Origin of the sequence: Kitasatospora sp. NPDC101235, assembly GCF_044767505.1 — a bacterium.
Taxonomy (GTDB): Bacteria; Actinomycetota; Actinomycetes; order Streptomycetales; family Streptomycetaceae; genus Kitasatospora.
The window spans coordinates 98,394-154,333 of the sequence record NZ_JBIWNZ010000023.1; the positions used below are offsets into that span (position 1 = coordinate 98,394).

Genomic DNA, 55,940 nt, shown 5'->3' on the forward strand with positions numbered 1-55,940 from the left:
CCGCCGGCGGGGGGGGGTGTGTTCCGCGTGGCCACCCCCCCCGCCTGGCGTGTTGGGGGGGGGGGGGGGGGGGGGGCGGGGGGGGCGCCCCCCCCCACCACCGCATGGTGCTCACCAGCCCTCTCCGCGCGGCTCCCCTGGACGGCTGCCCGCCCGCCGGCGAGCCGACGGCGACAGGTGCACGATGACGCCCGCCCGCCTCGCCGATACGGCTTCCCGGACACCGACGGGCCCGACGAGGTCCGCGAGGCGGCCGTACGGGCGCTGCGCCAGGGACGCCCCGGGTGGCGGCCGCCCTGCTGTTCGTGTCGGATGCATCTTCCGAGTACCCGGCCGGATGGACCGGACCGTCCCCACGCGGTGGAACGGCTACAGGGTGACCAGCCCTCGAGGGGCTGGTGGCCGGGGCTGGGATCATGAACGCATGTCTGAGGAATCGAACGTGCTGTCAGACCTGTGGCCGCTCGCCTCGTCCGGCGCGACCGACTGGTTGCAGGAACTGTGCGGCGAGGGCCTGACCGGGTTCATGCCGCCGGCGACGTTGGACGCGGTCTGGGTGCTCAACGCCATGTACGAGCACGAGCGGGGGCCGACCGAGGTGTCGCACCACGAGTACCACCAGGCGGGTCTGGCGGACGGGAGCGTCCAGCCCCTCATCGTCGCGGGCTTCGACTTCGACGCCGTGGGCGTCGCCACGGGAGGCGGGCTGGGCCGGGCCGAACACCCCGGCACCGGCTGGCGGCGGCTGCGCTGGGCGGAACTCGCCCGCCGGACCGGCGACCCGGTCGTGCCCGACGGGCAGTTGCCCTCCTACCACTGCTTCCCCTCTGTCAAGAAGGAGGGCAGCTGGCCGGTCGGCATCATCCCGCCCACCGAGGGGAGCCTGGACCGGGAGACCTGGATCGGACTGATCGCCATCCTCACCGAGCACAGCCCCGCGGGCCCGGACACCCGCTGCCTGGCCTACTACAGCCCGTTGACGCTCCGGGACGCCGACTACGACAACCACCATGTGCGTGCAAGCCGCCTCGGCGACGCCGGGATCCTGTACGACATATCCGAGGCGGACTACAGCCCGTCGAACCTCTGGGCCGAGGACCGCTCATGGCTCCTGTGCACCGACTACGACCTGTGGGCCACCAAGGTCGCCGGACCCCCGGACCTGATCGCAGCGCTGCTGAACGACTCCGAGATCGAAGCGGTACGACTGCCCTGGGCGCCCTGACGAGGAGCAGCACAGGGGCCGTGGCGTCGCACTCCCCCGAGCCCTCTCCCCCACCTACTGCCGGATTCGATTCCCGGATGTGACCGGATGATTTTCCGCGGAAAATTCGTGGGCCGGGGGACACGGACGGCCCGGTGGTGCGGGCGCGCTCGCAATGCGTCGGCTCACCGGCGGTCATCTGCCAGCGAGCCTGACCGCCAGCGAGCCTGACCGCCAGCGAACCCGACTGCCGGCGGGCCCGACCGCTGGCGGGCCCGGATTTTCCGCGGAAAATCCTTCGCGCGGATCGCGGTCACTCCCGGCGGACCCGGGCCGGCACCGAGAGGTAGGCCAGGTGCTCCGGCTTCCCCTCGAAGGTCACCGGTGTGTCGTGGAGGTAGCGGGCGCACTCCGCGTACGCCTCGATGGTGAAGAAGCCGCTTGGGTCGTAGAAGTCGACGAAGACGTTCTCGGAGACGCTTCCGGGGCCGGCACTCGGAGGCGTCAGCTTCAGTTGGATGTCGCCGGACAGGTCGCGGAGCCCGGCTGTCCAACCCTGCCCGGCCAGGGCTCGGCGAGCCCGCTCCATCGCCTCCGCGGCCTGGGAGTGGGTGAGCCCGGTGAGCGTGAAGCCCGCCGCGGCGGACGGATCGCCGGTGATCCGCCAGTGGGCCTCGGCGGCGTGCAGCCGGGTCCAGCCGTCGCCGCTGTCGAGGTAGCGCTCGACCAGGGGCAGCAGGGGAGCGGCTGCGCTGCCCAGGCGTCACCGGTCCCGCCCCGGCCGACCGATTTTCCGCGGAAAATTCCGCGGATCCTGGCGGCTGCACCTGGACCGGTGACACGGGCCGGTCGAGCAGCAGATCGGACTGCGTCGAGCTGTGGTCTCGTCCGGCCCGGGCAGTTCTCGGCGGACACGAATTTTCTGCGGAAAATTCCCGAGCGTGGGCCCGGGCTGGTCCGGTGTGCGGAGTGGCCGGAGCGCTGGCCGGTTCTACGGGCGGGAGGAATGTCAGTGCCGTCGTGGATGCTGAGTGGCTGATGTCATCAAGCCAGGGGGCCTTCAGGTGTCGATCCGTATCGCCAGCCGTCGCCGTTCGATGGCGTCACTGACCGCCGCGTTCCCCGGGGCAGAGATCATCGATGTCACCTCCAAGGCACCGGACCCGTGGGTGCGGTTGAGCCCGTTCTACCCGCACGGCGGCATCCCGGTCCCCTACAGCGACGGTGTGACCAGCCAGTCGGTGGAAGGGATCTGGCAATCCCTCAAGGTCTTCCAGGACTCCGACGTCGATCCCGAGAAGCTCGGGGTCACCACGATGAAAGGCCTGAAGCGGACGGTCCGCCGGTACGGTCCCGTCCGAGGTCACCGAACCGGCCTGCACGGCGATCGGCTGCTGCCCTACGAGGCGGCCCGACGCCGGATCTACCTGCCAGCCTATCGCTGGATCCTCGAGCACCGCGTCGCCGACCTGGTCGAGCTGATCAGGACCAAGGACGACGTCGTACTCCTGGACTACGCCACCAACGGGGACGTCACCGACCCCGGCAGCCCGCTCTCCCACGCCGCACTCATCCAGCTGCACGTAGAGGGGCGCTGGCCCGGTGAAGAGGACGTCGAGGCTTCCAGCAGCACCAGCGGTCGAATGCTGTGAGTGGTCCGACGACGGAAGCACGGGATGCGTGGTGGGTGCCATGGGCCCGCAGCGATGGCAGGGAGACGACTACCCGCTGATTTTCCGCGGAAAATCCGGGAAGGGCTTCGGGCAGCCAGGCCAGGCCCGTGAACGCAGTCGGACACGATCGGTGGGGGCGAACGCGTGGACGACGAGCAGACAGTACGAGGCGTCTCGAACCGCATCATCAACAGCACCGTCCACGGCGACGTGTACCGGGGAACTGGCCGCCACGCGCGTCAGCCTGGCAGCGGTACTGACGGCGCGAGGCCACGCCCTCCTACCGGACGACACAGCCGGCGCATGGCGCGACGCCGCGTCAGCCGTCCAGGCCGTCGGCCCGCACCCCGCCGACGACCCTGCCGCGTACGGCCGGCCGCTCGCGAACGCCTACCGGCTCGCCGGCGATGCCCTGGACGTGGATGGTCAGCCCCAGGCAGCCCTCCGCTACCGCGCTCTCGCCGCGACCACCGGGCCGACCGGCAACGTGGCACCGACCAGTCCCACGGACGGCACCGAACCGTGAGCGGATCAGTCGCTCCTCGGATTTTCCGCGGAAAATTCCTTGTACCTGGTGCGGCCGCGGCCACGACGTGTTCAGCCAGCACGGATACGGCCGCGTGAACCCGAGACGCCGACACCGCGCCTCTGCCCTGGCCCTCGTCGGACGCCGCACGATTTTCCGCAGAAAATCGTGCGGCGTCGTCGGGCGGCGAGGCAGTGTGATCCGTGCGGCCGCACAGCACCGTGCGAATGATCAGTGTGGACATCCAGAACCTCCAGCCGTCCTCGGCTCCACAGGTGGGCCCGTGCACTTCTGGAGCGAGGCGGTCTCAGGCTTCAGACGTCACGGCGCCAGCGGTCGGCGGCGAACCGGGTCAGCGCAACCTCCAGGTCGAGCGGAACCACTTCGGTGGAGCCCAGCTCCCACACCCGGATCCAGCCGTCCGAGTCGGTGAGGGACGGCGTCGCTTCCCGTCCGGCGACCGGCTTCATCGCGAGACAGTACGAGACGTTCAGACCAGGGGAGCCGGTCTCCACGTTCCTGCGGGATCGGACTCTGACTACCCGTGCCTCCGCCACGTCGTCCCACCGCAGCCGTAGCTTGCGGCCTTCGTTGAGCTCCACGCCCTCGCCGTCGATGCGCAGCCGGGTCGCGACCGCCCGCAAGGCCAGTGCCCCGAGGAGGAGCACGCCGAACCGCCGCAGCACGCCCAACTGGCGGCCGTCCTCCAGGAAGCCCAGCACATCGCGTGGCAGACGTCGACGCCCCGCCACGATGAGGCGTGTGGCGGTCCAGCGGCCCCATCGACTGAGGGCGATCAGCACGGCGGCCGAGCACGACCAGCCGATGACGAGACCGCCGGCGATGAGGAGCGGATCGCCGTTGAGCCAGTGGAAGAACGCCAGTGAGGTTCCCGCGATGGCCGGTGCGACCACTGTGGATTCGACAAGAGCCATCCTGCGCTCCTCGCGCAGCAGCTGCCCGGGCCTGGCCGCCATATCGACTCGGCCGACCGGGTCAGGAGCACACCGGAGAGCAGGGGAAGAAGAAAGACGCACAGGTTCGCTGACGTGCTGCCGGGCAGCGTCACGCCGACGGCCGTCGTAGCCGCGGCCGCTACTGCCAGGAACAGCCGTCCACTGACACCGGCCGCCGGTCGTCGTGGGCGATCGTCGAAGCCGCTGAACAGGTGCCTTGTGAGGATCCTTCCGAACGCCGTCGCGATGATGGCGACCGCGGCGACGGCCCCGAGCACTTGGCCCACCCCCTGGATCCCGAGCCCGGGCCGCGGGGGAGAGACCCCCAGGAGGGCGGCCAGCCCCGCGATTGCATAGCTCGCCGACGTGCCGTAGATGCCTACGGCAACGATGACGACGGTGCCCCAGATGCCCGGCTCGGTCAGCAGGCTCCGCAGCGCTGCGCGTTCGGGTCGCTCCGGTGACCCTGCTCCAGCTCCCAGGGGATCGCCATCGGAACCCGATGGTGCAGACCGCGGATGCCGGCCTCATCCCGCCACTGATCCAGGACCTCGCGGGCCAGCCCGTCCAGGACATCGCTCTCGGCGTCGGCGGAGGCCGACCGTCTGCCAGGGGAGGGGGAGTCGGAGCCCAGATAGATGTCGCGGACGTTTCCCGCCTGGATCAAGTTCCGAGGCGAACCCTTGTTGTCGTTGTGCACCGCACCAGTCATCTCGACATGCTGTCAGGCCGGCGCGTGTGGGCGACGGGCTTCCGGGGGAGTGGGTGACGGCTCTTTGACGGCTTGTCCGGACCAGTGGAGGCTGATGACCTCAGACGATCGTGAAATTTCGCGTTGAGTCGCTTCTGCGGTCAACGTGGAGAACATAAAAGACTCAATAAACCGCCAATAGACGCAACGGGTCAGGTGTGACATGCTCACGCTGGCTAGTCGGGCGGGAGGAGGAGGGCGGCGGGGGTAACCGGACCGGATGGCTCGAATGCCTCGGCATCGAGAAGTCATCTCTTCGGGCCTCAAGTAGCCTTTGGAGGTGTGATCATCATGGAACGCTCGGCACCCGACGGATTACGGGAACCGCACTGTCCTCGGCAACGACCGAACAACCGAGTACCGGCCACCTCGTGAGCGACAGATTCGGCGAACTGGCCCTCCCTCCAACCGATCTTGCGCGCAACACACTGCGCTACGCACAGGCCCTGGTCCCAGCCGCGATCTTCAATCACAGCCTGCGTACCTATCTCTACGGACGCCTCCTCGGTGAGCGACGTGGTCTGCAACCGGACCGCGACTACGACGACGAACTCCTCTTCTTGGGATGCGTCCTGCACGACTGCGGGCTCAGTATCGAGGGCAACGGCGACCAGCGGTTCGAGCTGGACGGTGCCGATCTGGCAATCCGCTTCCTGACCGAGCAAGGAGTGCCACCGGAGCGCACGGACGTCGTGTGGGACGCGATCGCGCTGCACATGGACCGTGAGATCGCCCTGCGGAAGCGGCCGGAGATCGCGCTGGTCGCCCTTGGCGCGGGCTTCGATCTGGGCGGCGGCCCAACCGCACTCCCGGACGGCTACGCGGACCGCGTCCAGCAGGTGCTGCCCCGTCTGCACGCTGCGGCGGTCCTCCACGACAGCATTGTCAGCCAGGCGCTGGAGAAGCCGCACAAGGCGCCGCCCTTCACGATGCAAGGCGAGCTCGTTCGCCAGGTGACCGGCCGGACCTGGCCAGCCTGGGAACAGCTTGCCCGATCCTCAGGATGGAACGACTACGACCACTACCGCCCTGATTCACCGAGCACACCTTCAGAGGGCTGCTGATTCTGAGAGCGAGCTGCTCTGGCCCCTCTGCCTCGAATGAAACGCGATCTTCAACGGCATTGACACCGAAAGTGGTGGGACTCGCTGGACCCGGCCACACGCCGGCAGCTCCTCCAGGACCATCCGGACAGGATCGCGGCTCTGGCCGGGCCGATGACCTCGCAGGTCACGACGGTCGGCCCCGCACGCGGGGGGATGGCTTCCTCCGTACGAGGGGCCGGCGTCTGCGGGCTCTCACACGGCCGATCCCGTCCGGGTCCAGGGCCAGCTGACGGTGGTGCGGCGGCCTCCGGCCGGGGCAGGCAGTGGTGGCTGAGTGGCGCGAGACGGCGGGGTGGCGAGCCTGGGGGAGACGCCGTGTCAACCGTGCTGCACCCGACCGAATGTCACAGTCCAGTGCCTGTCATGTCCTGATGATTGTGACGCCGTGCATGCCACCAAAAGCCGTCGGCTGACCGTCATGTGAGGTGTCCAAGCAGTCAGCGCACACCGCCATCGGGGAGTCACCGTGTCCGTCCGCCACCACCGTCGCCCGCTGTTCGCCTCCGCCGTCCTGGTCGCCGCTGCGGGACTCGCGTTGACCGCCTGCGGGCCGGAGAACTCCGACTCGGCCGGCGGTTCGGCGGCCTCCGCGCCCGCCACGGCGGCCGTCACGCCCTCGCCGGCCGGCGGCCCGGCCTCCGGAGCCCCGTCGGCGGGCGCACCGGGCGCGGGAACGGCATCGCACCCCGCCGCGCAGAAGCCGTCCGGCGCGAGCCCGTCGGGTGGTACCCGGCCCGGCGCCGGGAGTGCCGGTTCCGCCGCCGACCACCCCTGCGACATCCAGAACCTCGCGATCCAGGCGACGGCCCGCGCCGGGGCGCCCAACCAGTGGGTGATCGAGGTGCGCAACACCGGCGCGAGCGCCTGCAGCCTGAGCTCCTCCCCGGGCGTCGACCTGGGCAACTCCACCTCTCCCGACCAGAGCAAGAACATCAAGCCGGTGCTCGCCAGCGGCACCTCGCGCTTCCCGGTCCCGGCGGGCCAGAAGGCCTACGCGGTGATCGACCTCGACCCGAGCGGCGCCACCACCGGCACCGTCCCCGGCATCAACGAAATCAACGTGCTGGTCGACCAGGACGGCACCAACATGCCCCTCGCGAACACCCGCAACTTCCCGCTCGACAGCGGCGCACGAGTCCTGAACCCCAAGATGGGCCTCTACCGGTCCAGCGTGGCGGACGCGGTCACCTCCATGGCCGCCGCCCCCAAGTAGCTCCGAGCTGACCCACGGTCGGCAGTCTCCGCGCCCGCCGCGTCCGCCGTCGCCCCGGCAGGAACTGCCGTCGGCCGTCACAACGACGTCCAACGTGGCGGCCAGTGCGGGTGGCCCGTGCTCCACCTCGCCGAGCGGGCGGTGAAAATCCCGTGCCGTGCCGGCCCGGACGGGGGCAGAATCGCCTCCATGGCGGACATGCGGGCGTTCCGGGAGGCGGTCATCGGCTGGGCGGCGGGAGAACCCGGCGGGCCGGCGGGTGAGCTGGCCGGGCGGCTGCGGGTACGGACGGCGGTGCTGCTGGAAGGACCGAGCGACCTCGCGGCCGTCGAGACGCTGGCCGCGCGCCACGGCCGGGACCTGGCCGCCGAGGGGGTGTGCGTCGTCCCGATGGGCGGGGCGATGAGCGTCGGCCGATTCGCCGGCCTGCTCGGGCCGCCCGGGCTGGGTCTGCGCCTCGCCGGGCTCTGTGACGAGGGCGAACGGGGCTTCTACGAGCGCGGTCTCGAACGGGCCGGCGCGCCGCGCGACGGGTTCTTCGTGTGCGCGGCGGACCTGGAGGACGAACTCATCCGCGCGCTGGGCGTGCCACGGGTCGAGGAGATCCTGCGGGCCGAGGGCGACCTCCCGGCCTGGCAGATCTTCGTGCGTCAGCCCGCCCAGCAGGACCGGCCGCCGCACCAGCGGATGCGCCGCTTCCTCGGCACGAAGAAGGGACGCAAGATCCGCTACGGCCGCCTCCTGACCGAGGCCCTCGCCCCGGAGCAGATCCCCGCACCCCTCCAGGGCCTGCTCCTGCACCTGTGACGGCGGTCCACAGCCTCGTCATCCGCACTGTTCGGGCCGGGCCCTGCGCGTGAGGCTGCGGCCCACCAGGCGTCGCCGGCGAAGGTGAGCTTCACGGCGCACAGCTGCAGGAGTCCGGCGGCGCCTGCGGCCGCGCCCAGCCTTCCGGCTGCTGCTGGCCGGCCCAGCCGTCGCTGCCGCGCGCCGGAGCGACGGCGAGCTGCTGCGGGTAGACGACGGCGGGCCGCCCGTGGGTCAGCTCCGGCCACGTGGCTTGGCCGCGGTAGGCGGCGAGGGCGCTGTCCACGCTGATCTACTCCTCCTCGGCCGCCGGTCCGGGAACCGTGGCGGCCCGAGCAGGGCCGGCGGCGTGGATGAGCTGGCGGAGCGCGCCGAAGTAGACCTCGTGGTCGACCACGGCGGGCAGGACCGCGCCGAGCTGCCCGGTCAGGACCGGGAACTCCCCGGGGTCGAGCGCGGCCAGCGCGCGCCGGGTGGCGCTCTGAGCGGCTTTGGGGTCGCGGTGGTTGACGAAGCTCGCGCTGCCCAGGGTCAGCAGGTAGAGCCGCCGGTGGGTGACGATCGCCTCCTCGGGGGTCATCCCGGCGGCGAGGGAGTCGGCGAGCTGTGGCTCCACCAGGCGCTTGAGCAGCTGCGGACCGAGCCAGGGCCGGTCGCCGCGCAGGGCGACCAGGCCCGGATGGTCCGTCAGCAGCTCGTACAGCGCGGCGAACCGTGCCTCCGTTGCGCTCGCCCAGGCGGTGCCCGGCTCGATCTCGGGCAGGCGGGCGGCAAGGTGGTCGGTGACCAGGTCGAGCAGGCCGGCCAGGTCGGTGCAGCGGCGCTGGAGGGACGCGACGGAGATGTCCAGCGCGGACGCGAGGGTGCGGAAGCTGAGCGCGGTGTACCCGTCCTGATCCACGATCAACAGAGCTTGCTCGGCGATCCGTTCGGGAGTCGCCCGGTCCAGGGAAGTGGATTGCCTCGGCATGCGAGTGAGCGTACGGTGCAGCGTACCGTCACGGTAGGTCCCCGACTCCTCACGGAGGCGACATGCCCCGCACCGCGGCACTCGACCCGCTGTTCAGCGCGGTGGACAGCACGGCCTTCACCGCCCGGCACCTGGCCGACCTCGCGGCCGGCACCCTCGCGGCCGTCCGCCCTTCGCGTTCTTCCTCGGCCTGACCACCAGCGGCCGGCTCATCGCCTGGTCGTGACCGACTCATCGCAGGAGCAACGACGTGCACCAGCTGACGTACGGCGACATCAAGGCCGCCACCGACCGCACCGCCGGACGCATCCGCTCCGTCGCCCTGGCCCGGCTCGACCCGGGCGCGATCCGCACGGCCCGGCTCGACCCCCTGGACGACCGTGAGGCCGAGCCGTGCGAGGTGTGGCTGGCCATGGAGTTCATGCAGCACACCGGCTCGTTCAAGGCCCGCGGCGCGCAGAACTTCATCCAGGCCCACCGCGACGCCGAGACCCTGCCCGACGCCGGGGTGACGATCGCCTCGGGCGGCAACGCCGGCCTGGCGTGCGCCTGGGCCGCCCAGCAGCAGGGCGTCCGGGCGACCGTCTTCCTGCCCGAGACCGCTCCGGCGGTGAAGGTGGCCAAGCTCCACGGCTACGGCGCCGAGGTCCGTCTGGTCGGCGCGGAGTACGCCGAGGCGCTCGCGGCCTGCGAGGAGTTCGCCGCCGCCACCGGCGCGCTCGCCTCCCACGCCTACGACCACCCGCTGATCGCCGCCGGGGCCGGCACCCTGCTGGAGGAGATCCACCAGCAGCTCCCCGGCCTGGACACCGTGGTGGTCGCGGTCGGCGGCGGCGGCCTGTTCGCCGGCGTCGCCACCGCCGCCCGGCACCACGGCATCCGCACCGTGGCGGTGGAGCCGGAGAACTGCCGCGCGCTGAACGCCGCGATCGAGGCCGGCCGCCCGGTCGACGTCACGGTGGACTCGATCGCCGCAGACTCCCTCGGCGCCCGCCGCACCTCCGCCATGGCCCTGCACGCCGCCCACCAGGACGGCGTGCACTCCGTGCTGGTGGCGGACGACGGGATCGCCCGGGCCCGCCAGGCGCTGTGGGACCACCGCCGTGTCGCGGTCGAGCACGGCGCCGCGACCGCGCTGGCCGCGCTCACCACCCCGGACCAGCACGGCACCGACCGCGATCTGCCGACCCGCCCCGCGAGCGCGGGCCGCAGCTACCGGCCCGGCAGCGGCGAGAAGGTCTGCGTCGTGCTGTGCGGGGCGAACACCGACCCATCCGACCTCGTGACCCGGCCCACCGCGCACTGACGCACACGACGAGGCGGCAGCCGACCGGCCAACCGCCCGGCTGCCCCCCTCGTCGTGTTCGAAGAGCATCACCCGGCCGTTGAGAGGCTCTCTGCAATCAGAGACCTGGACACACCGGACATGTTCCGGGGGACGCACGTGTGGTGCGCCGGAACCTGGTCCCGGCGCACCACATCGCCCCCATGTCACCACGCGAGCGGTCAGCTCCTCGCGCCCGGTCGCGATTCGGCGGCCGCGAGGCCGGCGATGGCCGTGAGCATCAGCACCGTGCCGACGACCGTGGCCGCGGTGAGCCGCTCGCCGAGGAACAACACGGCGAGCACCGCTGCACTGACCGGCTCGATGAGCATCACCACCGATGCCGTGGCCGCCCGGACGGCGCCCGCCCCGGCGAAGTACAGCGGGTAGGCGAGCGCCGTCGTGACGGTGGCGACGTAGAGCATCAGCAGCACGACGTGGCCCGGGTGGGCGGTGTGCGGCACGAGGCCCTCGCCCCAGGCGAACGGCAGCATGACGGTCGCGCCGACGGCGAACGACCCCACCGTGAGGGTGTACGGGTCCTCTCCGGCGCCGTGCCGTCCGGTCCACCGGCCCAGGATGTTGGAGGCGGCGTACCCGGCGGCGGACAGCAGGGCCATCCCCACGCCGACGGGGTGGACGACACCGGCCCGGTTGCCCAGGACCAGGATCGCGAGGCCGGCCAGCGCGCCGGCGACCGCGAGCAGCCCGGCGCGTCCGATGCGCTCGCCCAGGAACAGGCGTCCACCGGCGGCGGTGAACACCGGGGCCGCCCCGAGTGTGACGATGGTGCCGACGGCCAGCCCGGTGTCCCGCACGGCGGCGAAGTAGGCGGTCTGGAAGACCGCCAAGCCGACGCCGGTGCCCGCGAACAGCAGCACACGGCGGCCCATCGGCTGCCGCGTCCTGGGCGTGGTACGGGAAGGGTGGAAGGCGCGGGCCGCGAGCAGCAGCGCCATGCCGGTCAGAAAGCGCCAGAACGAGACGGCCATGGGCCCGAAGTCGCTGGACCGGTAGACGATGTCCACGGCGGCTCCGGTAGTGCCCCAGGTGATGCCGGCGAACGCCAGGCAGGCAAGGCCGCGGCGCACGGATCTGGGTGCCGCCACGGGGGCAGGGGTCATTGCAACAGCAGTTTTCGACACGGAAGGAGTCTCCAGACGGAGCAGATGGTCGTGGTCTCGCGTCTGCGGGCACAACCGATCAGCGCGTCGCGGCCAGTGGCCTGCCTACGCGCCGGTGTCGATGGCGACCCGCCTCAGAGGACGGGCGGCGAGAGAACCGCTGCAGAAAACATGGTCTCCACCGTACGGCATCCGAGGTAGGGCTCCTCCTGTCGGCCCTCGGGCGCTTCCGCCCGGCCACGGGCCCCGCCAGGTGTCCGGCAGCCTCACCACGTCCGCGCTGTACTCTGCCCGTCGGGAGTGAGGGGCCGATGAAGCACACGACGACACCCGACGGGGTCCGTATCGCCTACCAGGTGCAAGGCGAGGGGGCTCCCCTTGTCCTGCTGGCAGGCCAGGCGAACAACCACCACTGGTGGGACGGGGTGCGCGACGACTTCCACGCCGTCCGCAGCACCATCACGCTCGACTACCGAGGTACGGGGGAGAGTGACAAGCCCGACGAGCCCTACAGCACCGAGGTCTTTGCGCAGGACGTGATCGCTGTGCTCGACGAACTCGGTGTCGACCGGGCCGACGTCTACGGCACGTCGATGGGCGGGCGTGTGGCCCAGCAGCTCGCGGCCCGCCATCCGAACCGAGTGGATGCCCTGGTACTCGGCTGCACGTCGCCCGGAGGCCCGCACAGCGTCGAACGCGACAACGACGTGCGCAGGTCACTGGCGCAACCTCAACCGACGGCGGCTCGGCAGGCCCTCCTGGAGCTCATGTACACCCCGGACTGGCTGGCGACCCATTCGGGCCCCTGCCACACGCTCGGCGACCCGGGCATGCCTGCTCACGCGCGGCGTCGCCACCTCGCGGCCAGTAACCAGCACGATGCATGGGACCTCCTGCCGGGAATCAGCGCACCCACCCTGGTCGTGCACGGAAGCGATGACCTGCTCAACCCCACCGCCAACGCGCACCTGCTCGCGCACCGAATCCCCGATGCCCGGCTGCATCTGATTCCCGGAGCACGGCACGCCTACTTCGAGGAGTTCCGCGCCGTCGCGAGCCCGCTCGTTCTGGACTTCCTCACCACCGCGTGATCAGTCCAGGTCAACGCGCTCGTCAGGGGAACCAGGCTTGGCGCCCGATCCGCCCCCAGGCGACAGTCCAGCACATGGATGACGCGTTCACACTCCTTCGGCAGGCTGTCGACCTACTGCCCACAGCCGACGTTCGCCTGGCTCCCCTGCAGCCCGAGCAGTGGCAGCATCTGCAGCCTGGTGATGTGATCACCATGCACGAGGCTCAACCCGCCGCTGGCATCGCCGAAATCATCGAGGTCCTGCCTCCTCGCGTCTGAGGCCACTGCGCAGCCAAGCGCGAAGGGCCCGCAGTCGGACGGCTGTCAGTCGCCGTCAGGGCTTTCGGTGAGTCGGCCGGCGCTGGTGCGGACGTCGGGAATGCCGAGGTGGACGCCGGTGTGCCGGGAGGTCGCGCACGGCGGCGAGCTTCTGCTCGGCGGCGGCGAGGCGATGCTGGCCTCGATCGCAGCGTCCTTGCCGAGCCACCCCTGTCCCTTGGCACCCTGGAGCCGGTTGTCAGGGTCGTTCCACATTGCTTCGGCTTCGCGCTCACGGTGTCGCGTGGGTCGCGGAGCACTCATGCTGATGGGGCGGTGGTCCCACGACGTTGAGGATCGGGCCTTCTCCATCCGGGATTTCGAAGACGAAGACGATGCCGGAGGACGTGGCCTGGATAGCGCATCGGTTGTCGAAGGTGAGGGGCGTGTAGGGCTGCCAGGCGCAACCGGCGCAACCGGCGCGATCGAGGGAAGCGATCACCTCGGCGTACTCGGGTTGGCCGGGGAACTTCTCCCTGGCGACCAGGCCGGCAGGGAGGTCGATGACATCACGCCGGGTCTGGAGGCAGATCAGGGTGATCGGGTGGGGAGGGGAAGGAAGAGGTGCGCCGGCCCCGGGAGGGAGAACCGGGGCCGGCGCGCGGAGTTCTATCACACCGGGGTGCCCGGAATCTGGGCGAACCCCGGGCCGCAGGCAGTCGCCAGGTTCGACGCGCTGAACGGCGTTGCGGTGATGTTGCACACGGCCTGGAAGATCTTCCCGTCCTCGCTCTCCACGTTGAGGAAGAGCTTGTTGGGGATGTTCGCGCCGCTCTCGGTGGCGGACAGGTCGGTGTCGATCACACACTTCGGGGCGCCGGGGATGACGTCGATGTCCACCCATACTCCCGGGTTCCGGCTGTCATTGAGGAATGCCTCGCCCTGGCGGTTCGTCGCCAGGTGGAACTGGGTGTCCGAGAAGGTTCCGAAGTCCACGACGTCGGAGCTGAAGTCCCGCTGTACCCGCTCGCAGTGCTTGTTGCCTCCGGTGCTGCCCTTCTGGTCCGCCGTGTGCCCGGACAGGAGTCGGGGAGCGGTGGAGTCGGTTCGAGCTGTCGAGTCCACACCGCCCTGGGCGACCGCGGGCGAGGCGAGGAGGATCGCGGCGACCACCGTTCCGGTCACCGTGGACAGGCGTCTGAAACCGTACTTCATGTGTGAATCCCTTTCCTTGGAGGTGTGCGACGCCGGCCCGGCAGCTCCAAGGATTTCTCCGACCGGTTCACTGGCAGTGCGATCTCACTGCGAACGACTTTCAGCGGCCTTCGGAGGTTTCATGGAATCAGGCCGCAGCCCTTCTGCCCGGCACAGGCTGCACACTCGAACGAAGTCGATGATCCCCAGGAATGACGCGCGGGAGTTCACGCCATGCCGGAGCCGTCGCTCGCTGGGAGCACGGTTTGCGCCCGAACGGATCAAGCGTCCGCCGCAGCCATGCCGGGCCCGCGGCCGGCGGTCGACGAACGCCGGCCTCAGCGTCGTCGCCCGGCGGTCGGCCGGCGGATGCGGCTTCCCTGCTGCACGACGCGGGCGGTGGTCCTGGCCCAGGTGGGTTTGGCGGCCTCGTTGCGCTGCGAGTACAGGCGGTCGGTCAAGCGACGGCAGGGCTGCGGCGTTCCACCAGGACAACGTCGCGCCAGCGCCCGTGGTGGCGGCCCAGCCGCTCGCGGGTGCCGACTACCCGGAATCCGGCCTTGGCGTGGAGAGCGAGACTGGCGGTGTTCTCCGGGAAGATCCCGGACTGCACGGTCCAGATCCCGGCGGCGTCGGTGGAGGCCAGCAGCGCCAGCAGCAGGGCCAGGCCGACGCCCTGCCCCCGGGCGTCGGGGCGGACGTAGACGGAGTGCTCGACCACCCCGATGTACGCGCACCGGTCCGAGACCGGCACGACCGCGGCCCATCCCAGCACCCGGTCGCCGTGCAGGGCGACCAGGCGGTGCTCGGTGAGCCGGGAGGCGTCGAAGGCCTCCCAGGCCGGTGCGGCTTCCTCGAAGGTGGCGTCGCCGCCGTCGATCCCGGCCTGGTAGATCGTCAGCACCTGCGCGGCGTGCTCGGGGAGCATCCCGGTGACGGTCACCGCGGTGGTCACGCGGCGGCCTCGATGCCGAGCTCGGCGAGCAGGCCCCGAATCCGCTGCTCGATCCGATCGCGGATCGGGCGGACCGCGTCGACGCCCTGGCCGGCCGGGTCCTCCAGCTTCCAGTCCAGGTACCGCTTGCCGGGGAAGTAGGGGCAGGCGTCGCCGCAGCCCATGGTGATCACCACGTCGGAGGTCTGCACTGCCTCGACGGTCAGCACCTTCGGCACTTCGGCGGAGATGTCGATGCCGACCTCGGCCAGGGCCTCGACCACGGCCGGGTTCACGGTGTCGGCCGGGGCGGATCCGGCCGAGCGGACCTCGACCCGGTCGCCGCCGAGGTGGCCGAGGAAGGCAGCGGCCATCTGGGAGCGGCCGGCGTTGTGCACGCAGACGAACAGCACGGACGGGATGGCGGCGGGAGTACTCACAGGGATCTTCCTTCGGGCAGGAGCGGCGGGGCTGGGTTCAGCGGCCGGCGGCGGCCGGGTGGTGCTCGACGTGCGGGGCCGCAAGGTCCTCGGCGGTGGGCGCGGCGGGGCGGCCGAACAGCACGGCGACGAGGGCGAGCCCGACGGCCAGGCCGACGAGCTGGGCGGCGACGAAGGGGCCGACGGAGGCGGGTGCGATTCCGGCGAAGGTGTCCGTGAAGGTGCGGCCGATCGTGACGGCGGGGTTGGCGAAGCTGGTGCTGGAGGTGAACCAGTACGCGGCGCCGATGTAGGAGGCGACCGCGACCGGGGCGAAGTGCGCGCGGCCGGTGCGCGCCAGGCCGAAGATCAGCAGGACCAGCCCGGCGGTGGCGACGACCTCGCCCAGCCACAGGTGCGGGGCCGAGCGGTCGTGGGTGGACCAGCGCACGAGCGGCTCGGCGAACATCGCGTCGGCCAGCACCGCGCCGCCGATCGCCCCGAGGATCTGCGCGGGCACGTAGGCGGCGACCTCGCGCAGGCTGGGGCCCCCGCCGCCGCGGCGGCCGGTCCACCAGGCAGCCACGGTGACCACGGGGTTGAAGTGCGCGCCGGAGACCGGGCCGAGGAGCGCGATCAGCACCCCGAGGCCGAACACGGTGGCCAGGGAGTTGGCGAGCAGCTGCACGCCGACGTCCTGGGAGAGCTTGGTGGCCTGGATGCCGGAGCCGACCACGACGGTCACCAGCGTGCCTGTCCCGACGAACTCGACCGCCGTGCGGCGGCCCAGCGGGACCATCTCGGTCATCTCGCGCCCCCCGCGGCCTGGACGGCGGTGCCGGCCGGGGCCTGCAGCAGGGCGGAGAGCTTGGCCAGGGCGGCGGGCAGCACCCAGTAGTAGACCCAGGTGCCGCGGCGCTCGGAGCCGACCAGGCCGGCCTCGCGCAGCACCTTCAGGTGGTGGGAGATGGTCGGCTGGGAGACGTCGAACGGGCCGGTGAGGTCACAGACGCAGGCCTCGCCGCCCTCGTGCGAGGCGATCAGGGACAGCAGCCGCAGCCGCACCGGGTCGGCCAGGGCCTTGAACATCTTCGCCAGGTCGGCGGCGGCCTCTTCCCCGAGCGGCTCGCGGACCATCGGCGAGCAGCACGCGACCGGGTCGTCCTGCCTGGGCATCATGAGTTCCGAATTCGACACATGTCTATGTTGACAGCCATCTATTCAAAGAGGCAAGCTCGCTGTATCGACACTCATCGAAACAAGACCAAGGATCTGGGAGACCGCCATGTCCCGTGTTCAGCTCGCCCTGCGCGTCGCCGACCTCGAAGGCTCCATCGCCTTCTACTCCAAGCTCTTCGGCACTGAGCCGGCCAAGCGCCGCCCCGGCTACGCCAACTTCGCCATCGCCCGGCCCCCGCTCAAGCTCGTCCTCATCGAGGGCGAGGCCGGCGAGGACACCCGCCTCGACCACCTCGGCATCGAGGTCGAGACCACCGAGCAGGTCACCGCCGCCACTGCCCGGCTGCAGGAGGCGGGCCTGGCCACCTTCGAGGAGAACGACACCTCCTGCTGCTACGCGCTCCAGGACAAGACATGGGTGACCGGCCCGGGCAAGGAGCCCTGGGAGGTCTACGTGGTCAAGGCCGACGCCGACACCCTCGGCAAGAGCGCCGACGGCGCGCCGGACGCCTGCTGCGGCACCACCGCCTGCTGCAGCCCGGAGGAGCAGAGCATCGACCTCACCCGGACCCCTGCTGCGGCGAAGGCTGTCGCGGGCTGCGCCTGCGGGGAGGGATCCGCGGTGTCGGGATCCCGCCGGTAGTGCTGCTGGATTGAACGCCAAGTGGTCGGCTCCGGAAGTCGTTCGGGGATGGACTTCCGGAGCATCGGGCGGAGGCGGCTTTCAGGAGGATGTCGGCGGCGGTGGTGCGACAGGTGCTCACGCGGTGGTGGGCCGCACGGGGGGTGTGTGGGGCGCGCTCGCGTTTCCGGCTGCCTGGTGCGGTAGGGAGGGGCTACGGTACGGCAGCGCGTCCAGCGTGACACGACCGCCTGGCCGGGGTCGGTGATCTCGTCCGGTAGGCGGCCACGTTGTCGGGGTTGTGGTACAGATCGGGGCGCCACGCGTCCGGGCAGAGGGCGAGCAGTTCGGCCACCTTTTCGCGGCGGGCCTGATGCCAGCCCCCTGCCGGGTGAGGTGTGGTGACCGTGTGGACGTCGACGCCGTAGGCGCGTAGGAGCCCGGCGACCTGGGCCTCCATCCCGGGGGCAAGGCAGAGGCCTTTCCGTCGGCCGGCGCGCTGGAAAGCATGCGCAGTGGGGGAGAGGCACCCCCACGTTCCGCTCACAGGCCGGGTGCCTGGAGGCCGTTCAGGTACCAGAGGGGGGCTGCGTACCAGATCAGGGCGATCGCGGTGACGAGGGTACCGCCGGCCAGGGGGAGTGCCCAGCCGGGCCAGCGGCGGTGCCGGACCACGATGACCTTGGCGACGAAGGCCCCGTAGAGGAAGCATCCGGTGAGCGAGTGCAGCGCCACACGCGTGTCGGTGAACTGGACGCCGTAGGCGGTGATGCAGTGCCGGGCGATGGGCAGGGAGAGGAGGAAGGCGGTCAGGCCGATGAGGCGGTGCGTGGTACGGACCCGGTGCGGCGCGGTTCGCAGTGCGGGCAGGCGGCCGTAGATCCACAGGGCGAGGACCAGCTGGATCAGCGCCAGGCCCAGGAGCGCCGATCCCAGTTGGGCTTTCAGCAGTTGTGCGTCATCGCCGCGGTTCCCGAAGAGGCTGGTCTCGTAGTTGGGGGTGTGTACCCGGCCGTACCAGAAGAGGCCGGCCACCACCGCTACCGGCAGGAGAAGCCACAGGACGTCATGGAGCCGTCGGTGGCCGGCGACGGGCGTGAGGCCCGCCACGTGCTCGGCCGCCGCCGCTCTCGACTTCACCGCCGCCGTCAGCAAGGGCTGCCAGGCCACGAGGATCAGCAGGGTGAGTGTCTCGGCGATGAGGCTGAGCAGGGCCTGTGGGGCGGGTTGCAGGCCGTTTTCGGAGAACCCGAACAATCCTGTGGTGCGGGATGCGGCGAACCCGATGAGCGTGCCGATGGCGATGGCGGCAGCGGCGATGCGCAGGAGCAGGGGTGCCGCGATCAGGAGGAGTGCGGCCACGGCGAAGGCGGTACTGGCCTGTAGCAGGAACATCGAGCCGATGATGTGGACGAGGCGGTATCCGTCGATGTAGAGCTGGGCGTGGATGTATCCGCTCGCCGCGAGCGTGGCGGCGAGCGCCAGGCGCAGCGCGAGGGCGGGCAGGCGCCGGGCGCTCTCGGCATCCGCACCGCTGATGACCGGCCGGGCAGCCACGTGTCCTTGAGGAGTCCGGCCGGCAGCACCTGCGGATTGGGTCCGGGGCCCTGGCCGGGTCTGGGAAACGGATGGCTGTGGGTCCGGGTCGCCTTCGTGCCCGCCTTGACCGTCAGTTGGCCGGGCGCGGCGGTGTCGCCGGGCCTCGAATGCCTGCCAGATCGCGAGGATCAGCAGGGTGAGTGTCTCGGCGATGAGGCTGAGCAGGGCCTGTGGGGCGGGTTGCAGGCCGTTTTCGGAGAACCCGAACAATCCTGTGGTGCGGGATACGGCGAACCCGATGAGCGTGCCGATGGCGATGGCGGCGGCGGCGATGCGCAGGAGCAGGGGTGCCGCGATCAGGAGGAGTGCGGCCACCGCGAAGGCGGTACTGGCCTGTAGCAGGAACATCGAGCCGATGATGTGGACGGAGCGGTATCCGTCGATGTAGAGCTGGGCGTGGATGTATCCGCTCGCCGCGAGCGTGGCGGCGAGCGCCAGGCGCAGCGCGAGGGCGGGCAGGCTCCGGGTGTTCATGCGAGCGTTTCGTCCTTGACGGCCAGTTCGTGCTTGCCCTGCCAGTAGTTGACGGTGCGGATGCCGAGCGCGTCCTTGAGGCGTCCGGCGGGCAGCACCTGGGGGAGTGGGGCGGGTCCCTGGCCGGGTTGGGGGAACGGGTAGCAGGTGGGGCGGGCCGAGTGGAAGGTGATGTTGCCCTCGGTCTTGCTGAACAGCTGGTGGACGTGCCCGTTGAGGCACGTGACCGAGGAGAAGCGGCGGAACATCGACAGCAGCTGTACCGCGTCGTCGGTGCCCCAGCCCCACGTCGGATACATCGCGAACAACGGGATGTGACTGAAGATGACGATGGGGGTGTCCGACGACAGGCCGGCGATGTCCTTGCGCACGAAGTCGATCTGGTCGTTGCCCAGGTGGCCGAGTTGCTCCAGGTGCAGCGTGTTGACCAGCGCGATGAAGTGCACACCGTGGGTGTCGAAGCTGTACCAGCCGTCGCCGATGGTGTTGTGGCCGAAGGTCTGCTGGTAGGCGCGTGGTCCGTTGTCTCCGATCGAGTCGTGCTCGCCCGGCACGGTGAAGACCCGGTCCGTGTCCAGTTGCGACAGCATCTGCTTGACCTGGTCGAACTGGGCGGGGGTGGAGAGGTGCGTCAGGTCGCCGCTGTGCATGACGAAGTCGGGTCGGAACCCGAGGGAGTTGACCTGGTCGATCGCTGCGGCGAACGTCCCGGTGACGTCCATGTTGGCCGGGCCCTGGAAGCCGATGTGGCTGTCGGAGATCTGTACGAAATGCAGGTCCGCGCTGCTTGCCGGGGCCGTGTTCGTCGATCCGGGGATGTGACTGATCACCTCTCCTGCGGTGACTGTCAGGACCACGGCACCACCGAACCAGGCGGCGTGCCGCATGAGCTGCCGGCGGGTCATGCCGTGCTCGCCGCCGCCGCCGTCGGAGTCGTGTGTGTCCTCGGTCATGGGGTCACCTCCACGGTGGCGGTCATGAACGGGTGGATGGTGCAGTAGTAGGGGTAGGTGCCGGGTTGGGTGAACGTGTAGCTGTAGGTGTCGTTGGTGGCCAGGGCCGCCGACTGCAGCGGCCCGCCCGATCCCTGCTTGCTGGTGACGGTGTGAGCGTCGGCGTCGGTGTTGGTCCAGGTCACCGTCGTGCCCGCCTTGACCGTCAGTGTGGGCGGGGAGAACGCAAAGTTCTTGATCGTCACCGCGTTGGCGGCCGCTGGAGCGGACGGCTGGCCGCCGGCAGGTGAGGTCGAGGACGTGCCCGGTGGTGCGCTGGCAGCGACCGTACCGCCCGTTCCGGAGGCGCCGGGAAATCCCGCCAGGCTCTGGCCGGGTCCGGGACTCAGCGCGCCGGTGGGTCCGGGCTGTGACGATCCGCCGCACGCGCTGAGCAGTCCGAGTGCTCCGGCAACGGCGACAGCGGCCAGACACAACGTACGCGACCGCCGGACCGGCGGAGAGGAGCTCGCATTCATGACCATCGTTCCTTCTGCGCGTCCCCAGCCGCACGGGCGGGTGCGATCCGGGATCGGTCCGGGATCGGTCGTCCCAGCAGACAGACGACCGCGTGACGCCCGCCGGGGGATGCCGGAAGGGGTGCAACCCGGTGGGTTACTGTATGTGAGCGGACGGCACGTTCCGTGTAGCGAAACGAATTCCTCAGCGGAGTCCCGTTGTTTCACCCTGGCGGCGGGCAGCGGCACGCCTCAGGCAGGTCAGGGGCGTCCGGGCCGCTCACTGCCCGTCGCGGGGTGTCGAGCGGGTGATCGTGGTGAGGGCGTGGTGGAGGGCGGTGTCGCTCGGCGGGCGGTCGCGCCAGCGGGCGCCGATGTGGCCGTCGGGTCGGATGAGTAGTGCGCCGTGTGAGCGGAGGCCGCAGAGGTCGGTGTGCTCGTCGGGAAGGGCCTCGATGTGCAGTGGCCATGGTGCGGTGGTTTGTTGCTGCCAGTGAGTGGGGTCCGGGGTGAGCAGGGTGAACCATTCGCCGAGAGCGTCGAGCGTGGAGCGGTCGGGTGCGAGCCAGAGGTGCGGCATGCGACGGCCCGGCTCTGCGGTGGGGATGTAGTCCGTGCCTGTGTCGGATGGTTCGGGTGGGGTGCTGTTGTCGGCGAGGACGGCGCCGGAGTGGTAGGTGGCGCCGAGCACGAGACCGAGTTGGGCGAAGTACCGGTCCGACCAGGGAAGTTCGACATGGGCCGGCGCCGCTTCGCTGGTCCGGCGCTGCTCGCGGCGTCGGTTCTGCACGTGGAGCAGGAGCCGGGTGTTCTCCACCGCTTGGCGGAGAGTCCGGTGGGCGACGGGTTGTCGCTCCGCCTCGTAGCTTCCCAGCAGACTCGGTTCGGCCCACCCGTGGAGGACGCCCGCCAGCTTCCAGCACAGGTTGTGCACATCGGCGATGCCGGCGTTCATGCCCAGGCCGCCGACGATGGGGACCGCGTGCGCGGCATCGCCGGTCAGCAGGATCCGGCCGTGGCGGAAGCGCTCGGCGACGAACGCGTTCATCACCCAGTGCTGAACCCGCAAGACGTCGGCTCGGACCCCGGCGCCGGGGCTGATGGCGCGTGCGAGGAGGTCGGACCAGTCGGTGTGTGCAGCGTCTTCGGGCGTGGGAACGAACCAGGCCCAGCCTCGTTCGGGGTAGAGCGGGCCGAACAGGCCGTGCGCGGTGAAGTAGACGCCGGCGGGCTGGTGGGCGCACCAGCGGTCGAGGTCGGCGTCGAACACGACGGTGGTGAAGCCCCCCATCGCTCCGGGACCAGTGGTGTCGATTCCCAGCCGTTGTCGGACGGTGGAGGTCGCGCCGTCGGCGGCGATGACATAACGGGCACGGACGCGGGTCTCGTCACCGCGTCGGTCGACGAGCAGAGCCACGACGCTGTCGGTTTCCTCGGCCAGGCCGGTGAGCTCGGTCCCGAAGCGCACCTGTGCGCCTGCTGCGGCGAGCAGGGTGGGTTCCAGCCGATCCTGTGAGGTGACCACGCCGGTCACGGGGCTCTCGGGTACCGGTGCGTTGACTCCGACCATCGCCGCTGTGGCGAAGTCACGGTCGCACAGGGTGTCGCGGAAGCGGATGCGGCCGTACTCCGGTGCGAACGCGTTGGCCGTGATCCCGGCTGCGAGCCCGAGTTGGCGATAGATCTCCATCGAGCGCACGTTGACCAGCCGGGACCGTGGAAAGGGCGACAGTTCGCGGTGTTTCTCGACCAGTAGTACCCGTACGCCCCAGCGTTCCAGTAGCGCTCGGGCGGTGAGCCCGACCGGCCCGCCACCGACAATCAGTACTGCTACCTCGGTGTCTGCTACGGGCATGTCCCGCTTCTCCTGCTCACCTCGGGCCGGGTCTGATGGGGGTACTTCGTGACGTGACCTTCAGCCGTGTCGTCCCGGGATTCCGGCCGGTTCCAATAGCAGGCCGACCGCGTCCCCGACTCGATGACCGCCTCGACGATGACCCGAACCGTCGCGATCAATCTTCCCGATCCCACGGCCGGCCGCAATGTCCGCGCGTCGACGTGCACCCGAACGTTTCAGGCAGGCACGGCTACGCCCCCGGCCTTTCGCGGTCCGGAAGCACTCCTCGATCGCGTCCGCCGGGTTGCCGGCCGTCCTCCGGGGTGTCGGCTTGTAGCCGTTTGTCGCCCCACCTAGGCTTCCGAAAGCCACTCAGATGACATTGAGGAGCACTTCATGGGAAATCCGACGGCCAATCCCGGGCAGCCACTTCCGAAGTTCGAGGAAGCCAAGGGGCTGGGTCCGCAGGACAGCCAGTTCGTGCGCGATCTGGTGGATGTGCTGGAAAAGCACGGGAATCTCGACCGTTTTGGCCTGTGTCTGCTGCACGAGCACTTTCCCGTCGCGTGCGACGAGGTCCTGGTCGAGACTCATGACCTCGCTGCACGCACGCTCCAGATCCGGGTCGACAAGGCGGACGCGACCGGTCACACCAAGCCTTCGCAGTGGCGGTTCGTGAAGACCGGACGCGACAGCGGTGAGGTCGAGAGCCACGCCTACCAGGTGATCCTGCAGTGCAGTCCGATCAGCGGGTGCCCGGGAAGCAGGAGCACACCGCGTTGAAGAACGAGGACGGCGGCGAGGCGAACACGAACACCTCGCCGCCGTCGCACGGTTGCAGCCCAAGAGTCCGCAGCACCGCGGTGTACCGGTGGGGACTGTGCGCCGTGCCGTTGCTGGTTTTTCTGATTCTCTGGGGTGGACAGTCCGCCCGAGCGGATTCCCCGCCCACGAGCAGCTGCCATACGGAGCAGTTGACTGCGGCCCAGGTGGACGTCGAACTCACAATCGCCAACCACACCCACAACACGGCCGAGGGCCGGGGAACCATGACCGTCCGCGTACCCAGGTCCTGGGAGTACGCCGACGGCCTGCTGCTGCAGAAGAGTTCTGTTGCCTACCGCGACGCGATGCACTGTCTCCTGCGCGACGAGCAGGAGTCGGGACGGCCCCCGCAACAGTACCTGCGCCAATACGAGTGGCGCTCGTCCAACCCGGCGGTGAGCACCGAGCCCGACGTGGTCAAGGTCGAGTACCCGACGATCTTCTGGTTCGACCACGGCGGCACGTTCCTCGTCGGGCCGTGGGAAATCGATGTGCAGCCCGGCCAGTGGGATCTGTCCCTCGTTCCGCCGACGGCTCTGGCGGGGGCCCACTGGAACTCGGTCAAGCTCGATCTGGGCGGCCTGGAGGCATCCGGCGTGGCGCCCGAACCCTCGACCGCCGGCAACGGGAGCATGGTGTGGACCGACCCCGACGGGCCTCAGGGGTCGAGCTCGTTGCTGACGGTTCGGGTGGCTCCCCCGTGGCAACGCGCATGGGCGGCGGTGAGCAGCAACGATGCGCCGTTGCTCGTCAGCAACAAGATCGGGCAGGCCACCTGGTGGGTGGTCATCTCCGCCGTCGTCACGGTGGCCGCTCTACGAGCCCGCCGCCGGCCGGCCCACGACGAGGCCACCGCGCTCGAGATCTGCAGCAGCACGGTCCTGCTGCAGTGGGGTGTGGTCAGCGCCGTCATCATCCTGACGTTCCTGCTACCGCAGTACGCGCTCCTCGACCAACGTTGGATGATCCTGACCGGGATTCTGGTCGGCTGGGCGTTGACGGCCACCGCCCGTCCGAAGAGGTCGGTGCTGCTGGCCGCCTCGCTGGTGGCGGCGGCCGGCGGCCTGGTAGCCGCCTGGCCGTCCCTGTTCAGTCTCCCCCAGAGCCTCACCTTCTCCGGGACCGGCCCCGTCCACGGCTTCGCCCCACTGGTGGCCATGACCGCGGCGCTCCTGTGGCTGTGGCTGACCGGTCTGGCGCTGTGGATCTGGCGGCTCGCGTGTGAGGGCGGGCTGATCCGGCCACCGACGTCACCCTGGCGGCTGCGCCGCGTCGGATCGGGACTTGCCGTGGTCACCCTCCTTCTGCTCGGGTGGCAGTGGTGGACCCAGGCCCGCGGGTGGGAGCGGGCCAGCTGGCTGAGCAACCGCGCGATGCCGGAGTACGGTTGGCTGCACCGGTCCTTCCTGAACGAGCGTCTGGTGTCCTACGCGACCCAGATCCCCTCGTGGTGCGGCTCCTGGACCTGGGTGCTGACCGGCATCGCCGTCGTGGCCCTGCTCCGGGCCCGGGACCTGGCGTTCCCCGTGCCGCGCGCGTATCCCACCAGACTGGACCGCCTCCTGCTCGCCGTGTTCTTCGCCGTCGTGGTGGCCTACCGCCAGGGCTCGTTCGCAGGCAGCCAGGCCGTGGCTGTCCTCTGGCTCGTCCTGGACATCGCCGGGCTCTACGCCCTGTTGGCGGTCGGGAGCCGTTGGGCGGTCCTGGCCCATCACCTTGAGGGAAGCGGGGACACTCCGAGGCTGAGCGAAGCGACCACGGAGGCGAGCCGCTCCGGCCTCATCGTGCGTGCCCGCCGCTACCGGGAGCTGACCGACGAGCTCCGTGACATGGGGAAGAATGAGGGAGCCGCGAGCCGACATGCGGCGGAGAAGGAACGGCACGCGATGGAGCGGGAGCTGAGCGGGCTGCACCGCTGGCGATCGCCGACCGGAACCGCCAACACGGCACGGGCCTGGCTGCCCGGCCAGTACACGATCATGGACGTCGCCCTGAGCTGGGGCCCACACGCCAGGTGGTGGGAGAACGCCCGCCGGGCCGCCCTGCTGGCGGCCGCCTTCGGCCTTCCGGGCACTCTCGTCATCCTCTGGTTCTCCTACCAGGCGGAGCAGACCCAGTGGATGTACACCGCGCAGGACTCCTTCGGGGCACCCAACATGGTCAGGCTGTTCTTGACCTTGGAGCTCGCCTCGGCAGGCGCGGGCCTGGTACTGGGAGGGCTCTGGCGCCTGCTGCCCGGACGCCGCGGTCCGGCACGCGCCCTGAGCCTGGTCGCCGTCTACACCCTGCTGATCGTCGTCGGGACCCTGGGCGACCTCATCACCGATCAGCCATTCGGCAACGTGGCCATCGCCACCTGCCAAATGCTTCTGGTACTGACCCTCACCGGCCTCGCCATGGACGCGGACACCTTCCACGCCGAGCGGCGTCTGTGGCCCAGCCGCTTCGGACTGCTGCTCTGGATCTACCAGCTCCGCGGCTTCTCCGCACAGATCGCCTATGTACTGGCGCAGTTGGGCGCACTGATCGTGATCGCGAAGTTCTTCATCGGACCCGACATCCGGAGCATGAAGCCGCCGTAAAGTCGCAATTCGCGCGAGGTGGTGAGTTGCCTCGGGACGCGGCCGGAGGCGCGGAGTTCCCGCGGGTCGGGGATGTGGTTGTCGAGGGTGCCGGGGCTGACGCCGAGGATCTCGGCGATCGAGGTGATCGAGTTCTCGGGGTCGGGGGGGGCATGTCGCGGGCGCCGACAGGGCCGGCCAGGGTCAGCGGGTCATCGGAGTGAACAGGTCGGGGTCGATCGTCTGGGCCATGGCGTGGTGTCCGGTGTCGTTGGGGTGGAGGTGGTCCCCGGAGTCGTAGTCGGGCCGGATGCGGGTGGGATCGGTCGGGTCTCTGAGCGCGGCGTCGAAGTCGATGACACCGTCGAAGAGCTGACCCTGGCGGATCGCATCATTGACGGTTTGCCGGCAGTGTTCGCCGGCGCTCTCGTAGCGTCCGAAGCCGCCGTAGGGCGGGATGGTCGTGCCGACGACCCTGACGTCCTTGGCGTGGGCCTTGGCGACGAAGGATCGCAGTCCGGCGATGATCGCGGCCGGATCGTACTGGTGGGGGGTCTGTTGGATGTCGTTGATGACGTCCGTGAGCACGATGGTGCCCGCTCCGGGAACGGCGAGGGCGTCCTTGTCCTCGCGGGTCAGGGAGCTGGGCATGGTGGGGCCGTTGTCGGTGAGCAGCCTGGTGGCGCTGATGCTGGCGTTGACCACCTGGTCCGGCCGACCGGCCTGCTGCAGGCGGCGGGCGAGTTCGCTGGGCCAGGATGCGCCGGGTGAGGCCTTGTAGCCGTCGGAGACGGAGGCCCCGATGACGACGATGGACTTCGCGGCCGCCGCGTCGGGCTTCGGAGCTGGGACGGCGGAAGCCGAGGCCGCGGTCGGAGGATGCGGGGCGGGCGTGTGGGCCTGTGCCGTCGGCCTGTCAGCGGGCGTCGGCAGGCGTGGGGTTGGGGCCGGTGTCCCGCAGCCGGCCAGGGCGGCCTGCGTGGCAAGAACAACGAGCGCACCCGCGCGGATCCGCAGCGTGGTCGGCATGTCAGTCCCTTCTTCCCGACTTGCTGGGCAGGCGGGTGTGTGCGGCCGTGGAGCGGCGCGATGCGGGGTGTGATCGGAGCAGTAGTTGTCGGCCGGGGCGTTCGACGCCGGCGTACAGGGCCCAGGCAAGAGTGAGCGAGAGGGCGAAGGCCGCTGCCGTGGCGGCAAGGGCGGGGACGGTGGCGAGGTGGGGCCGGTCGCCGAACAGGGCTTCGCCGGTGCGCATGACCAGGATGTGGATCATGTAGAAGGCGAAGGACCACTCGCCGAGCCGCACCAGGCGCGGGTGGCGCCAGAACGAGGGGGCGCCGGTGAGGTCGGCCCTGGCGGCGGCGGGGATGAGCATGGCCAGGCCGAGCACGGTGCAGGCGGCGTAGCCGTATTCGCCCGGGAGCTGGGCGACGAGGAAGTAGCCGATCAGCGTGGCCGCCAGGGCGACATCGAGTCCGGGGCCGCGCCAGGTGCCGGTCTTGACCAGGAGGCCGAGCGTGACGCCGAGAACGAATTCCGGGAGCCGGGGGAGCGGGGAGGAGTAGAGCGTCCAGCCGAGGGCGTAGTGGGTGTTCGCCCACGGCAGCAGCACGAGGAGCGTGCCTGCGGCCAGGGCGGTGGCGGCGAGGGCACGGGTGGGCAGGCGGCGCAGGCCTGCGTACAGGACGGGGAAGGCGGCGTAGAAGAAGGCCTCGCAGACCAGGGACCAGCTGACCGGGTTCAGGGCCTGCCACCACTCGGGCTTCCAGGAGCTGACCAGCAGCAGGTTCGCCGCCGCCTCCTGGGCACCTCCGGGCCGAAGCCCGGGAACCAGGCTGTAGGCCAGCACCAGCGCGGTGACGGCGGTGACCAGGTGGACCGGATAGATGCGGGCCAGGCGCCGCCGCCAGAAAGTGCGGGCCCGCTCCCCGGGCAGGGCGGACCAGGCCAGCACGAACCCGGACAGGATGAAGAAGAACGACACCCCCACGGCGCCGGCCCCGAAGGCCCAGTTCACCAGGCGGCCGCTCCGGCCTTGCCCGAAGTAGCCGAAGTTGCGGACGTGGTAGACGAAGACCGTGAACGCGGCCACCCAGCGCATCCCGGTCAGCGACGGCAGCTGACCACCGTCGGGCCGCTGCGGGGTTCTCGGGGTTGATCGTGGGTGTGTTCGCTGTGCTGTCAGGGCCATACGGGCACCGGCCGGTGGTTGGTGGCCATGCGTATGAGGGCGGGCAAGAGGAACCTCCTGTCGAGAGGGTGTGCAGGACGCGATCACGGGATGGGCAGCTCGGGACGGGTGCCTTGGCGGGCGGCCGACAGGTCTGGGGACCGTCGGCCGCCTGTGGAACCGAGGGTCGTTGCGCGTCCGGGTCGGGGAGAATGCGGGAGGGCGACAGCCGACCGGTGGTCTACCGCGTGGGGGCGGGCTCGGTGTCGGCCGCCAGGTAGACGGTGTAGGAGATCACCGAGGGGATGGGGACGCCGAGCTTGCCGGCGCTCTTGGTGAGCGTCTCCTCGTCGCCGATGATCCGGCCGGTGACCGGGTCGACGATCAGGGTGTGTCGCTTGGGCAGGCCGCCGTGGTCACCGTCGAGAGAAAAGGCCTTGCCCGTACGGCCGGCCCGGTCGGTGGTGGTGCCCTGGTAGGCGAGCCCGGGCACATCGGCCAGCACGCGCAGCACCGCGGCCCGCTCCGGGGCGGACAGGACACGCTCGCGCAGCAGGTCGGTGATCGCCGCCAGGGTCTCGGCCGGTCCGTTCTCGACCGGGTGACCCTGTTCGAGCCAGGTCTTGAGCACCTTCGGGTCGGTCGGCGGGCGGTCGTCCCACATCCGCGCCCGGGAGCCGGCGGGCTCGTCGTTGACCTCCAGCTTGCCCGCTTCGGTGGGCCAGCCGTGGTCCTTCCAGTACTGGCGGGCTTCCTCGTTCGGGAACTCGGGTGCTTCGGCGCGGCTGGTGGAGTGCGCGGAGCCGTCCGGATCGACCCACCCCTCGCTCTCGGTGGCCACGATGGCAGAGGCGGTCTGCCCGGCGCCCATGACGGCGGAGAGGGACCAGTCGCGGCGCTTGAAGTGCTCGGTGCCGCTCACGCTGGTGTCCGGCTGGCGGGCGGCAGTGTCCGCGATCTGCCCGAGGATCTTCGCCGCGTCCTGGGACGGGGAGTCCTGGACGTAGGTCAGCAGCTTGGGAGTGGCAGCTGCCGCCGGGGTGCTGCTGGTGCCCGGCAGGAGGACCGTCACGCCGAGTGTGAGCGCCCCGACCGCGGCGGCGGTGCCGGCCAGAGCGAGTACCCGTCGGCGCGGCACCGAAGCCGGCAGCCTGCTGCTCCTGCTCTTGTTGTCCTGGCGGGCCATCTGCAGCCAACTGCTCATCAGGTGTTCCTCACGCTGGTGCCGGCGGCCGGGCGGGAAGTCCCGCTCGGCGGGCACCGGCAGCATCCGGCGCAGTGCCCGCAGGTCGCTGTCGTCGTGGTCTGACGTCATCGCGGCTTCCTTTCTTCTGACCGGACCGCACTGTTGCGGTCACCTGTTAGCTGCCAGGCTGTGGACGCGGGTTCCCTGTTCGCGTGGAGATTTTTCTCGGTGAGCTTGTCCAGACGACGGCGGGCACGCGAGAGCCGGGAGCGCACCGTGCCGACGGCCACCCCGAGGGCCTCGGCCGCGGCGGCATAATCCAGACCGGCCCACACGCACAGCGCCAGGACCTCCCGGTCGGCCCGGGGCAGCCGCTCCAGCACCTGGCGCATCGCGTGGATCTTCTCCTGGTCCTCCAGGCGGCCGACCAACTCGTCGGCGAAATCCGACACGAGCTCCGGTGCGGGCAACCTGTCCAGCAGGGCCTGGTGGCGGCGGGCGACCCGGCGCCTGCGGTGGACCACGTTCGTGGCGACGCCCAGCAGCCACGGCAGCAGGCCGCCGCCGTCCGGATGGACCTTGGAGCGCAGCCGCCAGGCCTCCAGAAACACCAGCGAGGTGCAGTCCTCCGCTGCCGACCAGTCACCCGTCAGCCGGAAGCAGTGGTTGTACACGGCGGAGGCATGCTCACGGAACAAGACGCCGAAGGCGCCCTCGTCACCGGCCCGCAGCCGGGCCCGAAATCCTGGATCCATACCTGGCTCTGCCATATCCGCACACCCGAGTTCCCGTGACCCCGCTCACACCGGCAGGAGACCGCCCTGACCGCGGACGCCCTCGCGTCGGACGCGATGCGCCACGCCGTGCGGTGACGCACCACTCGGTAAGTCGGGCGGAGGAGGAGTGGTTCCCCCGCCGGGGGGAGCCGGTCCCTCCCTGCGGCGGAGGCTGCGACCGGGGGTGAGCTGGGAGGTTGGAGGCAGTCGGGAAGCATCCCGACTCCCCTCTCACCACCGAGGACTGACCATGCGAAAGCTCACCACCGCCATCGCGCTCACCACAGCGGCCGTGGCCCTCGCGGCCGGGACGGCCGGCACCGCCGCGGCCGCACCCGCGCCGGCCACCCCCGTACCGGCCCAGCACCTCACGCTGCAGAGCTGGACCCTGCTCAACGAGCACGGCCCGGGCCCCAACCCGGGCGAGCGGCTCACCGCGCAGGTCAGCGCCCGTACGGTCGACGGCCACACCCGGGGGCACGCCGTGGTGCAGCACGTGTTCGAGAAGAGCGGCACCATCCGGGCCGAGTTCGACGTCGACTGCCTGACCGTCGACGGGAACGGCGCCATCACCGTGACCGGGCCCATCTCGCAGACCGTCGTCACCCCGCTCGGGGGCGAGCCGTACCTCTTCGAGGAGGGCCGGCACCCCGAGGCCGGCCTCACCTTCTATCCGACCGACGAGCAGCACCAGCGCCGGGCCGGCTGGAACCGGACCAACCCCCAGATGCACTCCGAAGTCGTCAAGTGCGGTGCGGTTCCGGCCGGCTTCTGGGTCATCGACGGTGGGACCTTCCTGCGCCGCTAGGCACGTGTCTCAGTGATCGGTAGCCGCTGCGGCCAACCGGTAGCCGCTGTAACTCACAGGTCAGGTCAGGTGGGTGGTCGAATAGCCGCCCGGCCCACGCTCTGGGGAGCGTGGGCCGGGCGGCTATTCGCCGCGGCCCAATCCGAAATGTGTTGCCAGCTGGCCGGCCAGGTCGGTGGCGGGAGTGCTGCCGTTGACCGTGATGATGTCGAGGGCGTGACCGTCGGCCTGGCGGCGGACTTCCTCGTCCCAGAGGGCATCGCGGGCGAGGCGCATGGCCAGCATGGTCTCGGGATCACCGCTGCCCCAGTTGGCTTGCGCACGGGCGGGATCCGCGTAGCGCGCACGGAGTGCGTTCTGCCGGAACTCGGGTGTGGGCAGGAGAAAGACCGCTTGGTCGGGCCGGTACAGCAGCGGTGCGAGATGGGCGGGCAGGATCCCGAAGTAGTTCACCAGGATGATGTGATCGGCCGTCATGGCGAGCAGGTCTTCGATGACGAAGCCGATCGTCTCTCCGTGCAGACCCGCCATCGCTTGGAACACCTGTTGCGGGGTGCGCCCCTCCCACATTCCGCCGGGCGGCACTCCCTGCATGGCGGACAGGTGAGGATGGCGCTGCGGCGTGCATCGCGCCAGCCAGCTGTGTTCCGCGCGGTCGCCGTTGTACACGTGGACGCCGTGCCGGTCGGCCAGTACGCGGGCCAGCGTGCTCTTTCCGGCAGCCGTACCACCGGCGATCCAGCGTACGTGGGCGAGTCGATCGGTCAGTTCTCTGCTGCTCCCGGTGTCCGGGAATGGAGAAGCCATGGGTGCCATGGTCCCGGTCTCGGATTGGAAATTTCAGTCTTGTTCTTGTGCGGTACATGACCGACGCCGAAAGGGAGAGGCTGGCATTCGGCCCGTCAGCTCCTGGGCTCGGCCCGGTGATCGGAACATGTGACGGGAGCCTTTGGGGTGCGCTCCTGCCGGGCGATCGAGCGCCGTTGCGTCGACGACGTGGCCTTCCGGTTCCTGGCCGCCGACCAGGCCCCGGACTTCCGGTCGATCGCCCGGTTCCGCCGCCACCTGGACGCCCTCGCCGGCCTGTTCCTCCAGTCACTCCACCTCGCGCAGAACTCGGCATGGTCAAGATGGGCCGCGTCGCCCCGGACGGCGCGAAGCCGCAGGCCAACGCCTTCAAGCGCAAGGCCATGAGCCACGGCCGGCTCATCGACGAGGAAGAACGCGTCGAGGCCGAGGCCGCCGACAAGGCCTGCCACGTCCAGGACGAGGAACGCCGCCGCCGGCAGTGCACCGGCACCTACCGACGAGCAGGCCACGATCGCCTGAACGGCCCGGAGGCGAGCCAGACCACCCGCCACCGGCACGCAGGACCGGACAAGCGCCCGGCAACCGGCGATCACATCCGCGCAGCCAGTTGCCCGTTACTGGCCCACGCTCCTGGCTGACGGGGTGTCTAAAGAGAACGTAGCGGCCCACGCTGTCCCTGCCAAGACAGCTGACAATGTGTACGGGATCGCCTACGAACCGTCACGTTTTCGCACTGCCGATCGGCGTGGCGGAGGTGATCTTTCCGGCATATCGAACGAGTGACGGAAATGTGCTGGTGATCCGTAGATCTTTACCCCACCATCTCCCAGGGCACACCGCCCATTTCTCGCCGACCACAAGTCGATGCAGCAGCAGCCCTCAGGAGAGAGTGATGAGTTCGACGGGACTTCCCCCGCTGGAGCCGGCCGCGCCGCTGGCCGCCCTGGTTACCGCCCAGGTCAGACGGACTCCGGACGCCACCGCCGTGATCGACGGCACGCGCCGGTTGACCTACCGTCAACTGGATGCCGCGGCCGAGGCGATGGCGGGCCGACTGGCCGCCGCCGGTGTCCGAGCCGAGACACTGGTCGGAGTCTGCCTACCGCGAACGGCGGACCTGGTGGTCAGCCTGCTGGCGGTCCTGCGGGCCGGCGGCGCGTACGTGCCGCTCGACCCGGCGTACCCACGCGACCGCCTCGAACTGGTCGTCGGCGACGCGCAGGCTCCCGTCGTGGTCACCGACCGCGCCCACGAGCACCTTCTGAACGGTGCCGGCGCCACCCTCCTGTACGTCGACGGCGAGAGCCCCTCCGCTGCGCTCGACCCGGCCGCCGAGCGCCCCACCACCGGCGACGCCGCCACCGACGCGCTCGCCTACGTGCTCTACACCTCCGGCTCCACCGGCCGCCCCAAGGGCGTCTCGGTCACCCAGCGCGGCGTCAACGCCATGCTCCGCTGGGCCGCCGGCACCTACACCGCCGCCGACCTCGCCGGCGTCCTGTTCGGCACCTCCGTCTGCTTCGACATCTCGGTGTACGAGCTGTTCCTCCCGCTCTCCGTCGGCGGCACGATCATCGTCGCGGAGAACGTCCTCGCCCTGCCCGAGCTGCCCGCCCGGGACGAGGTCACCCTGGTCAACACCGTGCCCAGCGCCATGGCGGCGCTGCTGCGCGGCGACGGCCTTCCCGGCGGCGGGGGTCTGCCGGGCACCGTGCGCGTGGTCAACCTGGCCGGTGAGGCCCTGCCCCGCCACCTGGCCGACAAGGTCTACACCCAGCCCCGGGTCGAGCGCCTCTACAACCTGTACGGGCCCACCGAGGACACCGTCTACTCCACCTGGTCGCTGGTCCCCCGCGACGAGACCGGCGAGCCCGTCATCGGCCGCCCGCTCGACGGCACCCTCGGCCACGTCCTCGACGAGCACCGGATACCCGTGCCCGACGGCGGCATCGGCGAGCTCTACCTCTCCGGCGAGGGCCTGGCCCGCGGCTACCACGGCCGCCCCGACCTCACCGAGGAGCGCTTCGTCCACGTCGACGGCCTGCGCTGCTACCGCACCGGCGACCTGGTCCGCCGCCTGCCCGACGGCGACCTGGAGTACCACGGGCGCGTCGACCACCAGGTGAAGGTCCGCGGCTTCCGCGTCGAGCTCGGCGAGATCGAGGCCGTGCTCGCCACCCACCCCGCCGTCGAGTCCGCCGCCGCGGTCGTCCAGCGCGACGAGGCCGGCGACTACCTGGCCGCCTTCGTCCAGCCCGCCCCCGGCGCGGCCGAGCCGACGCCCGCCGAGCTGCGCGCCCACTGCGCCGCCGCCCTGCCCGGCTACATGGTGCCGCTGGCCGTCGCCGTCCTGGCGCAGATGCCGCTCACCCCCAACGGCAAGACCGACCGCAAGGCACTGCCCCCGGTCGCCCGCAGCCGCGCCGGGCACGAGCTGTTCGTCGCCCCCCGCACCCCCGTCGAGACCCGGATCGCCGAACTCTGGCAGGCCCTGCTCGGCGTCCCCGAGGTCGGCGTCCACGACGTCTTCCTCGACCTCGGCGGCCACTCCCTGCTCGCCGCCGGCCTGCTCGCCCGGATCGAGCGCGAGTTCGGCACCCGGGTGCCGCTCGCCGAGTTCTTCGCCGCCCCGACCATCGCCGCCCTCGCCGTCCGGGTCGCCAACGGCGGCGGCGGCCGGGCCTCCGTCGAGCCGCCCCGGCGCCAGGCCGAGCTGCCCGCCCGCGCCACCGACTTCCAGCGCGAACTGTGGCTGCACGAATCCATGCGGCACGACAGCCCGCTCTACAACGTGCCGCTGCGGATCCGCGCCGAGGGCGCCCTCGACCGCGAGGCGCTCGGCCGCGCGCTCACCGAGGTCGTCCGCCGCCACGAGGCGCTGCGCACCGCGCTGCGCGGAGCCCCGATCCCGACCGAGCACGACCCGGTCATCGCCGACGTCCGCCCCCCGTACGCCGTCGACGTCCCGCTGCTCGACCTCACCGGGCCCGACGGCGCCGCGCCCGACGAGCAGACGCTCGACGCCGCGCTGCGCGCCGAGGCCGCCCGCCCGCTCGACCTGTTCAACGGCCGGCTGCTGCGCGCCCTCGCCGTGCGCACCGGCGAGGACCGGCACGAACTGCTGCTCACCGTGCACCACGCCGCGATGGACGGCTGGGCCGCCGGACTGCTGCTCACCGAGGTCGCCCGCGCCCACCACGACGGTGAACTGCCCGAGCCCGCGCTGCAGCTGTCCGACGTCGCCCGCTGGGAGGAGCGCAACGTCGAGGCCGGCCGCGAGGCCGCCGAGCGCTGGGGCGAGCGGCTGCGCGGCATCGAGGCCGACCAGCACCTGCCCGGCGACCGCCCGCACCCCAACCCGCAGGACGTCGCCGGCCGCCGGATCTCCCGCCGGCTCGACGCCGGCCTCGTCACCGGCGTCGAGAAGTGGGCCGCCCAGGAGGGCGCCAGCCTCTACATGGCGGTGCTCGCCGCGCTCGGCGGGATGCTGCACCGCTACACCGGCCACACCGACGTCGCCGTGATCAGCCCCTTCGCCGTCCGCCCGGTGCCCGAGCTGGAGACGGTGCTCGGCTCGCTGATCAACACCGTCGCGCTGCGCTTCGACGTGGCCGGCACCGACACCTTCCGCGAGCTGCTCGCCCGGGTCCGCCCGACCGTCCTGGAGGCCGCCGAGCACAGCGGCCACCCGTTCGTCGAGCACGCCCGCCGCTTCGGCGGCTCGGCCGGCCTCACCGCCTCGCCGATCTCCCAGGTGCTGCTCGCCGTCCAGAACCACCCGGTGGCCGGCGTCGAACTGCCGGGCCTGCGCCTGACGTTCGTCGGCGAGGTGTGCAACAGCGCCGCGAAGACCGACCTCTCGCTGTTCCTGGAGTTCCCGGCCGACGGACCGCTGCTGTCCGCCGAGTACCGCATCTCCCGTTACGAGGAGCGGTCCGTGCGCGCCGCGCTCGACCACCTGGTCGCGCTGCTCTCCGCCGCCGTCGCCGAACCCGACCGCCCGCTCGGCGAGCTGGCCATGCTCTCCGCCGCCGAACTCGTGGCCGACGAGCCGGTCAACCGCACCGAGGCGCCGATCCCCGACGCCCGGCTGCACGAGCTGGTCGCCGCCCAGGCCGCCCGCACCCCGGACGCGCCCGCCGTGTCCGCGGCCGACGGCACCCTCGGCTACGCCGAACTCGACGCCGCCGCCAACCGGCTGGCCCACCTGCTGGCCGCCCGCGGCGCGGGCCCCGGCAGCCTGGTCGCCGTCGCCGTCCGGCGCGGCCGGCTGCTGCCCGCCGCCCTGCTCGGCGTGCTGCGCAGCGGCGCCGCCTACCTGCCGGTCGACATCGACCAGCCGCTCGCCCGCAACCGGGGCGTGCTCGACGACGCCGGCGTCACCCTGCTGGTCGCCGAGACCGCCACCGCCGGCGACGAACTGCTGCACGGGCGCGAAAGCGTCCTGGTGGACGGCCCCGAGCACGCCGCGGCCCCCGCCGAGGCGCTGGCCGTCACCGTCGGCCCGGAGGACCCGGCCTACCTGCTGTACACCTCCGGCTCCACCGGCCGCCCCAAGGGCGTCGCCGTGCCGCACCGCGCGATCGTCAACTTCCTGACCTCGATGGGCCGCGAACCCGGCCTCACCGAGCAGGACGTGATGGCCGCCGTCACCACCGTCACCTTCGACATCGCCGGCCTGGAACTGTGGCTTCCGCTGGTCACCGGCGCCCGGGTGGAGATCGCCGACCGCGCCACCGCCACCGACGGGGCCGCGCTCGGCGCCTGGCTCGACACGCAGGGCGTCACCCACCTCCAGGCCACCCCCGCCACCTGGCGGATGCTGCTGGAGGCCGACTGGGCCGGCCGCTCCGGGCTGACCGCCCTGTGCGGCGGCGAGGCGCTCACCGCCGACCTCGCCCGCGCCCTGCTCGGCCGGGTCGGCGCGCTGTGGAACCTGTACGGCCCGACCGAGACCACCGTCTGGTCGACCGTCCAGCAGGTCACCCCGGAACTCGCCGCCCACGGCGGCGTGGTGGCCCTCGGCGCGCCCATCGCCAACACCCGGCTGCACCTGCTCGGCTCCTCCGGGCAGCCCGTCCCGGTCAACGGCATCGGCGAACTCTGCATCGCCGGCGCCGGCGTCGCGCTCGGCTACCACGGCCGGCCCGACCTGACCGCCGAACGGTTCACCGCCGAACCCGGCCGCACCGACGGCGCGCCGATGTACCGCACCGGCGACCTCGCCTGCCGCCGCGCCGACGGCCGCCTGGAGTACCACGGCCGCGTCGACGCCCAGGTCAAGCTCCGCGGCTTCCGCATCGAGCTGGGCGAGATCGAGGCCGCGATCACCGCCGTCCCCGGCGTCACCGCCGGCGCCGCCCGGCTCGTCGAGACCCCGGCCGGCTCGGTCCTGGCCGGCTACGCCGTCGCCCCCGGCCTCACCGAGGACGCGCTGCGCACCGCCCTGTTCGAGCGCCTGCCCGACTACATGGTGCCCGCCGGCCTCGTGCTGCTCGACGCGCTGCCGCTGACCCCGGCCGGCAAGGTCGACCGGGCCTCGCTGCCCGTGCCGCAGCTCGGCGGCGCCGGCGCCCCGCCCGAGGGCGACTGCGAGGAATTGCTCGCCGACCTGTGGATCGAGGTCCTCAAGGTCGAACGGGTCTCCCGGCACGACGACTTCTTCGCGCTGGGCGGCCACTCGCTGCTCGCCACCCGGCTGCTCGCCCGGATCCGGGACACCTTCGAAACCGAACTGCCCCTGCGCGTCGTCTTCGAGGACCGGACACTGGCCGCCCTGGCCCGCCGCGTCGAGGAGCGCCTGCTGGAGGAGATCGACGACCTCGACGACGACCTCGACGGCCTCGACGAGACCGCCGGGAGCACGCTGTGACCCACCGCACCGAATCCGGAACCACCGGCAACACCGGCGGCTCCGGAACCACCGACGCACGACCGGCCGCCGGCGACACCGGCGCCCGAACGGGGGAGACCGCATGACCGACCAGCCCACCACCGGGTCCGTCCCGGAACCGGATCCGGCCGCCAGACGGCAGGAACTGCTGCGCCGCCGCCTCGCCAAGGCCAAGGCCGCCAAGGCGGCGGCCGCGGCCGGCGGCACCGAGCGCCACAGCATCGCCCCGCGCCCCGCAGGCACCCCGGTGCCGCTCTCCTCGGCCCAGCGCCGGATGTGGTTCCTGGCCCAGTACGAGCCGGACAGCGCCGCCTACCACATCCCGCTCGCCCTGCACCTCGACGGCGAGCCCGACGAGGCCGCCCTCGGCGCCGCCCTCACCGACGTCCTCGCCCGGCACGAGGTGCTGCGCACCGTCTACCCGGAGGCCGACGGCGAGGTGAGCCCCGAGACGCTGCCCGCCGACCGGTTCACCCTCACCACCGCCGACGTCCCCGCCGAGCAGGTCGACGCCTGGCTGGAGACCGAGGCCCGCCGCCCCTTCGACCTCGCCGCCGACCTGCCGCTGCGCGCCGCCCTGCTGCGCACCGGCGACGGCGCCGTACTCAGCCTGGTGCTGCACCACATCGCGGCCGACGGCTGGTCGATCGGCGTGCTCTTCGGCGACCTCGCGACCGCCTACGGAGCCCGGCGCACCGGCGCCGCCCCGGCGTTCGAGCCGCTGCCCGTCCAGTACGCGGACGTCGCGCACTGGCAGCAGACCGAGCTCGCCGCCGAACTCGACCGCCAGCAGGCCTGGTGGCAGGAGCGCCTGCGCGGCGCCACCGCCACCGTCACGGTGCCCGCCGACCGGCCGCGGCCCGCCGTCGCGGGCACCGCGGGCGCCCGGTTCACCGCCGAGCTGGGCATCGAGCGCAGCCGCCGGATCCGCACCCTCGCCGAACAGACCGGCACCACCGTCTACATGGTGCTGCTGGCCGCCCTGCAGACCGTCCTCGGCCGCTACACCGGCAGCGAGGACGTCACCGTCGGCACCCCGATCGCCGGACGCACCCGCAGCGAGACCGAGCCGCTGGTCGGCTGCTTCGTCAACACCCTGGCGATGCGCACCGACCTCTCCGGCGACCCGACGGTCCGCGAGCTCCTGGAGCGCGTCAAGGACGCCACCCTCGGCGCCTACGGCCACCAGGACCTGCCCTTCGAGCGGCTGATCGACGCGCTCGGCCTGGCGCGCGAACTCGCCCACACCCCGCTGTTCCAGGTGCTGCTCAACGTCCACAACCAGGCCGAGGCCCGCCCCGAGCTGCCCGGACACACCGTCCACTGGCAGCCGATCGGCACCGACACCGCCAAGTTCGACCTGTCGGTGGCCGTCGTCGACACCGGCGGCGAACTCGCCGCCGACCTCGTCTGGCGCACCGAGCTGTACGACGAGGCCACCGTGCGCCGGGTCTTCGGCCACCTCACCACGGTGCTCGACGCGATGGCCGCCGGCCCCGACGGCCCGCTCGCCGACCTTCCCCTGCTCACCCCGTCCGAGCAGCGGCAGCTCGCCGACTGGGACAACGAGACCCTGCGCAGCTGGGAGCTCGACGGCACCCTGCACGGCCTGGTCGAGGAACAGGCCCGCCGCACCCCCGACGCGCCCGCCGTGCGCGGCGCCGACGGCGTGCTCAGCTACGCCGAACTCGACCGGCGCGCCAACGCGCTGGCCCACCGGCTGCGCGCGCACGGCGTCGGCCCGGACCGCCCGGTCGGCCTGCTGGTCGAGCGCTCCGCCGCCCTGGTGGTCGGCATGCTCGGCATCCTCAAGGCCGGCGGCGCCTACCTGCCGCTCGACCCGGTCTACCCGGACGGGCGCATCCACGGCCTGCTCGACGCCTCCGGGGCCGCCGCCGTCGTCACCACCGACGACCTGCGCGAGCGGCTCACCGGCGACCTCCCGGTGGTCGTCCCGGACGGCGAGGAGCGCGCCGACGCGCCCGAGGCGGACGTCCGCCCCGAGCACCTCTGCTACGTCATCTTCACCTCCGGCTCCACCGGCGCGCCCAAGGGCGTCGCCGTCGAGCACCGCAACTACCTCAACTACCTGCACGGCCTGCGCGAGCGGATCGGCGGCGACCAGCAGGGCTGGAACTGGGCGCTGGTCTCCACCTTCGCCGCCGACCTGGGCACCACCAACGTGTTCGGCGCGCTCACCGGCGGCGGCTGCCTGCACCTGCTGACCCGCGACCAGGCCACCGACCCGGACGCCTTCGCCGCCTACGCGGCCGAGCACCGGATCGACGCCATGAAGCTGGTCCCCAGCCACCTGGAGGGCCTGGCCGCGCACGGCACCGGACTCGGCGCGATCCTCCCCGCCCGGCTGCTGATCTGCGCCGGCGAGGCGCTGCGGCCCGACCTGGTGGCCCGGATCCGCGCCGCCCGGCCCGACCTGCCGCTGCACAACCACTACGGGCCCACCGAGACCACCGTCTCGATGCTCGGCATGCCGGTGCCCGCCGACCTCGGCGACGCGGCCACCGCGCCGCTCGGCCGGCCGTTCGGCAACGTCCGCGCCCACCTCCTGGACGCCCGCCGGCGCCCCGTCCCGCTCGGCGTCCCCGGCGAGCTGTACGTCTCCGGCGGCGGCGTCGCCCGCGGCTACCTCGGCCGCGACGACCTCACCGCCGAGCGCTTCCTGGAGGTGGAGGGCCGTCGCGCCTACCGCACCGGCGACCTGGTCCGCCGCCGCCCCGACGGTGCCATCGAGTTCCTCGGCCGGATCGACCACCAGGTCAAGATCCGCGGCTTCCGGGTCGAGATCGGCGAGGTCGAGGCCGAGCTGACCGCCCGCCCCGAGGTGCGCGAGGCCGTCGTGGTCGCCCGGGGCGAGGGCGCCGCCCGCTCCCTGGTCGGCTACCTGGTGCCCGCCGACCCGGCCGCCGCGCCCGACCCGGGCGAGCTGCGCGCCGCGCTGCGCACCCGGCTGCCCGACTACATGGTCCCGGCCGCGCTGGTCGTCCTGGACGCCCTGCCGCTGAACGCCAACGGCAAGGTCGACCGGGCCGCCCTGCCCGAGCCGGTCGCCGCCCAGCCGGTCTCCGGCGGCGGCGAGCTGACCACCGACACCGAGCACGCGGTGGCCGAGGTCTACCGCCAGGTGCTGGAGGTCGAGGAGATCGGCGCGGCCGACGACTTCTTCGCGCTCGGCGGCGACTCCTTCTCCGCCGTGCGGGCCGTGCGCCTGATCGGTGACGGCCTGTCGGTCATCGACCTGTTCCAGCACCCCACGGTCCGCGAGCTCGCCGCGCTGATCGACGCCCGGGCCGGCGGCACCGCCGACGAGGGCCCGCGCACCCTGCTGCACAAACTCACCCGCGGCAACGCCCCGGCCGAGATCAACGTGGTCTGCGTCCCCTACGGCGGCGGCAGCCCGATCACCTTCCAGCCGCTCGCCGACGCGCTCCCGGCCGGCCACCGGCTGTACGCCGTCGAGCTGCCCGGCCACGACCCGAGCCGCCCCGACGACGAGCTCGCCGAACTCGCCACGCTCGCCGACACCCTGACCGCCCAGATACTGGAGAAGGTCGACGGCCCGGTGCTGCTCTACGGCCACTGCCTGGGCGGGGCGCTCGCCACCGCCCTCGGCTCACGGCTGGAGGCGGCCGGCGTCGACCTGCGCGGCCTCGCCCTCGGCGGCACCTTCCCCGCCGCCCGGCTGCCCGGCCGCTTCGCCGAGTGGATGGCGCGCCGGATGCCGGGTGACCGGGTGCTGTCCAACCGGGGCTACCTCGAGTACCTGCGCGCCATGGGCGGCTTCACCGACGTCTACGACCAGGCCGAGCAGGACTTCCTGGTCCGGGCGCTGCGCCACGACGTCCGGCAGGCCGAGGACTTCTACACCCGCGCCTACGGGGACGAGCGGCCGGAGAAGATCTCCGCCCCGATCCTGTGCGTGGTCGGCGAGAAGGACCGCGCCACCCAGCTCTACGAGGAGCGGTACGCCGAGTGGGAGCACTTCGGCGACACCGTCGAGCTCGCGGTCGTGCCGCGCGCCGGGCACTACTTCCTCAAGCACCAGGCCGACGAACTCGCCCGGGTGCTGGCGGAGTTCGCCGCCACCGGGGCGATATCCACCCCGGCCGCGGTCAAGCGCCCGGCCGCCCGGGCCGAGCTGGGTGTCTTCGCCAAGGTGGCGATCGGCCAGTTCGTCTCGATGATCGGCACCAGCCTGTCCACCTTCGCGCTCGGCGTCTGGGTCTACCAGCAGACCAACTCGGCCTTCGACTTCGCGATGATCTCGTTCATCGCGGTGCTGCCGGCCGTCCTGTTGCTGCCGGTCGCCGGTGCGCTCGCCGACCGGGTCGACCGGCGCAAGATCATGATCGTCACGGACACCGTGGCCGCCGCAGGCATGCTCGGCCTCGGCGTGCTGCTCTGGACCGACCTCCTGGAGATCTGGCACATCTACGTGGTGGCCTGCATCGGCTCCACCTGCGGAGCCTTCCAACGGCCCGCCTACCTCGCCTCGATCACCCAACTGGTGCCCAAGCGCTACCTCGGACAGGCCAACGGCCTCGCCCAGCTCGGCACCGGCGCCGGCGACATGATGGCCATCCTGGCGGGCGGCGTGCTGGTCACGCTGATCGGCCTGCACGGCGTCGTGCTGTTCGACATGGCCACCTTCCTCACCGGTGTCACCTGCCTGCTGCTGGTCCGCTTCCCGGACGCCATGTTCGACAAGCAGGAGGAGCCGCTCTGGCGGGAGGTCGTCACCGGCTGGCGGTACATCGCGCGCCGGCACAGCCTGGTCGCCATGGTGGTCTTCTTCGTGGTGTTCAACTACCTGTTCGCCGTCGCCACCGTGCTGATCACCCCGATGGTGCTGGCCAGCGGCACGCCGATACAGCTCAGTGTCATCACCGCCCTCGGCGGCCTCGGCGCCATGGTCGGCGCCCTGGTCATGGGGCTCTGGGGTGGCACGCGCCGCCGCACCGTCGGCATGATCGGCTTCACCTCGGTGGTCGGCCTCGCCGCGGTCCTCGCCGGCAGCCGCCCCGAGACCGCGCTCACCGCCTGCGGACTCTTCGTCCTCTGGGCTGCCATGATGATCCTCAACTCGCACTGGATGGCGCTGATCCAGACCAAGGTCGGGATGGAGCTCCAGGGCCGCGTCCTGGCCACCAACCAGATGCTCGCCATGTCGATGATGCCGCTCGGCTTCCTCACCGCGGGCCCGCTCTCCGACCACGTCTTCGAGCCGCTGATGCGCCCCGGCGGCGCGCTCGCCGACTCGGTCGGCCTGGTGCTCGGCGCCGGACCGGGCCGCGGCGCCGGACTGCTGCTCGTGGTGGTCGGCCTGCTGCTTTTCGTCTGGGGCCTGATCGGCCTCGCCTACCGGCCGCTGCGCCTGCTGGAGGACATCCTCCCCGACGCGCTGCCGGACGCCGAGATCGGCGACAAGGACGCCATCCAGGCCGAGGCCGACCGGCAGCTCGCCCTCGCCGAGGCCGCCCGCAAGGGTCGCCGCGCCCCCGGCGCCGTCCGGGTGCCGCACCCGTCCGGCAAGCCCGAACCGGTCGAGGACGACGACCCCGCCGACCGGGTGCACGCCTCCACCGGCCGCCGGTAGACGGTCCCACCGCAACGAACGGCGCCCCCGTCCCCTCTCCGCGAGGGGGCGGGGGCGCCGTTCGTCAGCACGTTGTCGACGCGTTGTCGACGTGCCGCCTTCGAACTGACGGGACAGCACACCCGGCAGCAGATGGACACCCATGCGCATACGCGCTCTCCTCGCAGTGGCCGTGGCATCGGTGGCGGCCCTCGGCGCCGACCGGGCGACGAACCCGCGCCGGGTAGTGTTCGGATACAAAGGATCAAGCGATTCCGCCGGGCCGCGCCACGGCCCGCGGACAAGGGGAGGCCAACGTGATCATGGGTACCGGCCGGAGGCTCGTCCTGATCCGTCATGCGCAGGCCGAACGGGAGACGGCGGTCGACAAGGAACGGCGTCTCGACGAGCAGGGGCGGGAGGAGGCGTCCCGGGCCGGACGATGGCTCGCGGGTTCCGGCATCACGCCCGATCTCGCGCGGGTGTCCGGCGCCCGCCGGACCAGGGAGACCTGGGAAGCGCCGCGGCGGCCTGCCCGCCTCCGGGGAAGCGAGGGGTGCACCGTGCTCGTCGGGTCGCCGCAGAGAGTAGTTGGTTATCGCACAGGGCAGCCGGCGGGTTGAACCCGTCCAGAGATCCTGACCTTCCTGCGAAACAGACTATCCCGCGCACTCATCGCCTGCACTTGGGAAAGGCCCGCCGTGCCTGTTCGGCGCCAGGAGCCGCATATCCCCCCTGTGGCCGGGTCGCGTTCGACTGATCAGCGCAATCTGCCCGGGCACCGCGTGTGGCCCGGGCTTTCGGATGATTCGGTGTCGAACAGGAGTCGGCCGGCTCCACACGAGGTCGTCAGAACTGCCAGTCGAGGAGGAGAACCGGCGTGAGTGTGACTCAGGGAGCCCCTCAGGGCGTCATTCCCGCACATCTACTCAAAGGCCAGAAGGCACTCGTCACCGGTGCGAACTCGGGCATCGGCAAGGCGACGGCCATCGGCCTGGGTCGCGCCGGAGCCGACGTGGTCGTGAACTACGTCGCCGGGCGCGAGGAGGCCGAGCAGGTGGTCGAGGAGATTGCCGGGTTCGGCGTGCGCGCGATGGCGTACGAGGCCGATGTGTCCCAGGAGGACCAGGTCGTCGCGATGATCGAACGGATGGTGCAGGAGTTCGGGACCATCGACATCCTCGTGGCCAACGCCGGGCTGCAGCGCGATGCCCCGTTCACCGAGATGACGATGGCCCAGTGGGAGAAGGTTCTGGACGTCAACCTCACGGGCCAGTTCCTGTGCGCGCGGGAGGCGACCAAGGAATTCCTGAGGCGGGGGGTCGTCCCCGAGGTGTCGCGAGCAGCCGGGAAGATCATCTGCATGAGCTCGGTGCACCAGCTCATCCCCTGGGCCGGGCACGTCAACTACGCGGCCTCCAAGGGCGGTGTGCAGATGATGATGGGGACACTCGCCCAGGAGCTCGCGCCCCACCGGATCAGGGTCAACGCGATTGCTCCGGGAGCCATCAGGACACCCATCAACCGCGACGCCTGGGACACTCCCGACGCCGAGAAGGAGCTGTTGCAGCTGATTCCCTACGGGCGCGTCGGTGATCCCGAGGACATCGCCCACGCGGCCGTCGGCCTCGCCTCGGACCTCATGGACTACGTGGTGGGCACCACCCTCTACGTGGACGGCGGCATGACCCTCTTCCCTGGTTTCGCCACCGGAGGCTGAACCGCTGCGCGGCCTCGGGTGACCGCGTCGGACCGCGGTTCTCAGTCGCGCTGCCGGTCGAGGGCGTCGTCCAGGGTAGTGGCGGCCATGATCAGCGACAGATGCGTGAAAGCCTGCGGGAAGTTGCCCAACTGCTCGCCACTGGGGCCGATCTCCTCGGCGAACAGGCCGACGTGGTTGGCGTAGGTCTGCATCTTCTCGAAGGCATACCGAGCCGGACGAGTCCGCTCTGCGCGGGCAAGAGCGTCCACATAGAGGAAGGTGCAGAGACTGAACGTGCCTTCGGCGCCACGCAGACCGTCCGGGGAGGCCGCAGGGTCGTAGCGGTAGACGAGGCTGTCCGACACCAGCGTGCGCTCCATCGCGTCCAAGGTCGACAGCCAGCTCACCGTTCTGGGCGCCAGGAACCCGACGCGCGGAATGAGCAGCAACGAAGCGTCGAGGACTTCGCTTCCGTAGTGCTGGACGAGGGCCTGTTCCTTCTCGTTCCAGCCCCGCTCCATCACCTGTTCGAGGATCGCGTCACGAGCCGCGGTCCACCGAGAAGCGTCGGCGGGGCGGCTGTGCTCTCTCGCCAGGCGCAGTCCCCGGTCGAAGGCCACCCAGGCCATCACGCGGCTGAAGGTGAAGTCCTTGCGTCCGCCACGGGTCTCCCAGATACCCTCGTCGGGGCGGTCCCAGGAGTCGGCGAGCCAGTCGAGCGTTCGCGCGACGTTCTTCCAGCCGTGATAGCCGCCTCTCATGGCGACCTCACGCCCCTCCGACAAGGCGTAGAGTGCCTCGCCGTAGATGTCCAGCTGCAGCTGATCGGCCGCCGCGTTCCCGACCCGCACCGGATACGAACCCCGATAGCCCTCGAAGTGCGGGAGAATCTCTTCCGGCAGCTCGGGGTCACCGTCGACGCGGTACATGATCTGCAGCGGCTCGCCATCGGCGCCCTCCCGGGCCTGGAGGCGCTCTCCCATCCAGCGCGTGAACTGCGCCGCCTCCTCGTCGAACCCCAGGTCGAGCAGGGCGCGCACGGACAGGGAACCATCGCGGACCCAGGTGTAGCGGTAGTCCCAGTTGCGTTCCCCTCCGATCTGCTCGGGCAGCCCCATGGTGGCGGCGGCGACGGGAGCGCCCGTGGGTGCGTAGGTGAGCAGCTTCAGCGTGATGGCCGAGCGATGCACGGCACCCGGCCACCGGCCGCGGTAGCTGGAGTGGTGCACCCAGCGCTGCCAGAAGTCCACCACGTCCCAGAACCGCTCCATCGTCCGGTCTGGCGTGATCGGCAGCGGGGGGTGCCCGTCCGGTCCGTCGACGGTGAACTCCGCCGCAGCCACCTCACCCGGCCTCAAGGTCACCTCACCCCGTACGTCCCTGCCGTCCCGCTGCAGGGGGAAGGTGCTCTGCAGAAAGGCGGTGACGTTCGGTGCCCGAAACGTGGCGGTACTGTCCTGCAGGTCGAGATGGTGGGTGGCCCGGGCGTAGTCGAACCGCGGACGGCACTCCAAAGTGAAGCGCACCGTGCCACGCACCGCCCGCACACCGCGTAGCAGCACATGCCTTTCAGCGGGGGTGCCGGTGCGATCCGGTGGCATGCAGTCGAAGACCTCGCCGACTCCGTCCGGCGACATGAACCGCGTGACCACCACGGCGGTGTCCGGGTAGTAGAGCTGCTTGCAGGTGACGTTCCGACCCTCCGGCGCGAACAGGAAGTAGCCGCCGCCGTCATGGTCGAGCAGAGCAGCGAAGACACTGGGCGAGTCGAACCGGGGAGCTGCGAACCAGTCGACGGCCCCCTGGGACGACACCAGAGCAGCGGTCTGCAGGTCTCCGATGAGGCCATGGTCGGCAATAGGCGGGTAACGGTCCATGATCATCTCGCTTACCTGATGCCCCTCATCCCACTTTCCGCCCTGTGCGACGAGGCCGCCACGGGATGCGAAACGAGAGACGAGACCACACGACGGCCGCCGTCAGACGGTGAAGACGGCGTCCCCCGAGTTGATGCAGCCGATCACGATGAGGGTCTGCGCCAGGAGCGCACACTCACGCAGGTTCCGCTCCCTGACTGTGGGACGGGCCACCGAGCAACTCTCCCGGCTCGATACAGCGGCGAAGCCGCTCCACATCGCGGGCATCTTTATCCGGTCCGCCCGCTGGTCCGAAAGAACACGACCGGCGGCAAGCAGCTCTGCAACCATGAAGATCACGACCTGTGACCGGAGGCGACTACGCCGGAAGGTCCTGGCCTATCGCCCGCAGGACGTCGGCGAGCCACACCAGGTGGTATCCCAGAGCACGATCCTGGTCGGCAAGCAGATCCCTCAGATGCTGCCAGGACTCCGAGAGCTGTCCGATCGTCAGGTCGCTCGGCTCCCTGGTGACGTCGTACTGCTCGTCCGAGGGGATGGACCAGAAGTAGTCCTTGTCCAGGGCGACGGCATCGCCCGCCGTGGTGGCTTCCACATGGCGCAGCAGCACGTCGAACGACCTGCGCAGCTCAGCGAGGGGCACGGACAAGGGCTCACCAGTCATGAGCACCCATTATGAAGGACGGACAAGATCACGATCTACGGCTGCTGGTGGCCGTTGCCGAACGTTCCGCCGGCACTGGCCGGGTTGGCGCACGGCAGATGGCCGAGCAGCCCCTCCACGCGCTCAAGTGCGGACTGCGTGGACTTGACCGGTTCCGGGTCACCCTTGGCGGTCCGCAGCTGCTGCGCTTCCCGCAGGCACGTACGCGCGGACGCGAGGTCGCCCTGCTCCATGAGGTGCTTCCCGAGATGCTGGAGAGCGAAGTCGACGAGGTCGGAACGCTGGCTGCGGGCGGCGCCCAGGGCACTGCGGTAGAACGCGTCTGCGGTCTCCACGTCACCGCCATAGCGGTAGGCGTCCCCGAGGTTGAGCTGCGTGGCGATGACGGCACCGGCGCTGCCGCTGGCAGTGGCCAGGTCGAGCGCCTGCCGCAGGAACACCCGTGCCTCATCGGGGTCACCCAGGCTCACGAGACCGATGCCGATCCACCGGGCCAAGACGCGCGCCTGGCTGGGGTCCGCGCCCTCGGGGAGGGCCCGCAGGTCCTCGGGGAGCCCCTCGACGGCGGCGGCCAACTGGTCGCGGTCGGTGGGGACCATACGAAGGTGCTCGTCCTGGGAGATGAGGTGCTGGAGCATCCGCCCCTCCCTTTCTCTGCTGCTCCGACGGGTCGGTGCTACAGCTCGTCGGTTCGGCGGCGCAAGTCGGCCGGGAGCCCCACAACGAAGGGCGGGCGCGAGCCCGTGCCCTCGCCGCTTGACACTCCAGCTCATGGGTGGGGCTGTTCCTGGTGGATTTCGGGGTAGCCGGAGGAAGATGATCGAGCAGGCGAGTCCGAGCAGGGCGCCTCGACGAGGTCGAGGCGGACCTTGCGCTGGGACACCCGCCCAGCCTGTCGCAGCAGTGCCGAGAGAGTGCGCGAGACCGCGTCGACCCAGGTGCGGGTGTGGTGGGCATCGCCACGGGTCGGCTCAGAACCCGCGTGGTGAGCTCCCGCAAGCGGCCTCGGCGTCGCGGACGACAGCCCGGGCGGTGGCGTGGTCAGCCCACCCGAGACCCCGACCAGCTCTGATGGCGCTCGTTGAAATTGGCTCTGCCCGCAGTTCCGTGACGAGCCTGCGGAGGTTCGCTATCCGGCGGCCACGACCTGGCCGGCCGTGACCTGCGGAGGGTTGGGAAGCAGTGTCTCGAGGTTGTCCCGCACGAAGCCCGTCGCCCTCTGGATCGACTCTTCGGCCCCGGCCTGGTCTTCGAAGACGCTGGTGGAGACCATCACTCCGTCCCCGGCATCAACCCAGTAATAGGCTACGAATCCGGGCACCTGGCGAAGGAGAGGCACGAATCCTTCGGCCACTCGGCGTCCCGCCTCCGCGGGGTCGGTCACCCCTTCGTACCGCCGCACTGCCGCGTACACGCTGGTCTCCTAACGGGTCCCCAGGTCATCTCGTGCGAGACGACATACCCCTCGGCGCGCGTCTCTCGCTCGCGATATGTCCGGAAGGCGCTCTGATAGCCGCATTGGTGATCCGCAGCCGGCCGCTCTGGCCGGCTCCGGGCCAGGACGAACCGAGGCTTCACGGAACGGCGGTCAGAGCCGTTTTCGTTCATCCTCATCATGGTGAGGTCGCCGGTGATGACGCTGACCTCCTCGGCCATCACCCCGCCAGGGCCGTCGGTGACCCGCTCCTCGAAGCGCTCGGGGGCAGGGGCGGTCACTGCGGGCAGGTGTCGAGCATCGGTGAGGGCCTGCTGCTCGCCCTCGGTGACGTTCAGCTGACAGAGGCTCTTGATGTGGACCCAGGCGCGGGAGTACGTGCACCGGTAGGAGCGCAGGGGCGGGCGGCAGGTCTCAGGGGACTGGTCGCCTTTGCTGCGGTTGGAGACGGCGACGAGGGGGGCGTCGTTCCGACTGTGCTGTATTCGAAGCAGTCGGTGACTTGGTGTCAGGGGCAGGGGCTACGGTGCGTCGTCGTGGACGCTGCTGATCTTGATTATCGGGTCCGGATGCGGTCCGGCTGTATTCCGCCGGAGTTGGTCTCCCGGCTGTTCGAACGCGGGCATGGCGCTGTGGTGGGGGCGTGGGCCGGGCGTGGGGAGTGGTTCTGCGCGCGGGAGTGGGCACGGCTGTTGGGTGAGCGGGGCCGGCAGGCCGAGGCGCTGGATGTGCTGGCACCGTTCCTCGCGACCGGCTGGTGGACGGCCACCGTGACTGCTGCGGAACTGTTGGAGGGCTGGGGCCGCATTGAGGAGGCGATCGAGGTGACCCGGGCCCGGATGGCGCTCGGGCACCCGATGGCGTTGGAGTCCTACGCTCGCCTGCTCGCACGCCACGGCCGGGCCGAGGAGGCGTTCACCCTGCTGGTGCCGCATGTCGACGACGGGTGCCTCGCCCACGCCCTGGTCGACATCGCGCAGGACGCGGGTCGGGACGAGGAGGCCGCCGTGCTGCTTGCCGCCCGGATCCCGGCCGGCCACCGCTGCGACAGCCCGTGGTGCTGCCGCGGTCTCGACTCCGACACGGCGATCGGCCTGCTAGCAACGATCCGCGAGCGCCAGGGCCGCGTCGACGAGGCCGTCTCCCTGCTCCGCAACCGGAGCATCACCTCGGTCAACGGCTGCGACCAGCTCGCCGACCTGCTCGCCCGGCACGGCCGGATCGCGGAACTGCGCGCCTGCGCAACGGCCGACACCTACGGGCATGCCGCCCAGCGGCTGGCGGAACTGCTGGAGGAGCGCGGCGACGTCGAGGGCGCGATCGCCGTGTACCAGCCGGGCGACCGACCTGCGCCGCAGGGCGCGAACTCGGCCTACCGGTTCGCGCGGCTCCTGGCCCGGCACGGCCGGGGTGGCGAGGCGATCGACGTGATGCGTGCCCAGGCCGACGCCTACCCCAGGGACGACTGGATTCTTCATGCCCTGGCCGACCTGTGCCTCGGCCAGGGCCGCCCCCGGGACGGCTTGGCCCACCTCGACGATCTCAAGGCCCGCCGTGGTGGTGAGGAGGAGTGGGAGCTGTTCTGGATGCGGCTGCCGCTGATCGCCGCCAGCGCAGGAGTCGACGAGGCGGTCGAAGCGGCCCGGGCCCACCCGAAGGGCGACACCTGGTACGCAGCTGAACACATCGCCGAGCTCCTCGCCGACGCCGGACGCACCGAGGAAGCCGTCGCCGCACTCCAACGGCACGCCCCCGCCGACTGCCACGCCCTGGCCGGCTACCTCATCGACCTCGGCCGCGTCGACGACGCCGTGGCCGTCCTCCAGCAGAACGGCTCCCGGCCGCCTCAACCGGCGACCGGCCCCTGGCACGACGAGCCCCCGTTCTGAAGTGGCCGGTCGGCTTGCTGAGCCCCCGGCGGGCCGACCGGGTGCTGCTACGCGCAGGTGTCGAGCATCTCGACGAGCGCGGCCTTCTCGGAGGTGGTGGTGCTGAGGCCGTAGACGTACTTGACGTCGACCCAGGCGCGGCTGTACGTGCACCAGTACGACCGGAGCGGCGGGCGTCAGGCGTCCGGTCCCTTGTTGCCCTTGGCGCGGTTCGAGACGGCGGAGACCGCGATCAGCGGCGAGTGCGTCAAGTCGTTGGCGACATCCCCGCGCCCGATCCGGCGGCGCTCGGCGGCCTCCGCCCTCCCGACGACCTGCCGCCGCTCCACTCCCGGGCCGCGGACGTGGCCGCGGTCATCTGGGAAGCCCGACGCCTGACCACCGCCCAACTCGACGAGGTCAACCTCACCTCCCGCCACCTGGCCGGCCGCTGACCGCCTCCCGGTGCCACCACGGTGCACACGCTGTTCGGCCGTTCCGACGAGTGGGACATCCGGCGCGGCGTCCTGTGTTTTCGGCCGATGGACGGCCATCGTGCCTTCGCCGTGGCGCAAGGCCAATCCAGGTGCACCAGTTGGTCAGGTTCGGGCACACTGCGCTGGTGAACGCTCATACAGCCCCGTCTCCACAGAAACAGGCAATCCGTCATGTCGCGTCGCTGTCATCCGGGCCTCCGGTCGACCCCGCGCTGCGAGTGACCCTGAACTTTCACCCGGACCGCACGGTGCGCGGTCGGCCGATCCTGCTCGCATTGGCCGAGGACGGCGTCTATCACTCGCAGTTCGTCACGGGAACAAGCAACGGCGGCTTGACGGCCCACCCCGGCGGTGACCGGTGGCGCTGGGAGAGCCGGATCTTCGGGGGCGCGTATGACCACGCGCCTGCGCACGAGCGGCCTGTCTACGGCGCGCTGGACTTCCGGCGCAGGCCGCTCGGCGGGGCGCCCCGGTTCGGCTCCGCGCACTTTCGGCTGACTGCTGAGGTCCTTCCGCGAGCCACGTTCTGCTACCCGGACAGCGTCTTCGAACCGTCGGCCTTCGGTGTCGCGGCCGGCATGTCCCTCATAGAGCTGGCTGAGGCCGACGGCCAGGACGCACTCGACGACTACATCGAGGCACAGGTACACGGGCCACTCGTCCTGGAGCGCGATGTCGAGGCACTGGTCCTGGACCCGAGCTTTCGAGGAACGGCAGTGGAAGCCGCAGCCCGCCGCCTGCCATGCCCGCTCGAATGGCACCCAGGACTCAGGCTTACGGTCGAAGAGCTCGGACGCCACCCGGACTACCGCGGACAGGAGTACGTCGACCTGGGAGTCGAGATCGCCGTTGACGGCTACCTCGATCCCCGGATTGTCGGAGACGCCGCACGCACCGGACTCCATGACCAGCAGGCGCTCAAGAAGGTGTGGCACTGTCTGGCGCGCTTCGGGACGGCCGAGGAGCGCGACGCCTGATCAGGCAGGCATTCGGACAGTTCCAGTACCCGACTCCACCATTGGACGGCGCCCGCACCGGAGTGCGCCGAAGAACGGTGCGCATGGCGCGCTGGGGAAGGCTGGCCGGTTTCTGTGAGCATTTGAGTGCTTTGCGCCATTGAAGAGGGTCTGACATTCCGCAGCGGAACCGGTGGGCGCCCGGCGGCGCGCAATGTATCTTGATGTCGAGATAATCGCCGTGAGACCGAACCAGCTGGAGGCCCGTGCCATGACCGCTGCCCTCTCCCTCGCTGCCATCAACCATGTCCAGCTCGCCATCCCGTCCGGTGGCGAGCAGCAGTGCCGAGCCTTCTGGGGTGAACTGCTCGGTCTGTCCGAGATCCCCAAGCCGCCGGCGCTCGCCGCCCGTGGCGGCTGCTGGTTTCAGGGGTCCGGCTTTCAAGTCCACCTCGGAGTGGAGCTGGATTTCCGGCCCGCGCTCAGGGCCCATCCCGGCTTCGAGATCCGCGGGCTGCGTGCGCTCGCGGACCGGCTGGCCGACCACGGATATCCCGTCACTTTCAGCAACGAAGTGCCCGGGCAGGACCGCTTTCATACCGTCGACCCGTTCGGCAACCGGCTCGAATTCCTCGAGCTGCACTCCTGATCGGGCGTTCGACGGGCCGTTGTCTGGTTCTGGCCTGAGGAGGGTGTCGGCGGACTCTGGTGGGTCGGTTGCGGTATGCGAACAGGCCAGGTCCGGGTTCGATGAGGATGCCGCGAGGATCTGGTGGTAGGCCGAGGGAAGAGGGCCGGAGGCCCGATCACCGGTGCCGGCGATCTCGAGCAGTGCCTCGCGGGTGACCTGCAGCCGTTCCAGGACCTCTTCAGCGGCAGCCGGATGGTCGGTGAGGTGGGCGATCTGTTGGCGGAGCCGGTCGGCCCCCTCACCGGCCGCGGCCTGCCGGGCCTCGATCCTCTCCAGCAGCTCGCGCATACGCGACTCCGCTCGTCGTGGTGCGCGTCCCCGCTGTCGGCGGGTCGCGCCAGGTCCGCGTGCTCGTGCGCGACCTCCTCCAGCGTCCTGGTCGCCGGCGCCGGTCCGGAACAGCAGGTTGAGCCGGTCGAGGACGAGCATCCCGGCCCTGTTCTCCCGAATCTGCCCCGAAGTGACAAGCAGGGTCAGCCATGCGGTCGCGTGACCCGGCATCGATCAGCTCACAGAGCGCGGCCGCATCGTGGTGCCGAACTCAGGGCGGACCGGCCGTCCCGCGCGCAAAGGAAGAGGATCGCGCAGCCTGGCCACATACCGCCGGTACGCCCGCGCCGCGGCCGAGGCGCCCCCGACGGCGGCGAGGCGGTCACGGAACATCACTCCTCCCGCGTGCAGGTGGGCATTCGTCCCGAACCGGTCGCCGTGGAGGCGGCCGGTTACCAGCCGGCCCTGGTTCCGGGGAATCAACTTGGACTGGCCGGCTACCACCGGGCCGCGGTTGACCTGGAACCAGACCTCGCGCTGGTTGCCGAACAGCACGACGCTCTCGCGGAGATCACGCACGTCGGTGTACACGTCGAAGTCCCAGTCACCCGGAGCTCCGCCCGAGCCGTAGTACCCACGAAGGTGGTGCATGAACCGGGGCAGGCTGACAGGGGCACCGAACGGAATCACCGCGTCGGCGGGATCGATGTTCAGGCGTCGCGTGTCCGAATGGCCGGTATGAGATGGCGAGTTGGCAGGGGTGACGCACTCCCGCTCCAACCACCGGCGGCGCCTTCCTGCCCTCCATTCGTCACTTGACCGGTGCCCGTGCTTCGGCGCGCCCTCGCGCGCGGCCGGGCACCCCGAGGAGTTCCGTCTCGCGGCCCGACAACTCCTGGAGTGCGGCGTCACGTTGGACCCGGGCACCGCCGCCGTGGCCGGCTTCGCTCTCAGGGGCCACCTCGCGAGCCACCGGGAAGGGCCCGCGGTGACCGTGGGCTGACCGGCCGGTACTCGTCGATCGGCGCCCGCTCCGCCGCACTGCGGGGCGGGTGCCGGCTGACTCGCCCCGTACGCCCGCCGTCCCGGCCCATCCAGGCCGGGACGGCCACCACCCGTAGGTCCCGCGCCGTGCGCGTCTCACAGTCCGTCGGCGAAACAACCCTCGGTATCGAGCCCGAACCGTCCGCGCCCCGGTGTGCGGTTGCGCCGCTCCAGCACCCGCAGCAGGCCCTCCCCGGCCCCGGCAGGCCTCGGCCAGCAGGGACCCCTTCGGACGGGCAGGCCGCGCCCCGTGCGGCGTGTCGCCAGGGCGATGGCAGTGACGGTGGAAGCGGCCGGGAAATCCGATGGGTGCTCGTTCGGCCAGGACCTATTCTCACACCCATGACGACTCATCACGAGATACTCGACGCCGCGCTCGCCCGGATCACTGCCGGTTACGTGTTCCCCGAACAGACGGCCGCCATCGACGCGGCGATCCGGGGCCGCCTGGCCGAAGGCGCGTACCAGGGCCTGGAAGAACGGGAGTTGTGCGAGCAGGTCACGCGGGATCTCCAGCAGGCCTGCCCCGACAAGCATCTGCGGTTGCTGTGGACCGAGGAGCCGCAGCCGATGGACGAGGAGCCGGAGGAGGTCGCCCGCGCCCGCTTCGCGCAGTACGCCCGGGAGAGCAACTATGGCGTCCGGCGCGTGGAGCAGCTCGACGGCAACATCGGCTACCTCGACCTGCGCATGATCGCCCCCGCCGGGCTGGGGGGTCCCGCGATCGCCGCGGCGATGCAACTGCTCGCTCCCACCGAGGCGTTGGTCATCGACCTGCGGCAGTGCCGGGGTGGCTCACCGGAGGGCGTGCAGCTGTGGTGCAGCTACTTCTTCCCGGACGCGGAGGTCCACCTGAACGACATCTATCAGCGGGCCACCGACTCCACCCGCCAGTACTGGACCCTGGGGAGCCTCGCCGCCCCCCGCTACCTGGACCGCCCTGTCGCCGTGCTGACCAGCGACTTCACCTTCTCCGGCGGAGAGGAGCTGGCGTACAACCTGAAGGTGCTGGGGCGCGCCACCGTGGTGGGCCGGACCACCCGGGGCGGCGCCCACCCCACGGATCGTATTCCGGTCTCCCCGCACGTCGCCGTGACCGTCCCCGCCGCCCGCTCGATCAACCCGGTCACCGGCACCAACTGGGAGGGCGTCGGCGTCGAGCCCGACCTGCCCGTCGCGGCCGAGGACGCGCTGGAGGCGGCACTGGGACACCTGCGCACACGGCTCGGCTGAGCACACCCAGGAGAGTCGGCCGGTCAGGCTGGGTTCGGCGGCGATGAGGGAGCCATCGTCCGCCACCTCACCGGGCGGCAGAGCAGGCAGCGGTTCACCGGAGTGGCGCGCGCAGAGGCGTCCGTTCTCCCGGCTGTCACCGGGGCGCGGCTGCGGTCCACGGTGTTCGCCGCGCACCACCTACCAGCCGAGCCTCGGTCCGGTCCTCGACGGGAAGGCTCCGGGGCCATTTCCGACGCCGGGGGAGGCCGGTACGGCGGCAGCGCGGTGTGGGACAAGGTCGCCGAGCCGCACGTCGGCGTCCGGCAGACGTCGCCGCGCGGCGGCCGCCATCCGCTCGTCCGCGTCGATGCCGACCGCGCGGGCGCCCGGCTCGGTCAGTTGGGCGA

Annotated in this window: 51 protein-coding genes and 1 pseudogene (1 of these 52 only partly in view); 22 read left to right on the forward strand and 30 right to left on the reverse strand. The window is 71.1% G+C overall.

Features of this window, described 5'->3' with window-relative positions; translation table 11 throughout:
- The first annotated feature begins 424 nt into the window (after positions 1-424).
- Positions 425-1,225 carry a hypothetical protein gene (locus ACIRRH_RS31165; protein WP_403074039.1) on the forward strand — a complete coding sequence of 267 codons (801 nt, stop codon included), beginning with the start codon at positions 425-427 and terminating at the stop codon, positions 1,223-1,225.
- A 292-nt stretch (positions 1,226-1,517) separates the two neighbouring features.
- Here ACIRRH_RS31165 and ACIRRH_RS31170 read toward each other — a convergent pair whose 3' ends face one another.
- Entirely contained in the window at positions 1,518-1,793 is a 276-nt protein-coding gene (locus tag ACIRRH_RS31170; protein ID WP_403074041.1) for a hypothetical protein, read from the reverse strand.
- Between the two features lie 442 nt (positions 1,794-2,235).
- Here ACIRRH_RS31170 and ACIRRH_RS31175 point away from each other — a divergent pair, with 442 nt between their 5' ends.
- Positions 2,236-2,856, forward strand: a complete 621-nt coding sequence (locus ACIRRH_RS31175; RefSeq protein ID WP_403074043.1) for a DUF6939 family protein — start codon at positions 2,236-2,238, stop codon at positions 2,854-2,856.
- An 861-nt stretch (positions 2,857-3,717) separates the two neighbouring features.
- Here the strand turns inward: ACIRRH_RS31175 and ACIRRH_RS31180 are convergent.
- Both ACIRRH_RS31180 and ACIRRH_RS31185 read right to left on the reverse strand, forming a co-directional pair.
- Positions 3,718-4,380, reverse strand: a complete 663-nt coding sequence (locus ACIRRH_RS31180; RefSeq protein WP_403074045.1) for a hypothetical protein — start codon at positions 4,378-4,380, stop codon at positions 3,718-3,720.
- A 400-nt stretch (positions 4,381-4,780) separates the two neighbouring features.
- Positions 4,781-5,071 (reverse strand): hypothetical protein, encoded by a 291-nt coding sequence (locus ACIRRH_RS31185; protein WP_403074047.1) that lies wholly within the window; start codon positions 5,069-5,071, stop codon positions 4,781-4,783.
- 410 nt (positions 5,072-5,481) lie between these two features.
- On the opposite strand from ACIRRH_RS31185, the gene ACIRRH_RS31190 reads away from it, so the two are divergent.
- From ACIRRH_RS31190 to ACIRRH_RS31200, 3 genes are all read left to right on the forward strand, one after another.
- Positions 5,482-6,174, forward strand: a complete 693-nt coding sequence (locus ACIRRH_RS31190) for an HD domain-containing protein (RefSeq protein WP_403074049.1) — start codon at positions 5,482-5,484, stop codon at positions 6,172-6,174.
- Positions 6,175-6,682: 508 nt separating this feature from the next.
- Positions 6,683-7,429 (forward strand): DUF4232 domain-containing protein, encoded by a 747-nt coding sequence (locus ACIRRH_RS31195; protein ID WP_403074051.1) that lies wholly within the window; start codon positions 6,683-6,685, stop codon positions 7,427-7,429.
- Positions 7,430-7,618: 189 nt separating this feature from the next.
- Positions 7,619-8,236, forward strand: a complete 618-nt coding sequence (locus ACIRRH_RS31200; RefSeq protein WP_403074053.1) for a TOPRIM nucleotidyl transferase/hydrolase domain-containing protein — start codon at positions 7,619-7,621, stop codon at positions 8,234-8,236.
- Positions 8,237-8,327: 91 nt separating this feature from the next.
- Here the strand turns inward: ACIRRH_RS31200 and ACIRRH_RS31205 are convergent, their stop codons facing one another.
- Positions 8,328-8,522: a hypothetical protein gene (locus ACIRRH_RS31205; RefSeq protein ID WP_403074055.1), complete on the reverse strand. Its 195-nt coding sequence runs from the start codon at positions 8,520-8,522 to the stop codon at positions 8,328-8,330.
- Between the two features lie 6 nt (positions 8,523-8,528).
- Entirely contained in the window at positions 8,529-9,206 is a 678-nt protein-coding gene (locus ACIRRH_RS31210; RefSeq protein WP_403074056.1) for a TetR/AcrR family transcriptional regulator, read from the reverse strand.
- Between the two features lie 62 nt (positions 9,207-9,268).
- On the opposite strand from ACIRRH_RS31210, the gene ACIRRH_RS31215 reads away from it, so the two are divergent.
- Both ACIRRH_RS31215 and ACIRRH_RS31220 read left to right on the forward strand, forming a co-directional pair.
- A complete protein-coding gene (locus ACIRRH_RS31215; protein WP_403074057.1) occupies positions 9,269-9,400 on the forward strand; it encodes a hypothetical protein in 132 nt (43 codons plus the stop codon).
- A gap of 56 nt (positions 9,401-9,456) precedes the next feature.
- Positions 9,457-10,512 carry a threonine/serine dehydratase gene (locus ACIRRH_RS31220; protein ID WP_403074058.1) on the forward strand — a complete coding sequence of 352 codons (1,056 nt, stop codon included), beginning with the start codon at positions 9,457-9,459 and terminating at the stop codon, positions 10,510-10,512.
- Between the two features lie 200 nt (positions 10,513-10,712).
- Here the strand turns inward: ACIRRH_RS31220 and ACIRRH_RS31225 are convergent, their stop codons facing one another.
- On the reverse strand, positions 10,713-11,654 hold the full coding sequence (locus ACIRRH_RS31225) for a DMT family transporter (protein ID WP_403074059.1): 942 nt from the start codon (positions 11,652-11,654) through the stop codon (positions 10,713-10,715).
- Positions 11,655-11,965: 311 nt separating this feature from the next.
- On the opposite strand from ACIRRH_RS31225, the gene ACIRRH_RS31230 reads away from it, so the two are divergent.
- Positions 11,966-12,745, forward strand: a complete 780-nt coding sequence (locus tag ACIRRH_RS31230; protein ID WP_403074060.1) for an alpha/beta fold hydrolase — start codon at positions 11,966-11,968, stop codon at positions 12,743-12,745.
- 74 nt (positions 12,746-12,819) lie between these two features.
- Positions 12,820-13,005 carry a hypothetical protein gene (locus tag ACIRRH_RS31235; RefSeq protein WP_403074061.1) on the forward strand — a complete coding sequence of 62 codons (186 nt, stop codon included), beginning with the start codon at positions 12,820-12,822 and terminating at the stop codon, positions 13,003-13,005.
- 45 nt (positions 13,006-13,050) lie between these two features.
- On the opposite strand, the gene ACIRRH_RS31240 is transcribed toward ACIRRH_RS31235, so the two are convergent.
- The 7 genes from ACIRRH_RS31240 to ACIRRH_RS31270 form a co-directional block, all read right to left on the reverse strand.
- Positions 13,051-13,260, reverse strand: a complete 210-nt coding sequence (locus tag ACIRRH_RS31240; RefSeq protein WP_403074062.1) for a hypothetical protein — start codon at positions 13,258-13,260, stop codon at positions 13,051-13,053.
- Positions 13,261-13,656: 396 nt separating this feature from the next.
- Entirely contained in the window at positions 13,657-14,199 is a 543-nt protein-coding gene (locus ACIRRH_RS31245; RefSeq protein WP_403074063.1) for a hypothetical protein, read from the reverse strand.
- 317 nt (positions 14,200-14,516) lie between these two features.
- Positions 14,517-14,639 carry a hypothetical protein gene (locus tag ACIRRH_RS31250; RefSeq protein WP_403074064.1) on the reverse strand — a complete coding sequence of 41 codons (123 nt, stop codon included), beginning with the start codon at positions 14,637-14,639 and terminating at the stop codon, positions 14,517-14,519.
- Positions 14,636-15,106, reverse strand: coding sequence for a GNAT family N-acetyltransferase (locus tag ACIRRH_RS31255; protein ID WP_403074121.1), 471 nt, complete (start codon positions 15,104-15,106; stop codon positions 14,636-14,638). The genes ACIRRH_RS31250 and ACIRRH_RS31255 overlap by 4 nt, the downstream gene beginning before the upstream one ends.
- 23 nt (positions 15,107-15,129) lie before the next feature.
- The gene (locus ACIRRH_RS31260; protein ID WP_403074065.1) at positions 15,130-15,552 is read right to left on the reverse strand and encodes an arsenate reductase ArsC; all 423 of its coding nucleotides are present in this window, start codon (positions 15,550-15,552) and stop codon (positions 15,130-15,132) included.
- Between the two features lie 37 nt (positions 15,553-15,589).
- Positions 15,590-16,339 (reverse strand): aquaporin, encoded by a 750-nt coding sequence (locus ACIRRH_RS31265; protein WP_403074066.1) that lies wholly within the window; start codon positions 16,337-16,339, stop codon positions 15,590-15,592.
- The gene (locus ACIRRH_RS31270; protein ID WP_403074123.1) at positions 16,336-16,668 is read right to left on the reverse strand and encodes an ArsR/SmtB family transcription factor; all 333 of its coding nucleotides are present in this window, start codon (positions 16,666-16,668) and stop codon (positions 16,336-16,338) included. Before ACIRRH_RS31270 ends, ACIRRH_RS31265 begins: the two co-directional genes overlap by 4 nt.
- 148 nt (positions 16,669-16,816) lie before the next feature.
- Between ACIRRH_RS31270 and ACIRRH_RS31275 the strand changes: the two genes are divergently transcribed.
- Entirely contained in the window at positions 16,817-17,353 is a 537-nt protein-coding gene (locus ACIRRH_RS31275; RefSeq protein WP_403074067.1) for an ArsI/CadI family heavy metal resistance metalloenzyme, read from the forward strand.
- Positions 17,354-17,875: 522 nt separating this feature from the next.
- Here the strand turns inward: ACIRRH_RS31275 and ACIRRH_RS31280 are convergent.
- From ACIRRH_RS31280 to ACIRRH_RS31295, 4 genes are all read right to left on the reverse strand, one after another.
- Complete coding sequence (locus ACIRRH_RS31280; protein ID WP_403074069.1) at positions 17,876-19,405, reverse strand: DUF6529 family protein; 1,530 nt, start codon at positions 19,403-19,405, stop codon at positions 17,876-17,878.
- Positions 19,402-20,358 (reverse strand): metallophosphoesterase family protein, encoded by a 957-nt coding sequence (locus ACIRRH_RS31285; RefSeq protein ID WP_403074071.1) that lies wholly within the window; start codon positions 20,356-20,358, stop codon positions 19,402-19,404. Before ACIRRH_RS31285 ends, ACIRRH_RS31280 begins: the two co-directional genes overlap by 4 nt.
- Positions 20,355-20,882, reverse strand: coding sequence for a cupredoxin family copper-binding protein (locus ACIRRH_RS31290; RefSeq protein WP_403074073.1), 528 nt, complete (start codon positions 20,880-20,882; stop codon positions 20,355-20,357). The genes ACIRRH_RS31285 and ACIRRH_RS31290 overlap by 4 nt, the downstream gene beginning before the upstream one ends.
- 253 nt (positions 20,883-21,135) lie before the next feature.
- Positions 21,136-22,710, reverse strand: a complete 1,575-nt coding sequence (locus tag ACIRRH_RS31295; RefSeq protein ID WP_403074075.1) for an FAD-dependent monooxygenase — start codon at positions 22,708-22,710, stop codon at positions 21,136-21,138.
- A gap of 378 nt (positions 22,711-23,088) precedes the next feature.
- Here ACIRRH_RS31295 and ACIRRH_RS31300 point away from each other — a divergent pair, with 378 nt between their 5' ends.
- Both ACIRRH_RS31300 and ACIRRH_RS31305 read left to right on the forward strand, forming a co-directional pair.
- On the forward strand, positions 23,089-23,475 hold the full coding sequence (locus ACIRRH_RS31300) for a hypothetical protein (RefSeq protein WP_403074077.1): 387 nt from the start codon (positions 23,089-23,091) through the stop codon (positions 23,473-23,475).
- Positions 23,472-26,099 carry a DUF6185 family protein gene (locus ACIRRH_RS31305; RefSeq protein WP_403074078.1) on the forward strand — a complete coding sequence of 876 codons (2,628 nt, stop codon included), beginning with the start codon at positions 23,472-23,474 and terminating at the stop codon, positions 26,097-26,099. The genes ACIRRH_RS31300 and ACIRRH_RS31305 overlap by 4 nt, the downstream gene beginning before the upstream one ends.
- A 183-nt stretch (positions 26,100-26,282) precedes the next feature.
- Here ACIRRH_RS31305 and ACIRRH_RS31310 read toward each other — a convergent pair whose 3' ends face one another.
- The 4 genes from ACIRRH_RS31310 to ACIRRH_RS31325 all read right to left on the reverse strand — a co-directional run bounded on the left by ACIRRH_RS31310 (position 26,283) and on the right by ACIRRH_RS31325 (position 30,189).
- Complete coding sequence (locus ACIRRH_RS31310) at positions 26,283-27,107, reverse strand: GDSL-type esterase/lipase family protein (protein ID WP_403074080.1); 825 nt, start codon at positions 27,105-27,107, stop codon at positions 26,283-26,285.
- A gap of 1 nt (position 27,108) precedes the next feature.
- The gene (locus tag ACIRRH_RS31315) at positions 27,109-28,179 is read right to left on the reverse strand and encodes an acyltransferase family protein (RefSeq protein ID WP_403074082.1); all 1,071 of its coding nucleotides are present in this window, start codon (positions 28,177-28,179) and stop codon (positions 27,109-27,111) included.
- 310 nt (positions 28,180-28,489) lie between these two features.
- Positions 28,490-29,563, reverse strand: coding sequence for a CU044_5270 family protein (locus tag ACIRRH_RS31320; protein WP_403074083.1), 1,074 nt, complete (start codon positions 29,561-29,563; stop codon positions 28,490-28,492).
- On the reverse strand, positions 29,560-30,189 hold the full coding sequence (locus ACIRRH_RS31325; RefSeq protein WP_403074085.1) for an RNA polymerase sigma factor: 630 nt from the start codon (positions 30,187-30,189) through the stop codon (positions 29,560-29,562). Before ACIRRH_RS31325 ends, ACIRRH_RS31320 begins: the two co-directional genes overlap by 4 nt.
- A 271-nt stretch (positions 30,190-30,460) precedes the next feature.
- Between ACIRRH_RS31325 and ACIRRH_RS31330 the strand changes: the two genes are divergently transcribed.
- Positions 30,461-31,018 carry a hypothetical protein gene (locus ACIRRH_RS31330; protein ID WP_403074087.1) on the forward strand — a complete coding sequence of 186 codons (558 nt, stop codon included), beginning with the start codon at positions 30,461-30,463 and terminating at the stop codon, positions 31,016-31,018.
- A gap of 123 nt (positions 31,019-31,141) precedes the next feature.
- On the opposite strand, the gene ACIRRH_RS31335 is transcribed toward ACIRRH_RS31330, so the two are convergent.
- Positions 31,142-31,825, reverse strand: coding sequence for a hypothetical protein (locus ACIRRH_RS31335; RefSeq protein WP_403074089.1), 684 nt, complete (start codon positions 31,823-31,825; stop codon positions 31,142-31,144).
- Between the two features lie 144 nt (positions 31,826-31,969).
- On the opposite strand from ACIRRH_RS31335, the pseudogene ACIRRH_RS31340 reads away from it, so the two are divergent.
- The 5 genes and pseudogenes from ACIRRH_RS31340 to ACIRRH_RS31360 form a co-directional block, all read left to right on the forward strand.
- Positions 31,970-32,262 (forward strand): annotated as a pseudogene (locus ACIRRH_RS31340) (transposase); the annotation flags it as partial.
- 458 nt (positions 32,263-32,720) lie between these two features.
- Positions 32,721-37,700: an amino acid adenylation domain-containing protein gene (locus ACIRRH_RS31345; RefSeq protein ID WP_403074091.1), complete on the forward strand. Its 4,980-nt coding sequence runs from the start codon at positions 32,721-32,723 to the stop codon at positions 37,698-37,700.
- A 103-nt stretch (positions 37,701-37,803) separates the two neighbouring features.
- Positions 37,804-43,335, forward strand: a complete 5,532-nt coding sequence (locus ACIRRH_RS31350; RefSeq protein WP_403074093.1) for an amino acid adenylation domain-containing protein — start codon at positions 37,804-37,806, stop codon at positions 43,333-43,335.
- 302 nt (positions 43,336-43,637) lie between these two features.
- Positions 43,638-43,937 carry a SixA phosphatase family protein gene (locus tag ACIRRH_RS31355; protein ID WP_403074125.1) on the forward strand — a complete coding sequence of 100 codons (300 nt, stop codon included), beginning with the start codon at positions 43,638-43,640 and terminating at the stop codon, positions 43,935-43,937.
- A 257-nt stretch (positions 43,938-44,194) separates the two neighbouring features.
- On the forward strand, positions 44,195-45,034 hold the full coding sequence (locus ACIRRH_RS31360; RefSeq protein WP_403074094.1) for an SDR family oxidoreductase: 840 nt from the start codon (positions 44,195-44,197) through the stop codon (positions 45,032-45,034).
- Positions 45,035-45,075: 41 nt separating this feature from the next.
- Here ACIRRH_RS31360 and ACIRRH_RS31365 read toward each other — a convergent pair whose 3' ends face one another.
- From ACIRRH_RS31365 to ACIRRH_RS31385, 5 genes are all read right to left on the reverse strand, one after another.
- A complete protein-coding gene (locus ACIRRH_RS31365) occupies positions 45,076-46,893 on the reverse strand; it encodes a glycoside hydrolase family 15 protein (protein WP_403074127.1) in 1,818 nt (605 codons plus the stop codon).
- 102 nt (positions 46,894-46,995) lie between these two features.
- Entirely contained in the window at positions 46,996-47,232 is a 237-nt protein-coding gene (locus ACIRRH_RS31370) for a hypothetical protein (RefSeq protein ID WP_403074096.1), read from the reverse strand.
- Positions 47,233-47,251: 19 nt separating this feature from the next.
- Positions 47,252-47,557, reverse strand: a complete 306-nt coding sequence (locus tag ACIRRH_RS31375) for a hypothetical protein (protein WP_403074098.1) — start codon at positions 47,555-47,557, stop codon at positions 47,252-47,254.
- Positions 47,558-47,592: 35 nt separating this feature from the next.
- The gene (locus ACIRRH_RS31380; protein WP_403074099.1) at positions 47,593-48,195 is read right to left on the reverse strand and encodes a tetratricopeptide repeat protein; all 603 of its coding nucleotides are present in this window, start codon (positions 48,193-48,195) and stop codon (positions 47,593-47,595) included.
- A gap of 491 nt (positions 48,196-48,686) precedes the next feature.
- The gene (locus tag ACIRRH_RS31385) at positions 48,687-48,971 is read right to left on the reverse strand and encodes a hypothetical protein (RefSeq protein ID WP_403074101.1); all 285 of its coding nucleotides are present in this window, start codon (positions 48,969-48,971) and stop codon (positions 48,687-48,689) included.
- 713 nt (positions 48,972-49,684) lie between these two features.
- Between ACIRRH_RS31385 and ACIRRH_RS31390 the strand changes: the two genes are divergently transcribed.
- From ACIRRH_RS31390 to ACIRRH_RS31400, 3 genes are all read left to right on the forward strand, one after another.
- The gene (locus tag ACIRRH_RS31390; RefSeq protein WP_403074103.1) at positions 49,685-50,881 is read left to right on the forward strand and encodes a tetratricopeptide repeat protein; all 1,197 of its coding nucleotides are present in this window, start codon (positions 49,685-49,687) and stop codon (positions 50,879-50,881) included.
- A gap of 242 nt (positions 50,882-51,123) precedes the next feature.
- Positions 51,124-51,315: a hypothetical protein gene (locus ACIRRH_RS31395; RefSeq protein ID WP_403074104.1), complete on the forward strand. Its 192-nt coding sequence runs from the start codon at positions 51,124-51,126 to the stop codon at positions 51,313-51,315.
- 167 nt (positions 51,316-51,482) lie between these two features.
- The gene (locus ACIRRH_RS31400; protein ID WP_403074105.1) at positions 51,483-52,334 is read left to right on the forward strand and encodes a DUF3626 domain-containing protein; all 852 of its coding nucleotides are present in this window, start codon (positions 51,483-51,485) and stop codon (positions 52,332-52,334) included.
- On the opposite strand, the gene ACIRRH_RS31405 is transcribed toward ACIRRH_RS31400, so the two are convergent.
- The gene (locus ACIRRH_RS31405; RefSeq protein WP_403074107.1) at positions 52,276-53,292 is read right to left on the reverse strand and encodes a hypothetical protein; all 1,017 of its coding nucleotides are present in this window, start codon (positions 53,290-53,292) and stop codon (positions 52,276-52,278) included. The two genes, ACIRRH_RS31400 and ACIRRH_RS31405, sit on opposite strands and share 59 nt — an antisense overlap.
- 216 nt (positions 53,293-53,508) lie before the next feature.
- Positions 53,509-54,054 carry a hypothetical protein gene (locus tag ACIRRH_RS31410; protein ID WP_403074108.1) on the reverse strand — a complete coding sequence of 182 codons (546 nt, stop codon included), beginning with the start codon at positions 54,052-54,054 and terminating at the stop codon, positions 53,509-53,511.
- 606 nt (positions 54,055-54,660) lie between these two features.
- Here ACIRRH_RS31410 and ACIRRH_RS31415 point away from each other — a divergent pair.
- Positions 54,661-55,551, forward strand: coding sequence for a S41 family peptidase (locus ACIRRH_RS31415; protein ID WP_403074110.1), 891 nt, complete (start codon positions 54,661-54,663; stop codon positions 55,549-55,551).
- A gap of 180 nt (positions 55,552-55,731) precedes the next feature.
- Here ACIRRH_RS31415 and ACIRRH_RS31420 read toward each other — a convergent pair whose 3' ends face one another.
- On the reverse strand, positions 55,732-55,940 hold the 3' portion of the coding sequence (locus ACIRRH_RS31420; RefSeq protein ID WP_403074129.1) for a methyltransferase domain-containing protein. It continues 127 nt past the right edge of the window; the window shows 209 of its 336 coding nt (coding positions 128-336); its start codon lies beyond the right edge, outside the window; it ends in the stop codon at positions 55,732-55,734.

Excerpts from the sequence above, each read along its gene's own strand:
- ACIRRH_RS31325 (WP_403074085.1), bottom strand. The coding sequence starts at position 30,189 with ATGGATCCAGGATTTCGGGCCCGGCTGCGGGCCGGTGACGAGGGCGCC.
- ACIRRH_RS31180 (WP_403074045.1), bottom strand. The coding sequence starts at position 4,380 with ATGGCGGCCAGGCCCGGGCAGCTGCTGCGCGAGGAGCGCAGGATGGCT.
- ACIRRH_RS31320 (WP_403074083.1), bottom strand. The coding sequence starts at position 29,563 with ATGACGTCAGACCACGACGACAGCGACCTGCGGGCACTGCGCCGGATG.
- ACIRRH_RS31310 (WP_403074080.1), bottom strand. The coding sequence starts at position 27,107 with ATGCCGACCACGCTGCGGATCCGCGCGGGTGCGCTCGTTGTTCTTGCC.
- ACIRRH_RS31270 (WP_403074123.1), bottom strand. The coding sequence starts at position 16,668 with ATGGTCCGCGAGCCGCTCGGGGAAGAGGCCGCCGCCGACCTGGCGAAG.
- ACIRRH_RS31365 (WP_403074127.1), bottom strand. The coding sequence starts at position 46,893 with ATGGACCGTTACCCGCCTATTGCCGACCATGGCCTCATCGGAGACCTG.
- ACIRRH_RS31295 (WP_403074075.1), bottom strand. The coding sequence starts at position 22,710 with ATGCCCGTAGCAGACACCGAGGTAGCAGTACTGATTGTCGGTGGCGGG.
- ACIRRH_RS31265 (WP_403074066.1), bottom strand. The coding sequence starts at position 16,339 with ATGACCGAGATGGTCCCGCTGGGCCGCCGCACGGCGGTCGAGTTCGTC.
- ACIRRH_RS31210 (WP_403074056.1), bottom strand. The coding sequence starts at position 9,206 with ATGCCGAGGCAATCCACTTCCCTGGACCGGGCGACTCCCGAACGGATC.
- ACIRRH_RS31355 (WP_403074125.1), top strand. The coding sequence starts at position 43,638 with ATGGGTACCGGCCGGAGGCTCGTCCTGATCCGTCATGCGCAGGCCGAA.
- ACIRRH_RS31200 (WP_403074053.1), top strand. The coding sequence starts at position 7,619 with ATGGCGGACATGCGGGCGTTCCGGGAGGCGGTCATCGGCTGGGCGGCG.
- ACIRRH_RS31215 (WP_403074057.1), top strand. The coding sequence starts at position 9,269 with ATGCCCCGCACCGCGGCACTCGACCCGCTGTTCAGCGCGGTGGACAGC.
- ACIRRH_RS31330 (WP_403074087.1), top strand. The coding sequence starts at position 30,461 with ATGCGAAAGCTCACCACCGCCATCGCGCTCACCACAGCGGCCGTGGCC.
- ACIRRH_RS31245 (WP_403074063.1), bottom strand. The coding sequence starts at position 14,199 with ATGAAGTACGGTTTCAGACGCCTGTCCACGGTGACCGGAACGGTGGTC.
- ACIRRH_RS31280 (WP_403074069.1), bottom strand. The coding sequence starts at position 19,405 with ATGAACACCCGGAGCCTGCCCGCCCTCGCGCTGCGCCTGGCGCTCGCC.
- ACIRRH_RS31225 (WP_403074059.1), bottom strand. The coding sequence starts at position 11,654 with ATGACCCCTGCCCCCGTGGCGGCACCCAGATCCGTGCGCCGCGGCCTT.
- ACIRRH_RS31170 (WP_403074041.1), bottom strand. The coding sequence starts at position 1,793 with ATGGAGCGGGCTCGCCGAGCCCTGGCCGGGCAGGGTTGGACAGCCGGG.
- ACIRRH_RS31230 (WP_403074060.1), top strand. The coding sequence starts at position 11,966 with ATGAAGCACACGACGACACCCGACGGGGTCCGTATCGCCTACCAGGTG.
- ACIRRH_RS31350 (WP_403074093.1), top strand. The coding sequence starts at position 37,804 with ATGACCGACCAGCCCACCACCGGGTCCGTCCCGGAACCGGATCCGGCC.
- ACIRRH_RS31405 (WP_403074107.1), bottom strand. The coding sequence starts at position 53,292 with ATGCGCGAGCTGCTGGAGAGGATCGAGGCCCGGCAGGCCGCGGCCGGT.
- ACIRRH_RS31235 (WP_403074061.1), top strand. The coding sequence starts at position 12,820 with ATGGATGACGCGTTCACACTCCTTCGGCAGGCTGTCGACCTACTGCCC.
- ACIRRH_RS31240 (WP_403074062.1), bottom strand. The coding sequence starts at position 13,260 with ATGTGGAACGACCCTGACAACCGGCTCCAGGGTGCCAAGGGACAGGGG.
- ACIRRH_RS31345 (WP_403074091.1), top strand. The coding sequence starts at position 32,721 with ATGAGTTCGACGGGACTTCCCCCGCTGGAGCCGGCCGCGCCGCTGGCC.
- ACIRRH_RS31165 (WP_403074039.1), top strand. The coding sequence starts at position 425 with ATGTCTGAGGAATCGAACGTGCTGTCAGACCTGTGGCCGCTCGCCTCG.
- ACIRRH_RS31335 (WP_403074089.1), bottom strand. The coding sequence starts at position 31,825 with ATGGCTTCTCCATTCCCGGACACCGGGAGCAGCAGAGAACTGACCGAT.
- ACIRRH_RS31300 (WP_403074077.1), top strand. The coding sequence starts at position 23,089 with ATGGGAAATCCGACGGCCAATCCCGGGCAGCCACTTCCGAAGTTCGAG.
- ACIRRH_RS31315 (WP_403074082.1), bottom strand. The coding sequence starts at position 28,179 with ATGCGCTGGGTGGCCGCGTTCACGGTCTTCGTCTACCACGTCCGCAAC.
- ACIRRH_RS31380 (WP_403074099.1), bottom strand. The coding sequence starts at position 48,195 with ATGCTCCAGCACCTCATCTCCCAGGACGAGCACCTTCGTATGGTCCCC.
- ACIRRH_RS31185 (WP_403074047.1), bottom strand. The coding sequence starts at position 5,071 with ATGACTGGTGCGGTGCACAACGACAACAAGGGTTCGCCTCGGAACTTG.
- ACIRRH_RS31290 (WP_403074073.1), bottom strand. The coding sequence starts at position 20,882 with ATGGTCATGAATGCGAGCTCCTCTCCGCCGGTCCGGCGGTCGCGTACG.
- ACIRRH_RS31255 (WP_403074121.1), bottom strand. The coding sequence starts at position 15,106 with ATGCTCCCCGAGCACGCCGCGCAGGTGCTGACGATCTACCAGGCCGGG.
- ACIRRH_RS31415 (WP_403074110.1), top strand. The coding sequence starts at position 54,661 with ATGACGACTCATCACGAGATACTCGACGCCGCGCTCGCCCGGATCACT.
- ACIRRH_RS31285 (WP_403074071.1), bottom strand. The coding sequence starts at position 20,358 with ATGACCGAGGACACACACGACTCCGACGGCGGCGGCGGCGAGCACGGC.
- ACIRRH_RS31375 (WP_403074098.1), bottom strand. The coding sequence starts at position 47,557 with ATGACTGGTGAGCCCTTGTCCGTGCCCCTCGCTGAGCTGCGCAGGTCG.
- ACIRRH_RS31275 (WP_403074067.1), top strand. The coding sequence starts at position 16,817 with ATGTCCCGTGTTCAGCTCGCCCTGCGCGTCGCCGACCTCGAAGGCTCC.